This window comes from Catenuloplanes atrovinosus, from assembly GCF_031458235.1.
GTDB lineage: Bacteria > Actinomycetota > Actinomycetes > Mycobacteriales > Micromonosporaceae > Catenuloplanes > Catenuloplanes atrovinosus.
The window spans coordinates 6,935,690-6,992,032 of sequence record NZ_JAVDYB010000001.1; the positions used below are offsets into that span (position 1 = coordinate 6,935,690).

General features: G+C 72.3%; 56 protein-coding genes, 1 pseudogene and 1 riboswitch (2 of these 58 only partly in view). Of the genes and pseudogenes, 10 read left to right on the forward strand and 47 right to left on the reverse strand.

Annotated elements, in window-relative coordinates:
* Positions 1–906, forward strand: partial view of an NAD(P)H-hydrate dehydratase gene (locus J2S41_RS30855; protein WP_310372960.1) — the 3' portion only. The gene continues 525 nt to the left of window position 1, outside the view; 906 of the gene's 1,431 nt are visible here — the last part of the coding sequence; the start codon falls outside the window, past its left edge; the stop codon is at positions 904–906.
* A gap of 289 nt (positions 907–1,195) precedes the next feature.
* Here the strand turns inward: J2S41_RS30855 and glmS are convergent, their stop codons facing one another.
* Positions 1,196–3,076, reverse strand: coding sequence for a glutamine--fructose-6-phosphate transaminase (isomerizing) (glmS, locus tag J2S41_RS30860; protein ID WP_310372962.1), 1,881 nt, complete (start codon positions 3,074–3,076; stop codon positions 1,196–1,198).
* 190 nt (positions 3,077–3,266) lie between these two features.
* Here glmS and J2S41_RS30865 point away from each other — a divergent pair, with 190 nt between their 5' ends.
* Entirely contained in the window at positions 3,267–4,013 is a 747-nt protein-coding gene (locus J2S41_RS30865; protein WP_310372964.1) for an MmpS family transport accessory protein, read from the forward strand.
* Positions 4,014–4,041: 28 nt separating this feature from the next.
* The gene (locus tag J2S41_RS30870) at positions 4,042–5,187 is read left to right on the forward strand and encodes a pyridoxal phosphate-dependent aminotransferase (protein ID WP_310376620.1); all 1,146 of its coding nucleotides are present in this window, start codon (positions 4,042–4,044) and stop codon (positions 5,185–5,187) included.
* Here J2S41_RS30870 and J2S41_RS30875 read toward each other — a convergent pair.
* Positions 5,165–6,898 carry a bifunctional polysaccharide deacetylase/glycosyltransferase family 2 protein gene (locus J2S41_RS30875; RefSeq protein WP_310372966.1) on the reverse strand — a complete coding sequence of 578 codons (1,734 nt, stop codon included), beginning with the start codon at positions 6,896–6,898 and terminating at the stop codon, positions 5,165–5,167. The two genes, J2S41_RS30870 and J2S41_RS30875, sit on opposite strands and share 23 nt — an antisense overlap.
* Positions 6,899–7,016: 118 nt before the next feature.
* Between J2S41_RS30875 and J2S41_RS30880 the strand changes: the two genes are divergently transcribed.
* Positions 7,017–7,982 carry a glycoside hydrolase family 18 protein gene (locus J2S41_RS30880; RefSeq protein WP_310372967.1) on the forward strand — a complete coding sequence of 322 codons (966 nt, stop codon included), beginning with the start codon at positions 7,017–7,019 and terminating at the stop codon, positions 7,980–7,982.
* 21 nt (positions 7,983–8,003) lie between these two features.
* Here the strand turns inward: J2S41_RS30880 and glmM are convergent, their stop codons facing one another.
* The 3 genes from glmM to rplM all read right to left on the reverse strand — a co-directional run bounded on the left by glmM (position 8,004) and on the right by rplM (position 10,546).
* Complete coding sequence (gene glmM / locus J2S41_RS30885; RefSeq protein WP_310372969.1) at positions 8,004–9,344, reverse strand: phosphoglucosamine mutase; 1,341 nt, start codon at positions 9,342–9,344, stop codon at positions 8,004–8,006.
* Between the two features lie 187 nt (positions 9,345–9,531).
* Positions 9,532–10,083 (reverse strand): 30S ribosomal protein S9, encoded by a 552-nt coding sequence (gene rpsI, locus J2S41_RS30890; RefSeq protein ID WP_374728182.1) that lies wholly within the window; start codon positions 10,081–10,083, stop codon positions 9,532–9,534.
* Between the two features lie 19 nt (positions 10,084–10,102).
* On the reverse strand, positions 10,103–10,546 hold the full coding sequence (gene rplM, locus J2S41_RS30895) for a 50S ribosomal protein L13 (RefSeq protein WP_310372971.1): 444 nt from the start codon (positions 10,544–10,546) through the stop codon (positions 10,103–10,105).
* 767 nt (positions 10,547–11,313) lie between these two features.
* On the opposite strand from rplM, the gene J2S41_RS30900 reads away from it, so the two are divergent.
* The gene (locus J2S41_RS30900) at positions 11,314–12,402 is read left to right on the forward strand and encodes a uroporphyrinogen-III synthase (protein ID WP_310372972.1); all 1,089 of its coding nucleotides are present in this window, start codon (positions 11,314–11,316) and stop codon (positions 12,400–12,402) included.
* A gap of 207 nt (positions 12,403–12,609) precedes the next feature.
* Here the strand turns inward: J2S41_RS30900 and J2S41_RS30905 are convergent, their stop codons facing one another.
* From J2S41_RS30905 to J2S41_RS30920, 4 genes are all read right to left on the reverse strand, one after another.
* A complete protein-coding gene (locus J2S41_RS30905; protein ID WP_310372975.1) occupies positions 12,610–13,230 on the reverse strand; it encodes a GTP-binding protein in 621 nt (206 codons plus the stop codon).
* On the reverse strand, positions 13,211–13,573 hold the full coding sequence (locus J2S41_RS30910) for a DUF742 domain-containing protein (protein WP_310372976.1): 363 nt from the start codon (positions 13,571–13,573) through the stop codon (positions 13,211–13,213). Before J2S41_RS30910 ends, J2S41_RS30905 begins: the two co-directional genes overlap by 20 nt.
* Positions 13,574–13,653: 80 nt before the next feature.
* Positions 13,654–14,067, reverse strand: coding sequence for a roadblock/LC7 domain-containing protein (locus tag J2S41_RS30915; protein WP_310372978.1), 414 nt, complete (start codon positions 14,065–14,067; stop codon positions 13,654–13,656).
* Positions 14,064–17,252, reverse strand: a complete 3,189-nt coding sequence (locus J2S41_RS30920; RefSeq protein WP_374728183.1) for a sensor histidine kinase — start codon at positions 17,250–17,252, stop codon at positions 14,064–14,066. The genes J2S41_RS30915 and J2S41_RS30920 overlap by 4 nt, the downstream gene beginning before the upstream one ends.
* Before the next feature lie 420 nt (positions 17,253–17,672).
* Between J2S41_RS30920 and J2S41_RS30925 the strand changes: the two genes are divergently transcribed.
* A complete protein-coding gene (locus tag J2S41_RS30925; RefSeq protein ID WP_310372980.1) occupies positions 17,673–18,839 on the forward strand; it encodes an ABC transporter substrate-binding protein in 1,167 nt (388 codons plus the stop codon).
* A gap of 55 nt (positions 18,840–18,894) precedes the next feature.
* Here the strand turns inward: J2S41_RS30925 and J2S41_RS30930 are convergent, their stop codons facing one another.
* On the reverse strand, positions 18,895–19,686 hold the full coding sequence (locus J2S41_RS30930) for an ABC transporter permease (protein WP_310372982.1): 792 nt from the start codon (positions 19,684–19,686) through the stop codon (positions 18,895–18,897).
* A gap of 139 nt (positions 19,687–19,825) precedes the next feature.
* Between J2S41_RS30930 and J2S41_RS30935 the strand changes: the two genes are divergently transcribed.
* Positions 19,826–20,596, forward strand: coding sequence for an ABC transporter ATP-binding protein (locus J2S41_RS30935; RefSeq protein ID WP_310372983.1), 771 nt, complete (start codon positions 19,826–19,828; stop codon positions 20,594–20,596).
* Between the two features lie 79 nt (positions 20,597–20,675).
* On the opposite strand, the gene J2S41_RS30940 is transcribed toward J2S41_RS30935, so the two are convergent.
* Positions 20,676–21,581: an ABC transporter substrate-binding protein gene (locus J2S41_RS30940; RefSeq protein ID WP_310372984.1), complete on the reverse strand. Its 906-nt coding sequence runs from the start codon at positions 21,579–21,581 to the stop codon at positions 20,676–20,678.
* Positions 21,582–21,946: 365 nt separating this feature from the next.
* On the opposite strand from J2S41_RS30940, the gene J2S41_RS30945 reads away from it, so the two are divergent.
* Positions 21,947–22,879 (forward strand): LLM class F420-dependent oxidoreductase, encoded by a 933-nt coding sequence (locus J2S41_RS30945; RefSeq protein WP_310372986.1) that lies wholly within the window; start codon positions 21,947–21,949, stop codon positions 22,877–22,879.
* Positions 22,880–22,907: 28 nt separating this feature from the next.
* Positions 22,908–27,860, forward strand: coding sequence for a hypothetical protein (locus J2S41_RS30950; RefSeq protein WP_310372988.1), 4,953 nt, complete (start codon positions 22,908–22,910; stop codon positions 27,858–27,860).
* 40 nt (positions 27,861–27,900) lie between these two features.
* Here the strand turns inward: J2S41_RS30950 and thiC are convergent, their stop codons facing one another.
* From thiC to J2S41_RS31000, 10 genes and pseudogenes are all read right to left on the reverse strand, one after another.
* Complete coding sequence (gene thiC, locus J2S41_RS30955) at positions 27,901–29,493, reverse strand: phosphomethylpyrimidine synthase ThiC (protein WP_310372989.1); 1,593 nt, start codon at positions 29,491–29,493, stop codon at positions 27,901–27,903.
* Positions 29,494–29,517: 24 nt separating this feature from the next.
* The gene (gene thiD / locus J2S41_RS30960) at positions 29,518–30,306 is read right to left on the reverse strand and encodes a bifunctional hydroxymethylpyrimidine kinase/phosphomethylpyrimidine kinase (RefSeq protein ID WP_310372990.1); all 789 of its coding nucleotides are present in this window, start codon (positions 30,304–30,306) and stop codon (positions 29,518–29,520) included.
* Positions 30,303–30,890 (reverse strand): thiamine phosphate synthase, encoded by a 588-nt coding sequence (locus J2S41_RS30965; protein ID WP_310372992.1) that lies wholly within the window; start codon positions 30,888–30,890, stop codon positions 30,303–30,305. Before J2S41_RS30965 ends, thiD begins: the two co-directional genes overlap by 4 nt.
* 89 nt (positions 30,891–30,979) lie before the next feature.
* Positions 30,980–31,750 carry a thiazole synthase gene (locus J2S41_RS30970; protein ID WP_310372994.1) on the reverse strand — a complete coding sequence of 257 codons (771 nt, stop codon included), beginning with the start codon at positions 31,748–31,750 and terminating at the stop codon, positions 30,980–30,982.
* A gap of 5 nt (positions 31,751–31,755) precedes the next feature.
* Positions 31,756–31,956: a sulfur carrier protein ThiS gene (gene thiS, locus J2S41_RS30975; RefSeq protein WP_310372995.1), complete on the reverse strand. Its 201-nt coding sequence runs from the start codon at positions 31,954–31,956 to the stop codon at positions 31,756–31,758.
* Complete coding sequence (gene thiO, locus J2S41_RS30980) at positions 31,947–33,134, reverse strand: glycine oxidase ThiO (RefSeq protein WP_310372997.1); 1,188 nt, start codon at positions 33,132–33,134, stop codon at positions 31,947–31,949. The genes thiS and thiO overlap by 10 nt, the downstream gene beginning before the upstream one ends.
* 128 nt (positions 33,135–33,262) lie before the next feature.
* Positions 33,263–33,940: pseudogene (locus J2S41_RS30985) on the reverse strand (thiamine phosphate synthase); the annotation flags it as partial.
* Positions 33,909–34,017: riboswitch (TPP riboswitch) on the reverse strand. (Overlaps the previous pseudogene by 32 nt.)
* A gap of 128 nt (positions 34,018–34,145) precedes the next feature.
* Positions 34,146–34,784 (reverse strand): Uma2 family endonuclease, encoded by a 639-nt coding sequence (locus J2S41_RS30990; protein WP_310372999.1) that lies wholly within the window; start codon positions 34,782–34,784, stop codon positions 34,146–34,148.
* Positions 34,785–34,821: 37 nt separating this feature from the next.
* Positions 34,822–36,498, reverse strand: a complete 1,677-nt coding sequence (locus J2S41_RS30995; RefSeq protein WP_310373001.1) for an ABC-F family ATP-binding cassette domain-containing protein — start codon at positions 36,496–36,498, stop codon at positions 34,822–34,824.
* A gap of 50 nt (positions 36,499–36,548) precedes the next feature.
* On the reverse strand, positions 36,549–37,160 hold the full coding sequence (locus J2S41_RS31000; protein ID WP_310373002.1) for a class I SAM-dependent methyltransferase: 612 nt from the start codon (positions 37,158–37,160) through the stop codon (positions 36,549–36,551).
* Between the two features lie 1,813 nt (positions 37,161–38,973).
* Between J2S41_RS31000 and J2S41_RS31005 the strand changes: the two genes are divergently transcribed.
* Positions 38,974–41,415: a hypothetical protein gene (locus tag J2S41_RS31005; protein WP_310373003.1), complete on the forward strand. Its 2,442-nt coding sequence runs from the start codon at positions 38,974–38,976 to the stop codon at positions 41,413–41,415.
* Here the strand turns inward: J2S41_RS31005 and truA are convergent.
* The 26 genes from truA to rpsC all read right to left on the reverse strand — a co-directional run.
* Complete coding sequence (gene truA, locus J2S41_RS31010; protein WP_310373005.1) at positions 41,405–42,217, reverse strand: tRNA pseudouridine(38-40) synthase TruA; 813 nt, start codon at positions 42,215–42,217, stop codon at positions 41,405–41,407. The two genes, J2S41_RS31005 and truA, sit on opposite strands and share 11 nt — an antisense overlap.
* Positions 42,218–42,290: 73 nt before the next feature.
* A complete protein-coding gene (rplQ, locus tag J2S41_RS31015) occupies positions 42,291–42,869 on the reverse strand; it encodes a 50S ribosomal protein L17 (protein ID WP_310373007.1) in 579 nt (192 codons plus the stop codon).
* A 48-nt stretch (positions 42,870–42,917) separates the two neighbouring features.
* Positions 42,918–43,940 carry a DNA-directed RNA polymerase subunit alpha gene (locus J2S41_RS31020; RefSeq protein WP_310373009.1) on the reverse strand — a complete coding sequence of 341 codons (1,023 nt, stop codon included), beginning with the start codon at positions 43,938–43,940 and terminating at the stop codon, positions 42,918–42,920.
* Between the two features lie 90 nt (positions 43,941–44,030).
* Positions 44,031–44,657 (reverse strand): 30S ribosomal protein S4, encoded by a 627-nt coding sequence (gene rpsD / locus J2S41_RS31025; protein ID WP_307241026.1) that lies wholly within the window; start codon positions 44,655–44,657, stop codon positions 44,031–44,033.
* Between the two features lie 16 nt (positions 44,658–44,673).
* A complete protein-coding gene (rpsK, locus tag J2S41_RS31030; RefSeq protein ID WP_033342844.1) occupies positions 44,674–45,081 on the reverse strand; it encodes a 30S ribosomal protein S11 in 408 nt (135 codons plus the stop codon).
* Positions 45,082–45,120: 39 nt separating this feature from the next.
* Positions 45,121–45,501 (reverse strand): 30S ribosomal protein S13, encoded by a 381-nt coding sequence (rpsM, locus tag J2S41_RS31035; protein ID WP_310373012.1) that lies wholly within the window; start codon positions 45,499–45,501, stop codon positions 45,121–45,123.
* Positions 45,502–45,676: 175 nt separating this feature from the next.
* Positions 45,677–45,790, reverse strand: a complete 114-nt coding sequence (gene rpmJ, locus J2S41_RS31040; protein WP_085066825.1) for a 50S ribosomal protein L36 — start codon at positions 45,788–45,790, stop codon at positions 45,677–45,679.
* Positions 45,791–45,900: 110 nt separating this feature from the next.
* Positions 45,901–46,122, reverse strand: coding sequence for a translation initiation factor IF-1 (infA, locus tag J2S41_RS31045; RefSeq protein WP_007073013.1), 222 nt, complete (start codon positions 46,120–46,122; stop codon positions 45,901–45,903).
* Positions 46,123–46,372: 250 nt separating this feature from the next.
* On the reverse strand, positions 46,373–46,888 hold the full coding sequence (locus J2S41_RS31050; protein ID WP_374728283.1) for a DUF1707 SHOCT-like domain-containing protein: 516 nt from the start codon (positions 46,886–46,888) through the stop codon (positions 46,373–46,375).
* A 642-nt stretch (positions 46,889–47,530) separates the two neighbouring features.
* A complete protein-coding gene (map, locus tag J2S41_RS31055; RefSeq protein WP_310373018.1) occupies positions 47,531–48,376 on the reverse strand; it encodes a type I methionyl aminopeptidase in 846 nt (281 codons plus the stop codon).
* Positions 48,377–48,430: 54 nt separating this feature from the next.
* A complete protein-coding gene (locus J2S41_RS31060) occupies positions 48,431–49,084 on the reverse strand; it encodes an adenylate kinase (RefSeq protein ID WP_310373019.1) in 654 nt (217 codons plus the stop codon).
* Between the two features lie 37 nt (positions 49,085–49,121).
* Entirely contained in the window at positions 49,122–50,453 is a 1,332-nt protein-coding gene (gene secY / locus J2S41_RS31065; RefSeq protein WP_310373021.1) for a preprotein translocase subunit SecY, read from the reverse strand.
* A 286-nt stretch (positions 50,454–50,739) separates the two neighbouring features.
* Positions 50,740–51,183 (reverse strand): 50S ribosomal protein L15, encoded by a 444-nt coding sequence (rplO, locus tag J2S41_RS31070; RefSeq protein ID WP_310373022.1) that lies wholly within the window; start codon positions 51,181–51,183, stop codon positions 50,740–50,742.
* Positions 51,183–51,365 carry a 50S ribosomal protein L30 gene (rpmD, locus tag J2S41_RS31075; protein WP_310373024.1) on the reverse strand — a complete coding sequence of 61 codons (183 nt, stop codon included), beginning with the start codon at positions 51,363–51,365 and terminating at the stop codon, positions 51,183–51,185. Before rpmD ends, rplO begins: the two co-directional genes overlap by 1 nt.
* Before the next feature lies 1 nt (position 51,366).
* Positions 51,367–51,990, reverse strand: coding sequence for a 30S ribosomal protein S5 (gene rpsE / locus J2S41_RS31080; RefSeq protein ID WP_310373026.1), 624 nt, complete (start codon positions 51,988–51,990; stop codon positions 51,367–51,369).
* Positions 51,991–52,002: 12 nt separating this feature from the next.
* Positions 52,003–52,398: a 50S ribosomal protein L18 gene (rplR, locus tag J2S41_RS31085; RefSeq protein WP_445343938.1), complete on the reverse strand. Its 396-nt coding sequence runs from the start codon at positions 52,396–52,398 to the stop codon at positions 52,003–52,005.
* Complete coding sequence (gene rplF / locus J2S41_RS31090; RefSeq protein ID WP_310373027.1) at positions 52,395–52,937, reverse strand: 50S ribosomal protein L6; 543 nt, start codon at positions 52,935–52,937, stop codon at positions 52,395–52,397. The genes rplR and rplF overlap by 4 nt, the downstream gene beginning before the upstream one ends.
* A 12-nt stretch (positions 52,938–52,949) precedes the next feature.
* Positions 52,950–53,357: a 30S ribosomal protein S8 gene (rpsH, locus tag J2S41_RS31095; protein WP_307241044.1), complete on the reverse strand. Its 408-nt coding sequence runs from the start codon at positions 53,355–53,357 to the stop codon at positions 52,950–52,952.
* A gap of 103 nt (positions 53,358–53,460) precedes the next feature.
* Positions 53,461–53,646: a type Z 30S ribosomal protein S14 gene (locus tag J2S41_RS31100; RefSeq protein ID WP_033342853.1), complete on the reverse strand. Its 186-nt coding sequence runs from the start codon at positions 53,644–53,646 to the stop codon at positions 53,461–53,463.
* Positions 53,647–53,653: 7 nt separating this feature from the next.
* Entirely contained in the window at positions 53,654–54,223 is a 570-nt protein-coding gene (rplE, locus tag J2S41_RS31105; protein ID WP_310373036.1) for a 50S ribosomal protein L5, read from the reverse strand.
* Positions 54,223–54,543 (reverse strand): 50S ribosomal protein L24, encoded by a 321-nt coding sequence (rplX, locus tag J2S41_RS31110; RefSeq protein ID WP_310373038.1) that lies wholly within the window; start codon positions 54,541–54,543, stop codon positions 54,223–54,225. The genes rplE and rplX overlap by 1 nt, the downstream gene beginning before the upstream one ends.
* On the reverse strand, positions 54,540–54,908 hold the full coding sequence (gene rplN / locus J2S41_RS31115; RefSeq protein WP_007465279.1) for a 50S ribosomal protein L14: 369 nt from the start codon (positions 54,906–54,908) through the stop codon (positions 54,540–54,542). Before rplN ends, rplX begins: the two co-directional genes overlap by 4 nt.
* A gap of 130 nt (positions 54,909–55,038) precedes the next feature.
* Positions 55,039–55,314, reverse strand: a complete 276-nt coding sequence (gene rpsQ, locus J2S41_RS31120) for a 30S ribosomal protein S17 (protein ID WP_306837748.1) — start codon at positions 55,312–55,314, stop codon at positions 55,039–55,041.
* Positions 55,314–55,547, reverse strand: coding sequence for a 50S ribosomal protein L29 (gene rpmC, locus J2S41_RS31125; RefSeq protein WP_310373116.1), 234 nt, complete (start codon positions 55,545–55,547; stop codon positions 55,314–55,316). The genes rpsQ and rpmC overlap by 1 nt, the downstream gene beginning before the upstream one ends.
* Entirely contained in the window at positions 55,547–55,972 is a 426-nt protein-coding gene (gene rplP, locus J2S41_RS31130; protein ID WP_310373118.1) for a 50S ribosomal protein L16, read from the reverse strand. Before rplP ends, rpmC begins: the two co-directional genes overlap by 1 nt.
* Positions 55,973–55,975: 3 nt before the next feature.
* Positions 55,976–56,343: the final stretch of a 30S ribosomal protein S3 gene (gene rpsC, locus J2S41_RS31135; RefSeq protein WP_310373120.1), read on the reverse strand. Its footprint extends 496 nt past the window's final position; 368 of the gene's 864 nt are visible here — the last part of the coding sequence; its start codon lies off the right edge, out of view; its stop codon occupies positions 55,976–55,978.

A 56,343-nucleotide genomic window follows, 5' to 3' on the forward strand; every position in this document is an offset into this window, starting at 1 on the left:
ACGTTCGGCTGTCTCAAGCCGGCGCTGGTGGCGGGGGCCGCGGCGCCGCTCGCCGGGCACGTCGAGCTGGTCGACATCGGGCTCGCCATGCGTACGCCGCCCGCGCTGCGCGTCCCCGAGGCGGACGACGTCGCGGGGTGGTGGCCGCGGCTGCACGCGGGCTCGGAGAAGTACAACCGCGGTGTGGTCGGCATCGCCACCGGGTCGCACACGTACCCCGGCGCCGCCGTGCTCTCCACGGCCGGCGCGCTGGCCGGGCCCACCGGCATGGTGCGGTACGCCGGCACCGCGCGCGCCGAGGTGCTCGCCGCCCACCCGTCGGTCGTGGCCGCCGACTCGGTCGCCGGCAGCGGGCGCGTGCAGGCCTGGCTGTGCGGTTCCGGCATCGGCACGGACGCGAGCGCCCGCACCGCGCTCCGCGGCGTCCTCGCCACCGACCTGCCGGTGGTCCTCGACGCGGACGCGCTGGGCATGCTGGTCGACGGCTCCGAGGCCGACCGCCTCCGCGATCGCGACGCACCGCTGATCATCACGCCGCACGACCGCGAGTTCGCCCGCCTGGCGGGCGAGCCCGGCCCCGACCGGGTGGCCGCAGCGCTCAAACTTGCGTCGTGGATGAACGCGGTGGTGCTGCTCAAGGGTGACCGCACGATCGTCGCCGCGCCGGACGGCACGGCGTGGGCCAACCCGACCGGGACGCCCGCGCTGGCCACCGGCGGCACCGGCGACGTCCTGGCCGGCCTGCTCGCCTCCCTGCTGGCGGCCGGCGTCGAGGCGACCCGGGCCGCGGTCTCGGCCGCCTACCTGCACGGGCTTGCCGGCCGCATCGCCGCCGAGCGTGGCCCGGTCACCGCCGCCGACGTGGCGCTCGCCCTGCGTGAGGCGGTCGCGTCGACCGTTCCATGACCTCATTTCCCGCTTCCGGCGTGGTCGCTGCCGCGTGCTCCCGCGGGCACCGCTCGGCCGTGGCCGGCCTCCCTGCCGGTCCCGTCGCCGGTTGCGCACCCCCGCCGGCCGTCCATCCGGACAGCGGGAACGGGGATGGGTTCGTCGGGACCACGGCGGGACCGGAAGGGAGGAGCGCCAGCGACGACCGGTGCCCGCGGGAGCATGCGGGCACCGGCCACGCCGGAAGCGGGCAAATGAGAAGGCCGGACCGCGGCATGCCCGCGATCCGGCCCCAGGACGGGAATCCCTACTCGACCGTGACCGACTTGGCCAGGTTGCGCGGCTGGTCGACGTCGTGTCCGCGGGAGCTGGCGATCTCGCAGGAGAGGACCTGGAGCGGCACCGTGGTGACCAGCGGGGCCAGCAGCGTCGGCGTGCGCGGCACGCGGATCAGCTCGTCCGCGTAGGGCACGACCGCGTCGTCGCCCTCCTCGGCGATGACGATGGTGCGGGCGCCGCGCGCGCGGATCTCCTGGATGTTCGACACGATCTTGTCGTGCAGAACGCCGCGGCCGGCCGGCGACGGGACGATGCAGACGACCGGCGTGCCCTGGTCGATCAGCGCGATCGGGCCGTGCTTGAGTTCACCGGCCGCGAAGCCCTCGGCGTGCATGTACGCCAGCTCCTTGAGCTTGAGCGCGCCCTCCAGCGCCACCGGGTAGCCGACGTGCCGCCCGATGAACAGCACCTGCTGCGCGGAGGCGAGGTCGCGGGCGAGCTTGCGGACCGGCTCCATCGACTCCAGCACGGTACGCAGCTTGTCCGGCATCTCCTGGAGCTGCTGGACGACGGCGCCGACCTCGTCCGCGTACTTGATGCCGCGGACCTGCGCCAGGTGCAGGCCGATCAGGTAGCAGGCGACGAGCTGGGTGAGGAACGCCTTGGTGGAGGCGACCGCGACCTCCGGGCCGCCGTGCGTGTAGAGCACGGCGTCGGACTCGCGCGGGATGGTGGAGCCGTTGGTGTTGCAGATCGCGAGCACGCGCGCCTTCTGCTCCTTGGCGTGCCGGAGCGCCATCAGCGTGTCCATCGTCTCGCCGGACTGGGAGATCGCGATGACCAGCGTCGAGCGGTCCAGCACCGGGTCACGGTAGCGGAACTCGCTGGCGGTCTCGACCTCGCACGGGATGCGCGTCCAGTGCTCGATCGCGTACTTCGCGACCAGGCCCGAGTGGTACGCCGTGCCGCACGCCACGATGAACACCTTGTCGACGTCGCGCAGGTCCTGGTCGGTGAGGCGGACCTCGTCGAGCACGATCTCGCCGGTCTCGGTGAGCCGGCCGAGCAGCGTGTCCGCGACCGCCTGCGGCTGCTCGGCGATCTCCTTGAGCATGAAGTAGTCGTAGCCGCCCTTCTCGGCGGCGGACGCGTCCCAGTCGATGTGGAACGGGCGGCCCTCGACCGGCGTGCCGTCGAAGCCGGTGATCTCGATGCCCTGCGGCATGATCAGCACGACCTGGTCCTGGCCGAGCTCGACCGCCTCGCGGGTGTGCTCGATGAACGCGGAGACGTCGCTGGCCAGGTAGTTCTCCCCGTCGCCGCGGCCGACCACGAGCGGCGAGTTGCGCCGGGCGCCGACCACCGCGCCGGGGATCGCGGTGTCCACGGCGAGCAGCGTGAACGCGCCCTCCAGCCGGCGGGAGACGCGGCGCATGGCCTCGGCGAGCGCCTGCGGGCCCTCGGCGCCCTCGGCGCGCACCTCGGCCAGCGAGATGGACAGCAGGTGCGCGGCGACCTCGGTGTCGGTCTCACTGCGGAACTCGACGCCGAGCGCCTCCAACTCGGTGCGGAGGCGGGCGAAGTTCTCGATGATGCCGTTGTGGATGACAGCGACGCGGCCGTCCTGGGAGACGTGCGGATGCGCGTTGCGGTCGGTGGGGCCGCCGTGCGTGGCCCAGCGCGTGTGCCCGATGCCGGTGGTGCCGGCCGTGATGCCGCTGGCGGCGCGCTCGGCCAGCGCCTTCTCCAGGTTGGCGAGCTTGCCCGCCTTCTTCTCCGTCTCCAGCGTGCCGGCACCGACGATGGCGACGCCCGCCGAGTCGTATCCGCGGTATTCGAGCCGCCGCAGCCCGTCCAACACGATGCTCAGTGCCGGCCGGTCGCCGACGTAACCCACGATTCCGCACATGAGAGCCAGCGTAGCGGAGTTTTGCTCAACCCGCGTGCGCGAAGTCCGGGTATTCGCTCACGCCCAATGCGCGGTTGGGGGATTTATGCCGGACCAATACGGACAGAACATCACAGGTACCTGTCGGTAAGCCGATTGCCGCTATAAGGCAGGCTGGGGGACGGTGTAGAACCCCGCCCTCTGGAGCGCCATGACTGAGCCGAACCCGCCGTCCCACCCGCCCGAGCAGCCCAACCCGTGGGCCCGGCCACCGGAGGGCGCGACCGAGCAGCCGATGTCGTACGGCCCGCCGCCGGGACCGCAGTACGGTCCGCCACAGCCCACCGCGGCCTGGGCGTACGACCCGAACCAGCCGCCGGTGGCCCCGCCGCGGCAGCGCTCGCTCACCCCGATCATCGCGGTCATCGTGGCGGCCGTGGTGCTGCTCTGCGCCGGCACGGTGGTGGCCGGCGTGCTGGTCTTCAACCAGGCGCGGGACGCTGCGGAGAACATCCTGCCCACGTCGTCGCCGCCCACGCTCCCGACGCGGCCGACGGCCGGACCGGAGCCGACCCGGCCCGCGCCGACCGGCACGGACGACCCGTTCCAGATCCCGGGCCTGCCCGACCTGGACGACCTGATCCCGACCGGTACGGCCGTCACCGCCGGCCCGGACGCGAAGGTGGTCTACGAGGTGACCGGCTCCGGCAGCGCCGCGGTCACGTACACGGAGGCCGGCACCACGCCGAAGTCCGAGCGGGACGTGAACCTGCCCTGGCGCAAGGAGTTCACGCTCGGCACGGAGACGCCGCTGCTGAGCGTGACCGGCATCCACTTCGGCACCGACGACGCGGAACTCACCTGCCGGATCACGCTGGACGGCAAGGAGGTGGTGACGCGTACCGCGAGCGGCAACGCGACCACCGCTTCCTGCATGCAGTTCGTCGTGGTTTCGTAGCTGCGTGACTGATCCACTGGTGGCGCGCATGCGCCCGTTCGGCACCTCGATCTTCGCGGAGATGTCCGCGCTCGCGGTCCGGACGGGCGCGGTCAACCTCGGCCAGGGCTTCCCGGACACGGACGGCCCGCCGGAGATGCTGGCCGCGGCGGAGGCGGCGCTGCGCGGCGGGCGGAACCAGTACCCGCCCGGCCCGGGCATCCCCGAGCTGCGCGCCGCGGTCGCGCGCCACCAGCGGCGCTTCTGGGACCTCGGGTACGACCCGGACGGCGAGGTGCTGATCACGGCGGGCGCCACGGAGGCGATCGCGGCCACCATCCTGGCGCTGTGCGAGCCGGGCGACGAGGTGGTCTGCTTCGAGCCGTTCTACGACTCGTACGCCGCGTCGATCGCGCTCGCCGGCGCGGTGCGCCGCCCGGTCACGCTGTTCCCGGACGAGTCCGGCCGGTTCGTCTTCGACCCGGACCGGCTGCGCGCCGCCTTCTCCGGCCGCACCCGCCTGGTCCTGCTCAACTCGCCGCACAACCCGACCGGCAAGGTGTTCTCACCGGCGGAACTGTCCCTGATCGCCGCGCTGTGCCGGGAGAACGACGTCTACGCGGTGACCGACGAGGTCTACGAGCACCTGGTCTTCACGGACAGCGGCGCGCCGCACGTGCCGCTCGCCACGCTCGACGGCATGCGCGACCGCACGCTGCGGATCTCCTCGGCCGGCAAGACGTTCTCCTGCACCGGCTGGAAGATCGGCTGGGTGAGCGGCCCGAAAGACCTGATCAGCGCCGTGATGCGGGTCAAGCAGTTCCTGACGTTCGTCAACGGCGGCCCGTTCCAGCCCGCGGTCGCGGTGGCGCTGGACCTGCCGGACACGTACTACCGGGACTTCCGCGACGGACTCCAGGCGCGCCGCGACCGGCTGGCGGACGGGCTGGCCCGGGCCGGCCTGCGCGTGCTGCCGTCCGAGGGCACCTACTTCATCACCGCGGACGTCTCGAGCACCGGCACGGCGGACGGCATCGCGTTCTGCCGGGAGCTGCCGGAGCGGGCCGGCGTCGCGGCCATCCCCACCCAGGTCTTCTACGACGATCCCGAGCCCGCGCGCACGCTGGTCCGGTTCGCGTTCTGCAAGCGCGAGGAGGTCATCGACGAGGCGGTCAGGCGGCTGGCCGGGCCGTAGTCGCGGCCGACCCGGTCGGCAACCGCGCACCCATCAGCGCCTCCAGTCCGCGGGCCCGGCGCGTGCGCCGCCGGCCGTGCCGCGAGGCCCGGACCAGCAGCGGGTACGTCAGTGGGCGCCGGACGATCTCCCGCCACCCGTCCGGGGCGCCGATCAGCTGCAGCACGAGTGCGCCGAGCCACACCGCCACGGTCTCCACCGGGTCGCGGAAGAGCAGGCCGTAGACCAGGTACAGATCGATCAGCGGCGCGAGCAGCGGCAGCAGCGTGTGGAACAGCAGCAGCGCGAGCAGCGAGCGGCGCCCGTGACGGCCACCCGGGCCGGACTCGATCAGCGCCCGCCGGTGCTTCCACATCGCCTGCATGTCGCCGTAGAGCGCGCGGACCGGCCGCCGCCGGGCCGCGGTCACGCGCGCACCCGGCTCGTGCACCACGCGCCACCCGGCCCGGACGACCGCGAGGGTGAGGTCGGTGTCCTCGGCGAGCGTGTCGTCGGAGAGCCCGTCCACCTGCCGCAGCGCCTCCCGCCGAAACGCGCCGGCCGCGGCCGGGACCGTGGTCATGCAGCGCAGCGCGTCGTAGGCCCGCTGCCGGGCGCCGAGCCCGGCCTCGCCCGCGACCGCGCCGACCGCCCGGTCCGCGAACGGCCGCACCAGGTCACGTACGGTGTCCGGCCCGACGATCGTCTCGCCGTCCGTGAGCACCACCACCTCCGTGGTGGCGTGCGCGATGCCGGTGTTCAGCGCCGCGGCCCGGCCCGCGCGCGGCCCGCGCAGCACCGTGGCGCCCGGGTGGCGTTCCGCCAGGTCCGCGGTGCCGTCCGTGGAGCCGTCGTGCACCACGACGACGTCCACGGGGTGGGTGCCGGCGGTCAGCGCGCCGAGCACGTCCGCGATGCGCGCCGTCGCGTCGCGCACGGGCACCACCACGGTGACGCGGCGGTCGTACCCGCCCTCGCGACGGCGTCTCGCCGCGCGCCACGCCGGGATCAGCAGCGCACACCGCGCCAGCAGCAGCGCGCCGAGCAGCAGCAGCGCCACGGTGCACCAGCCGGCCACGGTCCACGCCGCCTGCACCACGCCGACCAGCCCGAGCCCGGCCGCCCGCTCGGCGCCGGTGGCGGCCGGGTTGACCGCGTCGTTCCCGGTCAGCGCGCCCAGCGTGGTGAACGTGTAGCCGGCGCGCCGCAGCTCCGGGATCACCGCGTCGAGCGCGGCCGCGGTCCGGTCGCCGCCGTGGAACCGCACGATCGCGCCCTCGCCGGCCAACGGCATGACCGCGCGCCGGACGTCGGTCAGCGTGGCCGCGGGATCACCGTCGCGGCTGTCCCGGGTGGCCGCGGTCCGCGGCAGCGTGCTGGTGATGTCCGCGGCGCCGGCCAGCGCGTACCGGGACGTGGCGGTGTCGATGCCGATCTCGTGGCCGGCGTCCCGGATCTGCCGCGCGATGCCGGGGTGGCGCGCGATCCGCGCGCCGGTCAGGTAGAAGACCGCGGGCACGTCGTGCTCGGCCAGCACGGCCAGCGTCGCGGGCGTGAACGCCGGATCCGGCCCGCCGTCGAACGTCAGCACGAGGTGCCGCTTCGGCGGCAAGGCCGTGCCGGGCGGCGCGGCCGGGTCGTCCCGTGCGATCGCGCTCGTCACCACGCCGTTGACCAGCAGCAGCCCGACGACGAGCCCCAGCGTCCCGATGAGCAGCAGCCAGCGCCTCACTACCGGCCCTCGGCCGCGATCAGGACCGGCTTAGCGTTTGTGACCGGCCTCACAATCGCACCCCCGATCGGGGGTACGACGCGGAAGCGCGCCGCCACCCGGTGCGATAGTGCTGGACGTGCCGTGGAAACGACCCGCCGCCCTCGCCTCGGCGCTGCTGCTCGCCACCGCCTGCACCACCGCCACCGCTTGTGCCACCGACGTCCCGGCACCGGCACCGCGGCCCCGGGTGGCGCCCTACATCGACCTCGCCAGTGGCACGCTCGACATCGCGGCCGCGGTGCGCGAGTCCGGCCAGACCGACTTCACGCTCGCGTTCGTGGTCGCCGACCGGGCCGGGACGTGCGCACCGACCTGGGGCGGCACGATCGGGCTGACCGCGGCACCGGTGCAGGCGGACCTGGACGAGATCGCGCGGCTGGGCGGCGAGGTGACCGTGTCCACCGGCGGCGCGACCGGCACGTACCTGGAGGCGGTCTGCTCGCGCGCGGAGCTGACCGGCGCGTACCGGGCGGCGCTGGACGCGGCCGGCAGCAACGCGCTGGACGTGGACATCGAACGCCCGGTCACCCCGTCGACGGTCACCGGCGCGCTCGCCGACCTGCAACGCGAGCGCGGCACCGCGGTCACGCTCACCGTGCCGGTGGCCGGCGTCGCGCAGGGGCTGACCGACGAGTCGGCCGCGCTGCTGCGCGGCGCGAAGGCGGCCGGCGTGGAGCTGTCCGTCAACGCGATGACCATGAACTTCGACCCGGCCGGCGCGGACTGGGGCGACGCGATGACCGCCGCCACCGACGCGGTCGCCGCGGACCTGGCCGCGATCTGGCCGGAGCGGGACCGGGCCGCGATCCACCGGATGCTCGGCGTGACCCCGATGATCGGCGTCAACGACACCGGCCCGGTGACCACGCTGGCGGACGCGGAGACCGTGCTGCGGCACGCGGAGGAGCGCGGCCTGGGCTTCGTGCGCTTCTGGTCCGTCAACCGCGACAACGACGGCTGCGCCGGCACGGTGAGCCCCTCGTGCAGCGGCATCGCGCAGTCGGAGTTCGAGTTCACCCGGCTCTTCGGCGGGGGCCGCTGATCCGGCGGCCCCCGCGAAGCCTCAGACGGTACGGACCACGTCCGCCACCCGCTCCGCCACGCGCTGCGCGGTCTCCGCGGTCTCCGCCTCGATCATGACGCGGACCAGTTGCTCCGTGCCGGACGGGCGCAGCAGCACCCGGCCGGTGTCGCCCAGCTCAGCCTCGGCCTCGGCCACCGCGGCCTTGACCGCCGGGGCGGACGCGACCGCGGCCCGATCCGTGACCGGCACGTTGATCAGCACCTGCGGCAGCTTCGTCATGATGGCCGCCAGCTCGGCCAGCGACTTCCCGGTGGCGGCCATCCGCGCCATCAGGTGCAGGCCGGTCAGTGTGCCGTCGCCGGTGGTGGCGTGCGCGGGCATGACCACGTGACCGCTCTGCTCACCGCCGAGCGCCAGCCCGGAGGCGCGCAGTTCGTCCAGCACGTACCGGTCGCCGACCTTGGTCTCGATCAGCGCGATGCCGGCGTCGCGCATCGCGATCCGCAGGCCCAGGTTGCTCATCACGGTGGTGACCAGCGTGTCGTTGGTGAGCGTGCCGGTCTCGTGCATCGCCACCGCGAGAATGCCCATGATCTCGTCGCCGTCGACCACCTCGCCGGCCGCGGAGACGGCCAGGCAGCGGTCCGCGTCGCCGTCCAGCGCGATGCCCAGCTGCGCGCCGTGCTCCAGCACCGCGGCCTGCAGGCTGTCCAGGTGGGTGGCGCCGCATTCCTCGTTGATGTTCAGCCCGTCCGGCTCCGCGTGGATCACCACGACCTCCGCGCCGGCCTCGGTGAACGCGGCCGGTGCCACGTCCGAGGGCGCGCCGTTCGCACAGTCGACCACGACCTTGATGCCGTCCAGCCGGTGCGGCGTGGCCGCGACCAGGTGCTTCACGTAGTGATCCGCGCCGTCCAGCAGGTCGTGCACGCGGCCGATGGCGGCGCCGGTCGGCCGGGTCCAGCCGCCGTTGTTCGCCTCGATCGCCGCCTCGATCTTCGCCTCGATGTCGTCGGGCAGCTTGTGCCCGCCGGCCGCGAAGAGCTTGATGCCGTTGTCCGGCATCGGGTTGTGCGAGGCGGAGACCATCACGCCGAAGTCGGCCTTGGTCTCACCCACCAGGTACGCCACACCGGGCGTGGGCAGCACGCCCACCCGCAGCACGGTCGCCCCGGCGCTGGCCAGGCCCGCGACCACGGCCGCCTCCAGCATCTCGCCGCTGGCCCGCGGGTCACGGCCGACGATCGCCAGCGGCGGGTGGCTGCGGTCCGCCTCGGCCAGCACGTGCGCCGCGGCCACCGCCACGGACATCGCCAGCTCGGGCGTCAGATCCGCATTCGCCTTGCCGCGCACGCCGTCGGTGCCAAAGAGCCGCCCCATTGCTGTCCTTCCCTCGCCTGAATCTCGGTGGTACGTCGTCGACCGCCGCATCCTCGTTCATGGCACGGCGGTGGTGCGACCTTTCAGTCGCGTATTACCTGCGGGGAGACTTCGTACAACAGCAAACGGCCAGGCGAACCACCCTCGGGGGGCGGTTTGCCTGGCCGTCAGCGTCAGACAGACAAGGTCAGCGCTTCGAGTACTGCGGCGCCTTGCGAGCCTTCTTGAGACCGTACTTCTTGCTCTCCTTGACCCGGGCGTCCCGGGTGAGGAAGCCGGCCTTCTTGAGCGCCGGACGGTCGTCGCCGTCGTTCGACACCAGCGCGCGGGCGATCGCGAGGCGCAGCGCGCCGGCCTGGCCGGTGATGCCGCCGCCACGCAGGTTCGCGATGACGTCGAAGGTCTCGACCTTCTCCGAGGTCACCAGCGGCTCGCGGATGAGCTGCTGGTGCACCTTGCTCGGGAAGTACGCCTCGATGTCCCGGCCGTTGCAGGTCACCTTGCCGGTGCCCGGCACGAGGCGAACCCGGACGATGGCCTCCTTGCGGCGGCCCACGGTCTGGATCGGGCGCTCGCCGCGCGGCACCCGGGTCAGCGTCGCGGTCGCGGTCGCCGGGGCGACCTCGGACTCGGACTCGGACCCGGACTCGGTCGCCTCGGCAACGGCGACGGTGGTGTCGGTGTCGGTGTCGGTCGCCGGCGCGTCAGCGGCAGGCGTCTGCTCGTCGATGTCAGTCATGCTTCTTCTCTCGCCTGCGCTACTGCGCGATCTGCGTGATCTCGAACGGGACCGGCTTCTGCGCCTCGTGCGGGTGCTCAGCGCCGGCGTAGACCTTCAGCTTCTTGATGAGCTGACGGCCGAGCTTGTTGTGGGGCAGCATGCCCTTGACCGCGAGCTCGATCGCGCGCTCGGGACGCTTGGTCAGCAGCTCGTCGTAACCGATCTGCTTCAGACCACCCGGGTAACCGGAGTGGCGGTAGGCCACCTTGGTCTGCCGCTTGTTGCCGGTCAGCGCCACCTTGCCCGCGTTGATGATCACGACAAAGTCGCCCGTGTCGACGTGCGGCGCGAAAGTCGGCTTGTGCTTGCCGCGGAGCAGAGTCGCGGCGTGGGTGGCCAGTCGGCCCAGCACGACGTCAGACGCGTCGATGACGTGCCACTGACGCTCGATCTCACCCGGCTTCGGGCTGTACGTACGCACAGGTCTACCTTGTCTCGTCGTCGGTCTGAAGTCGCGCGCTGAGCGTCGATGCAGCACGCACGCGAAACACCAGACTACCCCGACCTTGTTTTCCACGTCGCAGCGGGACGGAGAAGCTCCGCTCCAGGCCGAGAGACCTCTCGGCGCCGCAGCGGACCCGGCTTGGACGGGCTGGTGAGCGGTGACGTGACTGACATGATTGCAGCCATCGCACAACAGCAGGCAACGATACCCGCAACCCCGGCTCAGGGTCAAAACGACTGCTCCCCGCCGTGGAACGCCCGGGCATCGGGGAGCGTGAGCGGCTCTTAACAGGCTCAAAACAATCAAGACGTGCGAGCGAAACCGCCCCCCGGCACTCTTCCGACATGGCAGGTGCAAACGCGTACAGGCGGCATGACGGGGTGTCATCACCCCTGAGTCGCCGCGCGCGCACCGGCCGCACCGAGCCACCGCCAGGCTTGAGGACGGACCTGGCGGTGACGCCGAGCCGGTTCCCCGGTTCGGCACCCGGCGCACGCGGTTCTCTGCCGAACCGCTCCGCCGGCACAGAGGAGCCGCGGCGCGGACCGGCCGGAGGCACGGTCGACAAGCGCAGGCGTGACGTGGGAGCGGGTCGACGCCGAGGACGGCGTGGTCGACGCGTGCCCGTCGGTGGACCGGCCGGACCCGCCGCGGCTCCTCGCCTTCTCGCCACCTTTCGCCGCCTGAGCTCGCAGCACCACCAGACGACGACCCAGGGAGTGCGCCCGTGACCCCCTCCGCAGATGTCTGACGAGCTCAGCGGCTTCACGATCGGGGTTACCGCCGACCGGCGCAGGGACGAACTGGCCTCCCTGCTGGAACGGCGCGGTGCCCGGATCGTGCTCGCGCCCGCGCTCCGCATCGTTCCGATCGCCGACGACACCGAACTCCGCGCCGCCACCCGCGCCTGCCTGGACACGCCACCGGACATCGTGATGGCGAACACCGGCATCGGCATGCGGGGCTGGCTGGAGGCGGCCGAGGGCTGGGGGCTGGGCGAGCCGCTCCGGGCCGTGCTCGCCGGGGCGTACATGGTGGCCCGCGGCCCCAAGGCGCGCGGTGCCATCCGCGCCGCCGGCCTGCAGGACCAGTGGTCACCCGACTCGGAGAGCTGCGACGAGGTCGTCGAGCACCTCAAGGAATACGGTGTCGCCGGCAAGACCATCGCCATGCAGTTGCACGGCGACCGCCAGCCCGAGTGCTCGGACGCACTGGAGGCGGCCGGCGCCCGCGTCATCGAGGTGCCGGTCTACCGCTGGGCGCCGCCCACCGACCCGGCGCCGCTGCACCGCCTGGTCGACCTGATCACCGGCCGGCTGGTCGACGCCGTCACGTTCACCTCGGCCCCCGCGGTCAGCGCGCTGCTGCGCGCCGCCGGCCCGTCCACCGACTCCGTCCTCGACGCGCTGCGCACCGACGTCCTGGCCGCGTGCGTGGGCCCGGTCACCGCCGCGCCGCTCCGCCGCCACAACATCCCGGTGATCGCCCCGTCCCGCGCCCGCCTCGGCGCCATGGTCCGCACACTCGTCGACGAACTCCCGCAGCGCGCCGTCAACCTCAAGATCGCCGGCCACGTCCTGACGCTCCGCGGCCACGCCGCCGTCATCGACGGCGAACTCAAGCCGCTCGCCCCCGCCCCGATGGCCGTGCTCCGCGCGCTCGCCGCCACCCCCGGCCGCGTCCTGTCCCGCGCCGCACTGCTCCGCACGCTCCCGCGCGGCGCCGACGAGCACGCGGTGGAGATGGCCGTCGCCCGCCTCCGCGCCGGCCTCGGCGCACCCGGCGTCGTCCAGACCGTGGTGAAGCGCGGCTACCGCCTGCCGGTCGATTAACCCCATTCGCTTTTCCCACTCCCGGCGTGGCCGCTTCCCGCATGCTCCCGCGGGCACCGGTCGTCGCTGGCGCTCCTCCCTGCCGGTTCCGCACACATCCCGCAAGCACGCATACCGTCAGCGAGCGCCACCGCCGGCCCGGCGCGCCCGCCGAAGGAAAAATCGACGGCGCGGAGGAATCCGCGCCGTCGATGGGAGAAAAGCGAGTCAGCCGACGAGCTGTCCCTGATCGCGCTGTGCGCGCAGCATGATCATGGCGTGCTCGACGACCGTCACCAGCACGTTCTTCGTCGACTCCCGCTCGCGCGCGTCGCACAGGACCAGCGGGACGTGGCTCGGGATGGCCAGTGCCTCCCGGACCTCCTCGATCTCGTACATCGGAGCGCCGTCGAAGCGGTTGAGCGCCACGACGTACGGAAGCCGGCGGTTCTCGAAGTAGTCCAGCGGGGCGAACGCATCCGAGATGCGGCGGGTGTCGACCAGAACGGCCGCGCCCACCGCGCCCTTGATGATCTCGTCCCACATGAACCAGAAACGCGTCTGCCCGGGGGTGCCGAACAGGTACAGAATCAGGTCGTCGGCCATCGTGATGCGGCCGAAGTCCATGGCGACGGTGGTGGTGCCCTTGCCGGGCACCTTCGACGGGTCGTCGATGCCGACGCCCGCCGCCGTCATGACCGCCTCCGTGGTCAGCGGAGTGATCTCTGAGACGGCGCCGACAAGAGTGGTCTTGCCGACGCCGAAGCCGCCGGCGATCACGATCTTGGCGGAGGTTATCTCTTTGCGCCGCTCCGGGCCCCCCGCTCGGTCAAAGCCTGCGAAGTCCACTTAGCACCCTTTCAAGGAGTTCCATCCGCTCCTCATACGCTTCAACGGGAGCGGCACTGTGCAGGGTCAGCAGACCGTCGACCACCATGTCGGCGACGATGACGCGTGCGACGCCGAGCGGCAGGCGAGCATACGCGGCGATCTCCGCCAGGGACATCGCGCGACCCTCGCAGAGGGAGGCGATGCGGTGCTTGTCGTGTCCGGCGAAGCGCGCCTCCTGCACATTGGCGACGCTTGCCGTAAGGATCGCCTCGACGGCGATGTCTCGGCGCGCCTCTGTGCGGCCACGGGTGACCGCGTAAGGACGCACCAGTGACCCACGTGGGTCATCCGGCTGCACCATGACGGTCACCTCCTAGTAGCGCACTGCCCCGTTGTCAGAACCATCGATGATATTAACTGCTCTCCGGCCTAGCCGGGGGGTCATGCGGTGTGACTCACGGCTTCACGCGGCAGCGGGCGAAGAGCCGCACCGACCCGCTCCACGAGAAGTGCCATCTCGTAGCCCACCTGACCGACGTCACAGCTGCGCGCGGCCAGGACGGCCATCGAGCTGCCGTCCGAGATGGACATCAGGAAGAGGTATCCACTGTCCATTTCGATGATCGTCTGCTGGACGCCGCCGCCGTGAAACATGCGGGCGGCGCCCTCGGTCAGGCTGACCACGCCGGAGGTGATGGCCGCCAGCTGGTCCGCCCGGTCGTGCGGGAGGTCCCGCGACGACGCGAGCAGCAGGCCGTCAGCCGACACGGCCACCACGTGGGCGATGCCGGCGACGCTGTCGGCGAAGTTGGTCAAAAGCCAACCCATGTCCTGCATCGCAGCTTGGCGGGTCATCCGTTGGTCTCCTTGGGGTTGGACTCGGCCTCGCCGAGTTCGGCACCGGCGCTGCGGCCCCGGTGCACACCACGGTGGTACGCGGACAGCAGGCCACGAACCTCGTCGGGGGTTCGACGGGTCCGTTCCGCGGGCTTCGTCTCGACCCCGCCGGGGACGAGCTGAGCCTGCGGAACCCGCTTCGGCAAGCCGGAACGGGTGGTGCCGCTGACCGCCGGCTTGGCGGCCTCCTGGGCGCGCTTCCAGCCCTCGTCGGCCGCCGTCCGCCAGGTGGCCTCGTCCGGCGTGGCCGAGGGGGCCGGAGCCGCCGCGGGGGCGGCCGGTGCCGCTGGGGCGGCCGGGGCCGCGGGAGCCGCCGGAGCCGCGGCGGGTGAGCCGTACGACGAGGACGGTCCAGCGTTCACCGGGACCTGGGTCCCTCCGCTCGACGTGCCGGTCTCCGTGCCGTACGACGTCGTGCGGCTCTCGGACCGGCGCGGCGCGGCCGGCTCGGGCGTGCGCACCGGCAGCGCCGTGGTCTCGGCCGTCATCGCGGACGAGGCCGTCGGCCCGGCCGGGCTGGTGCCACCCACCGGCGGCGGCGCGTAGCCGGCCGTCGGCATGGACCAGACCGCGGTGTCCGCCTGCCCGTGCGTGCGGAACCAGACCGCTTCCATCTGCCGGAAGATCGGCGCCTCGGCCTGCTCGGCCGGGGCTCCGCCGCGCTCGAACGGGGCCGTGCTGACCGCGCCCGGGGAGGCGGACATCGGGTGCACCGTGGCGGAGATGGTCTGCGCCTCCGGCGCCGAGGCGATCGGGGGCACGACCGGCGTCTGCACCGGTGCCGGCGGGGTCACCGGCGGCGGCGCGACCGGCGGCGCCGGTGCGATCGCCGCGGGCGGGGTCTGCCGCGTGCTCGGGAACGCGGAGCCGCCGATGGTCGGCAGTTGCTGCGTGGCGCCGTGCTGCGGGCGCAGCGGGTTCTGCCCGGCGACGGGCAGCGCCTGCGTCGGCGTACCCGCGTTGACCTGGAATTCGCGCGGCTGCTGAGGAGCGGGCTGTTGCCACTGCTCGGCGGGCTCGCGCGGCGGGGTCAGCGTGGCCGTGCGGGACGGGGTCAGCGACTCGCCCCACGAGGGCGGGGAGCTGATCGGTGCCGACGGGCCCTGCTCGACGGCGAGCGGGCTGCGCGGCCGCGGCAGAGCGGGCTCGCGCCCACGGGTGCGCGGCAGAACCACGACCCCGTGCGGCAATGTCACTTGCGCGACAGTACCACCCTCCACATTGGGCCTAAGCTCGACGCGGACGCCGTAGCGGGAGGCGAGCCGGCCGACGACGGCCAGACCCATCAGGCGGAACGCGCCGACGTCCACGGTGGGCGGGCTCTCCAGCCGCTGGTTCAGCGACTCCATCTGCTCCTCGGTCATGCCGAGGCCGCGGTCCTCCACCTGGATGAGCACGTAGTCCCGGACGCGCCGGGCGTCCGCGACCACCACCGTGTTCGGCGGGGAGAAGCGGGTGGCGTTGTCGAGCAGCTCGGCGACGAGCCGCACCACGTCGTTGACCGCGTGTGCCGACACGGAGATGTCGGTGTCGACCGTGCCGAACTCGATGCGGTTGTAGAGCTCGACCTCGGACTGCGAGGCGCGCAGCACGTCGATGAGGAGCGCGTCCTCACGCCGCGGCGGCGCGGAGTCCGCACCGGCGAGGACCAGCAGGTTCTCGTCGTTGCGGCGCATTCGGGTGGCGAGGTGGTCGAGCTGGAAGAGCTGGGCGAGGCGCTTGGGGTCCTCCTCACCCCGCTCGATCTTGTCGAGCTCACCGATCATGCGGTCGACCAGCGCCTGCGAGCGGCGGGCCAGGTTGAGGAACATCGCGGAGACGGAGGTACGGAGTGCGGCCTGCTCGGCCGCGATCCGGACCGCCTCGCGGTGCACCACGTTGAAGGCCTGGGCGACCTCACCGACCTCGTCACGCGTGTTGAGGCGGATCGGGTCGCGCAACTCATTGACGATCTCGTCCGCGCCGCCCTCACCGAGGCTGCGCACGTCGCGCAGCCGGGCCACCGCGTCCGGCAGGTCGTGGTTGGCCACCGTCATGGCGCCCTCACGCAGGCGCCGCAGCGACGCGTTGAGCGAGCGGGCGAGCATGAAGGCGAGCGCGATGGCGATCGCGAGCGCGATGAGGACCAGCGCGATCTCCACGATCACTCGCTGGACCACCGCGTTCCGCTCGGCCTCCGCGTCGCGGACCAGCTGCTCCTCGATGTCGACCTCGGCGTGCCGCATCAGGTTCGCGACGGCGCCGATGGCGGCGGACGCCGCGTCCGCGCTGACCTCCGGCTGGCCGGTCGCGCCGACCGAGGTGATGATCGAGTTCGCCACGCGCTCGGCGAACGTGACCGCGTCGCCGGTGATCGTCCGGTTGACCACGTCACGCAGCGCGGCGTTGTTGGACGCCGCGACGGCGACCTGCGCCTCCTGCTGCTCGGCGAGCGTGGCGAGGAACGACGCGAGCTGCTCCTGCCCGAGGTTCCGGTTGCCCAGGAGCGAGACGTACGCGACGGCCTGCTCTTCCGCGGTGGCGTTCTTCGCGCTCGAGAATGCGAAGGCGGTCCGCAGCGAGTCGGCCAGCTCACCCTCGCCGGCGCTCTGGCTGATCACCTCCAGGTACGCCATCAGGTCGTCCATCACCACGCCGTAGCGCAGGACCGCCGCCTGCGGGGTCGTCTTCGCCCCCGCCAGCACGTCCTGCCGGGTGGTGTCCAGTCGCTCCAGGTCGTCGTCGATGGTGTTCAGCCGGGTCTCGACGCTGTCCGGCAGACCGGAGAGGTTCCCCCGGGCGTTCCGATAGGCGGCGATGCGCTGGTCGGTCGAGGCCGTCGCCGCCGTGAACGCGTTCGACGCGTTGGCGTTGTTCCCCGCGGCGAGCAAGCGAGCGGCTGCCATCCGCTCACCGTGCAGGTCGTGGGACAGCGCCGACACGTCGAGGCTGAGCGCGGTCAGCGACCGGACCAGCCCCGCGTCCGCGGCCCGGTTGGTGCTCTCCCAGAGCCGCACGCTGGCGAGCACGAGGATGGCTGCCACCGGGACCACGAGGATCATGGCGAGCTTCGTACGGATCCGGGCGTCGCGAAGGCGCGGCAGACCGGATCGACGCGCGGGGCGCGCGAAGTTGCCCAAATTCGCTTTGGGGTGCGTGCTCACGAGACCTCCGTCGTTCTCGTCCACGCGCAACCCGCCTTCATGACGGCATGGGGGGTGGGGTTGTCACACGCGGCACGATCCGCGATTTCACCAGAAGCGGCCCCGAATGGGAAGCCTCAGGGAGGCAGGAATCGGTCGGCCGGGACCGATCAACCGGTAACAGTCAGCCGGTGCGGAGTCGGCCTCACCGCGTTGAACTGCACGAATGACGCGCCGCGTGCCATTAATCACCGCAAAGTTATGCCAAATGCACTCCCCCGCCGCCCGCATCGTGGGACAAAGTGTCCACGAACGAGCATCCACTCCGGCTTGACCAGTAGACCGAACGGTTGGCACAGTTCTCGCGTTTGCCGTCTCGTTCGCGGGACGGACGTGAGCGCCGCGCAGCCGTCGCTGCGCCGCGAAGAGGAGGACTGACCCTTGAGGCCAACCCGCGCCATGCTCGCGGTGGTCACCTCGGCCGCTCTGCTGGCATCGGCCGCCGGATGCGATTCAGCGACCACTGAGGACACCGCCGCAGCAACGATTCTGATCGCCGCTGATCTGGAGCTGACCGGTTCCGCAGCCTCGGTCGGCAACGCCTACAAGCAGGCGCTCGAGCTGAAGAGAGATCAGCTCAACGCGGTGCCCGGTGGTCCCCGGATCGAGCTGGACATCAAAGACAACCGGTCGGACAGCAAACTGTCGGCTCAGAACATCACCGGGTTCGCCAACAACTCGAATGTTGCGGCGCTCATCACAGGCGCTTGCGCGGAGTGCCTGATCGACTCACTTCAGACGATCACGGACCGCAAGCTTCCGACGATCTCTCTGTCGCCGTCGTCTGATGTGGTGACTCCGGTCGCGGAGCGTCAATTCGTGTTCAAGCTGGCGTCGAATCCGCTCGACAACGCATCCGCACTGGTGTCCGAAATCGCGTCGTCCGGAATTGGTCGCTTCGGACTGGTGACGACCACCGACGCGTACGGCAAGAACATGCGGGAGGCGATCACCAACGAGGCCGCCAACGCCAACGTCCGCAAGGTCGGCGACCGGCCGATCGCGCCGGACGAGTCCGAGGTGGACACCTCCATCGCCCAGGTGGTGGCGCTGCAGCCGGACGCGCTGGTGGTGGCCGCACTGCCGGACCGCGCCCAGGAGGTCGCGGTCAGCGCGCGCAAGGCCGGCTTCGACGGTCCGATCTACTTCGACGCGGCCGCGGCCGGAGACCTGTTCCTCTCCGGCGAGGCCAAGGACGCCACCGAGGGCGCGACGATGGTCTTCTCGCAGACGCTGACCATCGACAACGTGATCGCGAACACGCCGGCGAAGGCGTCCCGCGCGGCCTGGTTCAGCGAGTACACCTCGCGCTACGGCACGTACTACGGCCCGTCCTCGTTCGCCGCGGACGCGGTGCAGGTCATCGTGAACTCGGTCAACCGGGCCGGCGGCACGAACGGCGACGCGCTGCGCGGCGCGATCGAGACGGCCCAGTTGGACGGCCTGACCGGGCCGATCCGCCTGACGCCGACGAACCACTCCGGGCTGATGCCGCAGACGCTGGTGACGCTGGTCGCGGAGACCGGCCGCTGGCAGCTGAAGGCCTGACCGTACGCACGGAAAAGGGGGCCCGCCGACCGGCGGGCCCCCTTTCGCGTCGGGTCTAGCGGGAGGTCTCCCGCGCCCACGGCAGCAGCACCCGCTCCAGCCAGACGATCAGGTAGTACGACAGCACGCTCATCAGCGCCAGCATGAAGATCGCGGCGAACGCCAGCGGCGTGTTGAGCTGGGTCCGCGCCGCCGAGATCACGTAGCCGATGCCGTCCCGGCCGCCGCCGATGAACTCGCCCACCACCGCGCCGACGAAGGCCAGCGAGATGCCCAGCTTGAGGCCGGTGAAGAACTGCGGCAGCGCCCACGGCACGCGGACCTTGAGGAACGTCTTGACCCGGGACGCGTCCATCGACTGGGTCAGCTCGATCAGGTCGGCCGGCACCGACTTGAGGCCGGCCATCGTGGACAGCACCACGGGGAAGAACGAGAGCAGCACCACCACCAGCACCTTCGGCTCGTAGCCGAAGCCGAACCACATCACCAGCATCGGTCCGATGGCGATCTTCGGGACCGCGTTGAAGCCGACCAGGATGGGCGAGAACGCCTGGTCCAGCATGCGCGAGGCGGACAGCGACAGCGCCAGCGCCACCCCGACCACGATGGCGATGCCGAAGCCCAGCCATACCTCGAACAGCGTGAACAGCGACTGGTCGATCAGGTAGTCGGCACGCTTGGCGATCTGCTCGATGGCCAGTTCCGGCGACGGAACCACCGCTTTCGGCACGTCCCAGATGCGTACCGCGCCGTACCAGGCGACGACGAGCAACGCGAGAGCGGCCAGCGGCAGAAGCACGCCGCCGATCTGCGGGCGTTTGACACGCCCCGCGGCCTGCGTGGTCATGAGAACTCCCTTGTAGACCTGAGGGGTGGGATATTCGCGATACGCGGTAAATCATGAGATTTGACGCTATGTACTGACACGGTGAGCAGGGACTAGCCTGTGCGCTCAGAGTGCTCGCCGATCGCACAGGAGAGGGCAGATGATCCAGCTCAACAACGTCTCCCGGACGTTCCACGGACGCCGCGGCACCGTGGAGGCGCTGCGGGGCATCGACCTGCACATCCGCGAGGGCGAGTTCGTCGCCGTCGTGGGCCGCTCCGGTTGCGGCAAGTCCACTCTGCTGCGCCTGATCGCCGGGCTGATCCCGGTGACCGAGGGCAACATCGTGGTCGGCGGCACCGCGGTCACCAAGGCCCGGCGCGAGACCGCCATGCAGTTCCAGCGCCCGGCGCTGTTGCCCTGGCGGACCGTGCTCGGCAACGTGCTCTTCCCGGTGGAGATCTTCGGCTGGAAGAAGCGCCAGCACGTCGAGCGCGCGCGCCAACTGCTGGCCACGGTCGGCCTGGCCGGTTTCGAGGACCGCATGCCGCACGAGCTGTCCGGCGGCATGCAGCAGCGCGTCTCGCTGTGCCGGTCGCTGATCCAGTCGCCCAAGGTCATGCTGATGGACGAGCCGTTCTCCGCGCTCGACGCGCTCACCCGCGAGGAGATGAGCGTCGAGCTGCAGCGCATCCACATGGAGGAGCGGACCACCACGGTCTTCGTCACCCACTCGATCGACGAGGCGGTGCTGCTGGCCGACCGGGTGGTCGTGCTCAGCCCGCGGCCCGGCCGGATCAAGGAGATCGTCGAGGTCGACGTGCCCCGTCCGCGTTCGCTCGGCCACAGCGAGCACCTGGAGACGCTGGCGCGCCACCAGGCCCGCCTGCACGAGCTGCTGATGCACAAGGACGAGGCGGTCGCCGCCTGAGCCGCGCGCCCTAAGTGGACAGACGATCGGCCGTGCCCCTCGCGGGACACGGCCGATCGCGGTTGTGACATGGTCCCGGTCAGGCCTTGGGCGCGATATCGATCTTCACGAACTCCGCCGGGGTCTTGCCGGCGGGGATCGCCTCGGCACCCTCCAGGATCGCGATGACCTTCGCCACCCGCTCCTGGTCGACGATGCCCAGCTTCGGGGCGTCACCGACGGTGTAGGTCTTCATGATGACCATCTCGGCGGCCGCGACCTCGACGTCGGTCTCGGGGACCGCCTTGGCGAGGATCTCGGCGGACTCCTGCGGGTTGTTGATCGCGTAGTCCATGCCCTTGAGCAGCGCGGTCGCGAACTTCTGCGCCATCTCCGGCTGCTCGGTCGCGATCTTGTCCGAGGTGAGCAGGAAGTGACCGTAGAGGTCGGTGATCACGTCGGAGAACGCGAGCGAGACCGCCTTGCGGGTACCGCCGCCGGCCGCCTTCTCGATCAGCGGCTGGCCCACCACGAACTGGCCGATCGCGTCGACCTTCTTCTGGCCGAGCGCCGGGCCGAGGTCGCCCGCGCCGGTCGGAATGATCTCCACCTTCGTGTGGTCGAAGCCCGCGAGCTTCGCGTACAGCGGGAAGAGGATCGTGGTGGTGGCGCCGGCCTGGTCGCCGAGCTTCTTGCCCTCGAGGTCCTTCGGCGTGGTGATGCCGGTGTCGTTGAGGGTCATGATGCCGACCATCGACCGCTGCTGGACCGCGGCGATCGCGGTGATGCCGGCGATGTCGCCCTTCGCCTTGGTCAGCATGTAACCGGTCGAGTCCACCGGCGCGAACTGGGCGGCGCCGGAGGCCAGCGCGGCCATGTTCTCACCGGAGCCGGTGCCGACCTGGATGTCGACGTCCAGGCCCTGCTCCGCGAAGAAGCCCTTCTCCTTCGCGACGTACGCGTAGGCCTCGCGGCCGAACGTGTTGAACGCTGTTAGATACGTCACCTTCGTCAGCTCTCCGGAGGCGTTGTCGCCTCCGGAGTCATCCGAACCGGTGCATCCGGCCACTGCCACCACTGCCATGGCAGCAACAGCCGCCGCGAGCCCGCGGAACGCTCTCATGGGTTTCTTGCCCTTCCTCCAGCCACCCTGGCTAGGCCATCTAGGTCAGGTGTGAGCGGACCGGGCAGTCGCGGCATCATTGCTGATCCCCCTGCCGACAACCCCCGGCGTAGCGGGCAACAGAGTACGAGACCATCCGTTACCGGTCACCCCGCCCTCGCATTGCGAGACGGCAACGAAATGGACAGTGTTGGCTTAACCACTTCATAGGTGCGACACCGCTGAGATGGGGGCTAACCTCTGCGCCCATGCGAGTCTGCGTGTTCACCGAGCCGCACCGCGGCGCCACATTCGACGAGATGCTGCGGGCCGCGCAGCACGCCGAGGCGGCCGGTTTCGACGGCTTCTTCCGCGCGGATCACTTCATGCCGGTGCACAGGTCGGACGGCTTTCCCGGCCCGACCGACGCGTGGGTGACGCTCGGCGCGATCGCCCGGGAGACCAGCACGATCAGGCTCGGCACGCTGCTCAGTTCGGCCACTTTCCGTCACCCCGCGATTACGGCGATTACGGTGGCGCAGGTCGACGAGATGAGCAACGGACGCATCGACTTCGGTCTCGGTGCCGGCTGGCTCGGCGCCGAACACACTGCGCTCGGTATTCCTTTCTTCACGCCGCGTGAACGATTCGAGCGCCTCGACGAACAGCTCCAGATCATCAGCGGCCTGTGGGCCACCCCGCGCGGCGAACGCTATTCCTTTAACGGCAAGCATTTCACGCTCGTCGACGCGCTCGCGCTGCCGAAGCCGGTGCAGACGCCCGGCCCCCCGATCATCGTCGGCGGACGCGGCCCGAAGAGCACGCCGCGACTGGCCGCGCGTTACGCGGACGAGTACAACGTGCCGCCGTCGCCGGTCAAGAAGTGCGCCGAGCAGTACGAACTGGTCCGTGAGGCGAGCGAGAAGTACGGCCGGACCAAGGCGCCACTGGTCTTCTCCGCGAGCATCGCCGTCGCGTGTGGACGGGCCGACGCGGAGATCGGCAAGCGGCTCGCACTGCTGGAGGAGCCGTCGATCCTCCCGCCCGAGCCGGTCGTCGCCGGCACGCCCGCGCAGGTGGTCGAGGAGCTGGCCAGGTACGCCGAGGCCGGGGCCACGAAGCTCTACGTGCGACTGCGCGACCAGTCCGACCTGGACCTGCTCGACCTGCTCGCCGCCGAGGTCATTCCACACCTTCCGTAACGTTTCTTCCCCCCGTAACGTGCCCCACATGGCCATTCGGACCTGGGGCAGGGTGCTGCTGACGTCACTCGGAGTGAGCCTCCTGGTCGGCGCCGGGCAGCTCGGCATCGCGTTCGGGTTCGGCGTCCTCCGCTTCGGCCGCGCGTTCTCGGACGGCATCGAGAACCAGTGGTACGCACAGCTCACCTGGATCGCCTGGTTCGCGATCGTCGCCGCCGTCACCGGTGCGCTGGTCGCGGACCGCGCCGCCCGCCGCCTCGGGCACGACGGCGGCCCGCCCGCGCTCGCCGGGCTGGCGCTCTGCTCGTCGCTCGGCGCGGCCGGGGTCGCGCTGATCACCATGCCGGCCGCGCGCACGGCCCAGCTCACCGACGGCACCGACCCGGCCGGCGCGGTCGCGGTCGCCGCGCTGATCGGCGCCGCCGCCGGCCTGCCGCTCGCCGCGCTGGTGCTCTGGCAGCGTGCGTACGCCTGGGCGGTCGGCTCGCTCGTGGCCGCGGCCTGGCTACTCGGCGCCGGCTCGGCCGTGGCCTCGTTCGGCACCGGCACCGACCTGCCAGCGGTCCGCCTCGGCGTCCTCGACCCGGCCGCGTTCAGCACCGGCGTCGTGCAGCGCCTCGCGGTCGTGGTGATGCCGTCGCTCGCGCTGGTGGCCGGCGCCACGATCGGCGCGATCGCCCGCCGGCGCGACCGGCACACCGCGATCGTGGCCACGTCCGGCCTGCTCGCGCCGGCGCCGCTGGCGATCGCCTACCTCGCCGCCGGGCCGGGCGGCGCGACCGACGCGTACCAGGCGGCGCCGTTCTGGGGCTCGCTGGTCGCGCTGGCCGCGGGCATGCTGGGCTCGCTGCTCGCCGTGATCGCCCACCACACCGCCACCCAAAATCCAAATCACACCCCTCCGCCGGTACGTGGGGAGCTCACCGCCGCACCGGCGGCCCCACCGGGCAGCCCCTCCCCCGGCGACGCCGACTCGGACGGCCCGGACACCGCCGGTAAGCCGGACACCGCCGGTAGGGAGGCTCCGGCGGTGACGCCGGACGAGATCCTCGGCCCGGTTCCGGGGACGCGCGACACGGCTGGGACCTCGGCGGATCCGCTTGATCCCGGCACTCCGATAAGCTCCATCGGCTCGATCGGTACGGACAAACCGGTCAGCACAGGAAAACCGGCCACCTCGGGGGACCCAGACCACGCGGAAACGAAGGATGATGATCCACTCAGCAGGGAATCTCACAACTCCCGGGATTCCGAGCCGATTACCTTGATCTCTCCGACACTGGATGACGTGTTGTCTCCCAAGGAACGCGAAACGCAGGAAGAGGGCGGGAGCGACATGTTCACCCCCGAGACGAACAGCGGCGATCCCCAGCGGCACCCGTCCCCCTGGGACGACGCGGACCCGGGCCAGGAGCCCGACGGCCTGGACGACGCCTCCGCCTGGGCGGAGGCCGCCTCGCATCGCCCGAGCGGCCGCAGCGGTCTCGCCGACATCGAGGAGCCGCCGCCCGCGCTGGGCGCGCTCCGCGAGCCGACCGGCGCGTTCCGCCAGGCGAACTGGTCCGCCGCCTTCGGCGCCAACCAGCCGTGGGAACTCGACCAGGCCGAACGCGAACCCACCCCGTTCGAGCTCGCCGAACGCGCCCGCCGCGCCGAGGCCGACCGCGCCCTGGCCGCCGGCTCCGCACGCCCCGGCGACGACGAGGCCCAGGCTTCCCCGTCCGCCTGGGACCGGACGCCGGCCGAGCCGCGCGAATCCCGCCCGGAACGGGACGACGCGGACCGCGACGACGGCCCGGCCGAGGCCGGACGGACGATCACGATGGACTTCGGGGCCCCCGCGGACCAGGATTCCGAGGGTGGCGGCCTGGACACCCGGCTCGGCCCGTCCGGGCTGCGCGCCGAGTTCGCGGCCGGCATCCGCGCCGGATCCGAGCACACCACCGACCTACCCGGCGCCCCGGCCATCCTGCCCCCGCCCGCCCCCGGCCCGCCGCCGCCACTCCCCCCGGCCGCGAACCGCCCCGCACCGGCCCCCGAGACCCCCGCCGCCAACGCGCCGACCTCGGGCGCGCCGATCTCCGGCGCGCCGGTCTCCGCCACCCCCGTCTCCAGCGCTCCAATCTCCGGCGCCCCTGATTCCAGCGCTCCGATCTCCGGCGGGCCGATCTCCAGCCCTGCTGCCCCCGGCATGCCGGCCTCCAGCACGCCGGCCTCCAGCACGCCGACCTCCGGCACCCCGATCTCCAGCCCTGCCGCCCCCGGCACGCCGATCCCCAGCACGCCAACCTCCGGCGGGCCGATCTCCAGCCCTGCCGCCCCCGGCACGCCGATCCCCAGCGCGCCGACCTCCGGCGCCCCGGTTTCCACCGTGCCCGGCGCCCAGGTCTTCGGCGTCCAGATCCCCGACACGCAGATCTCCGGCGCTCCGGCCCCCGACGCTCCGACTTCCGGCACGCCGGTCTCCGGCAGCCCGGTTCCCGGCGTCCCCGTGCCGGGCCGACCGGTCCCGTCCTCGGATGCGCCGGCGGCGGGCGACTGGATGCCGGCGGGGCAGGCACGGGGTGGTCCGGCCGACGCCGCGCCTCCGGCACCGCCCGCGGCCGCGGCAGCCCCCTCCTACCCGGCCGATACGACGCCGACGGGGGACGCCGGTGCCGTGTTCGTGCCGGAGCCGGCGCGTGCGGTGCCGATGATCGAGCCGGAGTTCCGCGTCATTCCGCCTGACCCGCCCGCCGATGACTCGCCCACGGTCGCATCGCCCGTGCGGTCGGCTCCGGACGCACCGGCGGACCGGGGGCTCGGTGAGCGCCTGGCCGAGGTCCGGACCGGCGAGCCCGGCGACTTCTTCGCGCCGCACCAGCAGCCCGGTCCCCCGCAGGCCGTGGCGGCGCAGGGGGACGTCTGGTCCGGCACCGGCGAGCCCGAGCGGCGCGCTGATCAGCCGAGCGGGCCCGGTACCTCCGGTCCCGGTGACGGCTGGGCCGCCCGTCCGGAAGAACACGGTCGCGAGGAGAGCCGGTCCCCACGTCCCGAGCAGGGCCGCGAGGAGGCCGGCCGCCCGGAGGCGACCGAGGGTGCGGCGGCGACGCCGGCGTACCCGGCACGGGTCTTTCCCCGGATCTTCGAGCCGGTGGAGCCGCCGGCCGAGATGCCCTCGCTGTTCGAGTCGACGAAGCCGGCCACGCCGGCACCGTCCCTCTTCGAGCCGGTCCGGCAGCGGCTCACCGAGCCCCCGGCCGAGCAGCCCACGCCTCGCCCGGCCGACGGCCGGCAGACGAGCGGCCCATCCGGCGCCGAGACGGTCCCGCCCCGGCCCGGGGACGGCGCGCGCGCCGACTCCGGCACGCCGTGGCCGGCTGACACCGCCGGTGGCCCGGCGTCCGCGGCACTCCCCGCCGCCACGCCGCCGCGGGAGCCGTCGTCCCTGCCCCGGTTCGCGGTGAGCCGGCCGGAGAACAGCTCGGTCGCCGGCTCGTTCCCGGAGCGGTTCGCTTCCGGTCCGGCGGCGGGCGACGCCGCACCGAGGCCGGACGCCCGGCCCTCGAACACCACCGCCGGCACCGCCGACCAGGGCACCCCTGTCCCGCCGCGGTTCCCGGCATCCCCGCCGAGCCCGGCCGCGACCGACCCGGCCGGCTCCGCCGCGCCGTGGACCGGCGGCGACACCGCGCAGCCACACGCCCCCGGTCCCGCCGCACCGTGGACCGCCGCGACCGGCGGCGACACCGCACAGTCGCACCCCGCCGATCCCGCCGCGCCCTGGACCGCCGCGACCGGCGGCGACACCGCACAGCCACACGCCGCCGATCCCGCCGCACCCTGGACCGCCGCGACCGGCGGCGACACCGCACAGCCACACGCCGCCGATCCCGCCGCACCCTGGACCGCCGCGACCGGCGGCGACACCGCGCAGCCACACGCCCCCGGTCCCGCCGCACCGTGGACCGCCGCGACCGGCGGCGGCACCGCGCAGTCGCACCCCGCCGGGGACAGCGAGGACCGCGCGCAGGCCGCGCCGTGGACCTCCGGTTCGCCCGGGGCCGGCACCGCCGAGCAGCCGGCTGCCGGCGACCCGTCACGGTGGGAGACCACCGGTCAGCAGCCCGTTCCGCCGGGCGCCTTCGGTGGCGAGGCCCCGTGGGAGACCGGTCCCGGCCTCGCCCGGCAGCCGGCGCCGGCGCGCCCGGTGGAAGCGTTCGAGGGCGACGGCCCTGCTCCGTGGGAGGCCGGCGCCGGGCAGACGCCGCGCTTCCTGGCCGGTGCCGACGACGGCAGCATGCAGCCGCACTTCCCCGCGCCGTGGCCCGCCGATCCCACGACGGCCGGACCTGCGGCGGGGCCGGCCCCGTCGCACTTCCCGGCGAGCACCGCGGACGGCTTCCCCGCGCCCGGAGCCGACGTCTCCCGGGCGGCCGGAGCGGCGCGCCGGGACGACCCGATCGGCGCGCCCAGCAGCGGAAACACCGGTACCGAGCCGGTGCACGAGGGTGTCGTGCTGCCCCCGCGGGAAGTACGCCAGGAACCTCGCCAGGAGCCTCGCCAGGAGTCACGTCCCGCGCGCAGCCCCTGGGCGGCCGGTGACTCCTGGGCCGCGGACGACGCCTGGTCCGTCACCGACGACTGGACGCCGACCGCACCGGCCGCCGGCGCCCGTCCCGACCGCCCGGCACGCGACGACGGGTGGTCCGCGCCGGAGGAGCCGGCGAGCACCTGGTCCGCGCGCCCGTCCGAGCCCTGGAACGCGGACCCGCCCTACCCGGCCGGCGCCACGCCGCAGCCGCCCCCGCCCGCCCCGGCTCCGGAGGCGCCCGCCGAGCCGGATCCGGAGCCGCAGGCCGCGAAGCCGGAGAAGCGCCGCCGGGGCCTGTTCCGGCGGCGCAACCAGCCGGCGCAGCCGCCCGCGGCCGAGGCGGTCCCGCTGCGGGACGAGGAGTACGTGGACTGGGTCAGCGGCCTCGGCGACCGCTCGTCCGAATAGCGGTCGAAGGGGGTCCCGGAGCCCGGGACCCCCTTGATCGTCACGTCGTCGTCAGCGGTAGGTAGACCCGTCCGCCCGACGCGAGGAACTCCTCGCTCTTCGCGTGCATGCCCCGCTCCGCGTACCCGCGCAGTTCCTGGCTGATCTTCATGCTGCAGAACTTGGGGCCGCACATCGAGCAGAAGTGCGCGGTTTTCGCGGGCGCGGCCGGGAGCGTCGCGTCGTGGTACGACCGGGCCGTCTCCGGGTCGAGCGACAGGTTGAACTGGTCCTCCCAGCGGAACTCGAACCGCGCCTTGGACAGCGCGTCGTCCCACGCCTGCGCGCCCGGATGCCCCTTGGCCAGGTCCGCCGCGTGCGCCGCGATCTTGTACGCGATCACGCCCGCCTTCACGTCGTCCCGGTCCGGCAGCCCGAGGTGCTCCTTGGGGGTGACGTAGCAGAGCATCGCGGTGCCGAACATCCCGATCATGGCGGCGCCGATCGCGGACGTGATGTGGTCGTACGCGGGCGCGATGTCCGTGGTCAGCGGCCCGAGCGTGTAGAACGGCGCCTCGTGGCACAGCTCCTGCTGCAGGTCCACGTTCTCCTTGATCTTGTGCATCGGCACGTGCCCCGGCCCTTCGATCATGACCTGGACGTCGTGCTCCCAGGCGATCCGGGTCAGTTCGCCGAGCGTGCGCAGCTCCGCGAACTGCGCCTCGTCGTTCGCGTCCGCGATGGACCCCGGGCGCAGCCCGTCGCCGAGCGAGAACGTCACGTCGTACCGGGCCAGGATCTCGCACAGCTCCGCGAAGTGCGTGTAGAGGAAGTTCTCCTCGTGGTGCGCGAGGCACCAGGCCGCCATGATCGAGCCGCCGCGGGAGACGATGCCGGTGACCCGGTCGGCCGCGAGCGGCACGTAGGCCAGCCGCACCCCGGCGTGCACGGTCATGTAGTCCACGCCCTGCTCGGCCTGCTCGACCACGGTGTCCCGGAAGACCTCCCAGGAGAGCTTGACCGGGTCGCCGCCGACCTTCTCCAGCGCCTGGTAGAGCGGGACGGTGCCGATCGGGACCGGCGAGTTCCGCACGATCGCCTCGCGCGTCTCGTGGATGCGCTTGCCGGTGGACAGGTCCATCACGGTGTCCGCGCCCCAGCGGGTGGCCCAGCTCATCTTCTCGACCTCCTCCGCGATGGAGGAGCTGACCGCGGACGTACCGATGTTGGCGTTGACCTTCACCAGGAACGCCTTCCCGATGATCATCGGCTCGGTCTCCGGGTGGTTGACGTTCGCGGGCAGCACCGCGCGCCCGGCCGCGATCTCGTCGCGGACCAGTTCCGGCGGCACGCCCTCGCGGATCGCCACGAACTCCATCTCCGGTGTGACCACGCCGGCCCGCGCGTACGCGAGCTGGGTCGGCCGGTGCCCGGCGAGCGGCGTGCCGGGGCCGCGCACCGGGGCCACGTCGCCGCGCTCGGCGATCCACGGGCCGCGCAGCGGCGGCAGCCCGACGTCCGGGTCGCTGCCCGGCCCGGACGTGTCGTAGAGCCGCACCGGCTCGCTGCCGTCGGTCAGGTCGACCGCGGCGAACGGCACCCGGATGTCCGGCCGGGAACCATCCACATAGGACTTACGTCGTACAGCCGTCATGAGCTGCCTCCGTTCGAGGGGGAACTAGCCGAAGTGATCCAGTGGGCCGCGACCGCCGCCCACCTTCCAGGAACGCGCGCCGGTCAGCGCCGCGGTCACGTACCGCTTCGCGGTCTCCAGCGCGGTGAACAGGTCGTCGCCGTGCGCGAGCCGGGCCGCGACCGCGGCGGAGAACGTGCAGCCGGTGCCGTGGTCGTTGTCGGTCGGCACCCACGGCGAGCGCAGGTGACGGACGTCGTCGCCGGCCCACAGCACGTCGACCGCGTCGCCGTCCTCCTCGCCGCCGGTCACCACCACGTACCGCGCGCCGCCGGCCGCGATCGCCCGCGCGGCCGCGGCCATCTCCGCAGTCGTGGTCACGGAGGTGCCGGTCAGCGCGGACGCCTCGTCCCGGTTCGGCGTGGCCAGCAGCGCGTACGGCAGCACCCGCTCGATCACCGCCAGCGCGCCGAGCCGGTGACCGGAGGTGGCGTACAGCACCGGGTCGAGCACCAGGTTCGGCAGTTGCCCGTCGCGGGCGCGCGCGGCCACCTCGGCCGCCACGTCCGCGCCGCCCAGCATCCCGACCTTGACGGCCGCGACCGCCATGTCGTCCAGCACCGCGTCGATCTGCGCGCCGACCACCGTGGCGGGCAGCGGGTGCACGTCCACGACGCCGCGGGTGTTCTGCGCCGTGATCGCGGTGATCGCCGAGGTGCCGTAGGCGCGCATCGCCGCGAACGCCTTCAGGTCCGCCTGGATGCCGGCGCCGCCGCCCGAGTCGGAGCCCGCGATGGTCAGCGTCACCGGCGGCGTACCCGGTCCGGCGCTCATCGGGCCGGCTCCGCGACCGCGCCGATCAGCGTCGCGACCAGCGCGGCGGGGTCGGGCGCGCGCATCACGGCGCCCATCACGGCCACGCCGGCCGCGCCCGTGTCGACGCAGGCCCGGGCCGCGGCCGCGGTCTCGATCCCGCCGAGGGCGACGACCCGCGCGGCGGTACGGCCGAGGAGCCGGGCCAGCCCGGTCAGGCCGAGCTCCGCGTCGTACCCCGGCTTGGATCTGGTCCGGAAGATCGGCGAGACGGTGACGTAGTCCTCGGTGGTCAGCCGCGCCAGCTCCGCCTCGTCGTGGCACGAGCGCCCGACCAGCGGCAGCACCGGTGGCGGATAGGGACCGGCGGCGGCGAGGTGCACGGCGTCGCCGCCCAGCGGGTCCGGACCGGCCACGATCAGCCGCCCGCCGGCCGGGGCCAGGATCGCCCGCAGTTCGTCCGCCAGCGCCCGCCGGGCATCCGCCGGCAGGTCCTTCTCGCGCAGCAGCACGCGGCGCGCGCCGCCCTCCACCGCCCGCGCGATCGTGCGGACCAGCCCGTGCCGCGCCTGCGCCCGGTCCGTCACCACGATCAACCCGTTCATCGAGCATTCATCACCCTGGCGAAGGGGTCGATGCCCGGCACGACTCGGCCGGCTGGATGTCCTGGGGTGGGGACCAGGTGGAAGAACGCTCACAGGTCCGGCCGCCCCTCGTCCGGCGTGGAGGCGAGCGCGTGGAAGCGGCGCGGAATCCGTCCGGCGTGTGCCGCCAGGTAGCCCGCCTCGACCGCGAGGCGCATCGCCGTGGCCATCCGCTCCGGGTCCTCGGCCCTGGTCACGGCGCTCGCCAGCAGCACCGCGTCGCAGCCGAGCTCCATCGCCAGCGCGGCGTCCGACGCGGTGCCGACGCCCGCGTCCAGGATCACCGGCACGGAGACGGCCTGGCGCAGCAGCCGGATGTGGTGCGGGTTGCCGATGCCCAGGCCGGAGCCGATCGGTGAGCCGGCCGGCATCACGGCCGCGCAGCCCGCGTCCGCGAGCCGACGGGCCAGGATCGGGTCGTCGTTCGTGTACGGCAGCACCGTGAAACCGTCCGCGACCAGCCGTTCCGCGGCCGGTACCAGCTCCACGCCGTCCGGCAGCAGCGTGCGCTCGTCACCGATCACCTCAAGTTTGATCCAGGCGGTGCCGAACGCCTCGCGCGCCAGGTGCGCCAGCTTGACCGCCTCCACCGCGGTACGGCAGCCGGCCGTGTTCGGCAGCAGCCGCACGCCGGTCCGCGCCACCACGTCCAGCAGCCCATCGGAGGCTTTCTGCGCATTTATCCGGCGGAGGGCGACCGTCACCAGCTCCGTGCCCGACGCCTTGATCGCCCGTTCCAGCACGTCGAGGTTCGCCGCGCCGCCGGTCCCCAGGATCAGCCGTGAGCCGAAGCGCTCGCCGCCCACCACGAATCCGTCCATCGTCCTCACCCGCCCTGCGCCGCACTGAGCACCTCGATGCGGTCGCCGTCGGACAGCGGCGTCTCCGCCCACCGCCCGCGCGGCACCACCTCACCGTTGACCGCGACCGCCACGCCGCTGCTCCGGCCGCTCAGCTCCGCCACCGCGTCCGCGACCGTCAGCCGCTCGGCCAGGTCGCGCTCGTCACCGTTCACCGTCACGCGCACGCCGGCGCCCTCCGTTCCGAGAATCTCTCCGCCGCGAACGCCGCCGGCGGGGCCGTACCGTCCAGCAGCAGCGCCGTGATCAGGTCCGCGGTCACCGGCGTGAGCAGGATGCCGTGCCGGTAGTGGCCGGTCGCGACCACCACCTCGCGGCTCGCCGCCGTCCACCGCCCCAGGATCGGCCGGTTGTCCGGCGAGCCCGGCCGCGCGCCGGACTGCGCCTCCACCAGCGCGTACTCCTCGATCTCCGGGACCAGCTCGGCCGCCGCGCGCAGCAGGTGCAGCACCGCACCCGCGGTCACCGCGCCGTCCGCCCGCTCGTGCGCGGTCGCGCCGACCACCACCTCGCCGGTGCGCCGGGGCACCAGATAGACCTCGTGGCCGTCCGCGTAACCCCTGATCACGTGTGTGAAGCCGGGCTCGCCCGGCGCCCGCAGCCGCAGCACCTCGCCGCGCACCGGCCGCACCGGCAGCCCGGTCAGCGCCGCCGCACCGCACCCGGCCGCGACCACCACCCGGTCCGCGTAGACCTCGCACACGTCCGCGACCCGCCGCCGCACGAACCGCACGCCCGCCCGCGAGGCCGCGACCCGCAGCGCCGCCGTCATCCGGCGCGGATCCACCTGATGGTCGTCCGGGATCAGCGCGCCGCCCCGCACCCTCGGACTCAGCACCGGCTCCCGCGCCCGCATCGCCGACGGCGTCAGCGGTTCCACGGCAAGACCGAGTTCCCGCTGGTACGTGACGAGCCGCGTCGCGGTCGCCAGGTCGTCCGCGGTCAGCGCCACCGCGAGCGTCCCCTCGGCCCGGTAGCCGACCTCGGCGCCCGCGGCCGCCTCCAGCTCCGCCGCGAACCCGGGCCAGCGCGCGGCCGAGTCCACCAGCAGCGCGGTCAGCTCCGCCTCCCCGAAGTAGGCCTCGCCGATCGGCGCCAGCATCCCGGCCGCCACCTCCCAGGCCCCGCCCGCCTCCCCGAGCGCGGGCCGCACGCCGGCGCCGCTCGCGTCCCGTCCGGCGCCGGCGGACCTGCGACCGGCGGGGTCGTCGTCCGGCGGGATGGCGTCGTCGTAGACGGCGACGTCGAGGCCGCGCTGGGCGCACCGCCAGGCGATCGACAGCCCGATCGGCCCGCCGCCGACGATGCCGAGGTCGACCCGCCCGGCCCGGCGTCCGGCGCTCATCGCGCCCCGTCCCTCGCCGCTCGCCGCCGGGACCGCTCACCGTCCGTGCGGCCCTCGACGTCCGCGGCCCGGCCGCGTTCCGGCGGGCCCGCCGGGCCGTCGATCCGCGCCCCCGCCACCGCGTCGGCCAGTTCCCGGAGCAGGCCGAGGGTGGCGCGGCCCGGGTCGGCCGCGTCGCTGACCGCGCCGACCACCGCCACGCCGTGCGCGCCCGCGGCGATCAGCTCGGGCACCCGTACCCGCGTGACCCCGGCGATCGCGATCACCGGAACCGGCACCGCGCCCGCGACCGGGGCGAGCCCGCCCGGCCCGAGCGGCGCGGGCAGCCCGCTCTTCGTGGTGGTCGCGTAGCAGGGGCCCACGCCCAGGTAGGACGCGCCGTCCGCGACCGCGGCACGCCCGGTGTCCGCGGCCCGCGCGGTGGCGCCGAGGATCGCGCCCGGCCCGAGCACCCGGCGGGCCGCCGCGACCGGCAGGTCCAGCGCGCCGACGTGCCCGCCCGCCGCGCCCACCGCGAGCGCCACGTGCAGCCGGTCGTTGACCAGGCAGGTCGCGCCCGCCGCCGCGCACAGGTCGCGGACGCGGAGCGCGAGCTGGTACGTGTCCAGATCGGTGGCGTCGTCCTCGACGCGCACCTGCACGACGAGCGGGCCGGTCACCGCCCGGACGTCGTCGCCGGCCGCGGCGTGGGCCGCCAGCGCGGCGCGCACGCAGCCGAGCGGATTCCGCCCGGGCCGGGTGTCGGTGATGAGATGCAGTCGTCCTAGGGTCGAGTCCACATCGTCCACTCCTCCCTGCGCCGGCATGACCCGGATCAGGTTCGACGGTCGGGGGCTGCAGCCCCCCTCTCAGCCCGGTGCACCGGACTCCCGTGGGGTTGTTGTGTTCCGTGGCCGACCATACGCCGACGATTACACAGACGTAAAGTCCCGTGACGCAGCGCTCAAGGCCTTGCTCAGCCGGCCACGGGCGGCCACCATCACGCGCGCGGGACGAGGGACCGCACCGCGATCAGCGTCGAGGGCCCATCAGGACCGCCGGATCCATCTCGACATGGATCATCGTGCGATTGATGTCGATCACGAGCGGAAGCTTGTGCGACCGACCCGCCTCGTAGATATTCGACTCCCACTCACCGTCATCCCCGAGAAGGCTCACCACCACCGCGGGAACGGGCCCGAAATGCTCTTTCCACGCACGCAATTCCAGCCGCCAATAGCATGGAATCCGCGCCTTGGCATAGAGCCTCGACTTCTTCACCCGGTCGTCGGACGAATTGGACGGGGAGACCACCTCGATGACCGAGTGGACCAGTTCCGCCGGAACCCCGCGCGGAAACTCCTCCAGGTCAGCGGTGGTCACCATCAGGTCCGGCACCAGGCCGTCACCATCCGGCATCCGCACCGCCGACGCGGTGATGACCTCGGCATCGTGCGTGAGCAACGGGTCGATCAATCGGCCGAGCCGGTCGGCGGCTCGGTTGTGCTCCGGGGTGGCCGGCGGAGTCACGGTGAGAACACCTTCCAAAACCTCATAACGCAACCCGTCATCGGGCAGCGTAAAAAGCGTGTCCACGGTGAACGGAGGGCGCGGCAGGGAGAAACCACCCCGACCCGACTCCAACGTCACCATGCCGGTCACCTCCCTCACGAGCGCCAGTATCCCACCGCCCACCCGCACGCGGGGGTCAGCGAACGTCCCAGACGGGCTCCACGGTCTCGACCACCTCGCCGTCGCCCTGGAAGAGGATGAACCGGTCGAACGAGCGGGTGAACCAGCGGTCGTGGGTGACCGCGAGGACCGTACCGTCGAAGGCCTTCAAGCCCTCCTCCAGCGCCTCGGCCGAGGCCAGGTCGAGGTTGTCGGTCGGCTCGTCGAGCAGCAGCAGCGTGGCGCCGGAGAGCTCGAGCAGCAGCACCAGGAAGCGCGCCTGCTGGCCGCCGGAGAGCGTGCCGAAGAGCTGATCGCCCTGCCCGGCCAGCTCGTACCGGTTGAGCACCCGCATCGCGCCGTGCCGGTCCAGGCCGGAGCGGTGCTCGTCGCCGCGCCACAGGATCTCGACCAGCGTCCGGTCGCGCAGCTCGGGGCGGTCGTGCGTCTGCGAGAAGTGGCCGGGCCGCACCCGCGCGCCGAGCCGCGCCACGCCCTCGTGCGCGACCGGCTCCAGCACCACGCCGGAGATCGGCTTGCTCTCCGGCTCCGGGTCGGTGCCGCCGCGCGCCAGCAGGCGCAGGAAGTGCGACTTGCCGGTGCCGTTCGCGCCGAGCACGGCGACCCGGTCGCCGTACCAGACCTCCAGGTCGAACGGGTACGTCAGCCCGTCCAGCTCCAGCTGCTCGCAGATGATCGCGCGCTTGCCGGTGCGCCCGCCGCCCAGGCGCATGCTGATCTCCTGGTCCTTCGGCGGCAGCGGCGGCGCGCCGGCCTCCTCGAACTTCCGCAGCCGGGTCTGCGCCGCCTGATAGCGGGACGCCAGGCCGTCGTTGTACGCAGCCTTGTTCTTCAGCGTGAACACCAGCTCGCGCAGCTTGGCGTGCTCCTCGTCCCAGCGCCGCCGCGCCTCCTCCATCCGCTCGTGCCGGGCGCCGCGGGCGGCGTGCCAGCTGGCGAACCCGCCCGGATGCGTCCACGCGCCGCCGCCCTCGACCGCCACCACCCGGTCCGCGGTCTGGGCCAGCAGCTCGCGGTCGTGCGACACGTACAGCACGGACTTTCCGGACTCGCGCAGCCGCGCCTCCAGCCAGCGCTTCCCGGGTACGTCCAGGAAGTTGTCCGGCTCGTCCAGCAGCAGCACCTCGTCCGTGCCGCGCAGCAGCAGCTCCAGCGCGAAGCGTTTCTGCTGGCCACCGGAGAGCGTGGCCACCGGCCGGTCCCGGACCCGGTCCCACGGGAGCTTGAGCGCGGCGACGCTGGCGGTGTCGAACGTGACCTCCGCGTCGTACCCGCCGGCCTCGCCCCAGGCGGCCAGCGCGGCGGCGTACCCCATCTGGGTCTTCTCGATCGTGGCGGCGCTCGCGCCGCGCTCCTCGGCGGCCCGCATCGCGGACTCCGCGGCGGTCAGGCGCGCGCCGGCCTCGCGCAGTGCGGGCGGGGACAGCGAGAGCGCCAGGCTCCCGAGCGTGGTCTCGTCCGCGATCATGCCGATGAACTGCCGCATCACGCCGAGCCCGCCGACCCGCGCGATCGCGCCCTCGCGCACGGCCAGGTCCCCGGCGATCATGCGCAGCAGCGTCGTCTTGCCGGCGCCGTTCGGCCCGACCAGCGCGATCTTGGCGCCCTCACCCACGCGGAACGAGACGTCCGCGAAGAGCACCCGCCCGTCCGCCAGCGTATGCCCGACTCCGGCCACGTCCACATATCCCACGGCCGGATAATCACCGATCGGGTACGGCGGGGACCAGCAAATTATTCCGGTCAGGCGGGCCGGCCGACGCGGAGCACCCGGTACCCCTTCTGACTGGCGTGCCGCTCGACCACCCAGCCGCGGTCGACCAGCCACTGGTGCAGCGAGTCGCCGCCCAGGTGCCGCGCGATGACCAGCCACGCGACACCGTTCGGCGCGAGCCGGGGCAGCCAGCGGTCGAGCAGGTCGTGCAGCTCCGCCTTGCCGATCCGGATCGGCGGGTTGCTCCAGATCTGATCGAAGACCACCTCGGCGGGTACGTCGTCCGGGGCGCTCACCGTGACCCGGCGCCCGGCGCCGAGCCGCTCCGCGTTCTCCGCGGTCAGCTCGCGGGCGCGCGCGTTGACGTCCACCGCGTGGACGATCGCGGACGGCGCCTCGGTCGCCAGCACGGCCGTGATCGGGCCGAACCCGCATCCGAGATCGAGGAAGGGTCCCTTTGCACCTGGTTCGGGGAGGTTTGCCTTTTTGAGCAGAACGGCCGTTCCGGGGTCCAGCCGGTCCGCCGAGAACACGCCACGCGCCGCGACGAGCACATAGTCCCGCCCCTGAACGGTGAACGACACCTCGTGCCGCCCCGCGGGAGCGGCCGGCTCGGCGCTGAAGTAGTGCTCGGCGGTCACGCCCCGCATTCTTCCCTCCCGCCGGCGCGTCGCGAAACCGGGGCCACCCCGCCCGGATCGCACAAAATGTCCAATCTGTCGACTCGCGCGCTATGTGGATAGAGGCGAACCGACCGGGATGTCCATTACCCTGTGCGACATGGCGTACGGGCAGCATGGCGGAGCGGACGACGGTCGCCCGCCCGCGGAACACGAACCCCGCTCACGCCGTGCCGCGACCCCACCCAGCGGCGGCTGGCCCGCCCTCGACACCCCCGGCCCCGACGTCAAGCTCTGGGACGCCGACCGCGCCGCCCCACCCCGCCGCTCCCGCCCCGCCGACCGGGCTCCCGCACTCGACGACCCCACCGCCTCCGGCGGCCGCCGCCGCGCCCCGGAAACCCCGGCGGGCCGCCGCACCGCACCGTCCGCGCCGGGCCGCGGCGCCGCACCGTCCGCGGGCGCCGCACCGGCCGCGCCGGGCCACCGCGCCACGCCGGACGCCGTGGCGATGCCGGTTCCAGACCGGACAGGCACGCCCGCGGCGCCGGGCCGCCGGGCCGCGCCGACGCCGGCACTCGACCGCGCGGGCACGCCCACGGCACCGGGCCGCCGAGCCGCACCCGACGCCGTGGCGCCGCCGGTCCCCGGCGCACAGGCCGCCGTGGACGACGCGGCAGCGCTCATCCAGCGGGCGACCGCGGGCGACAGCCTCAGCGGACGCCGCGCAGCCCCGGAGGAACCCGTCGCCACGGGTCGCCGCGCCGCTCCGGCGGAACCCGCCGTCAGTGGCCGCCGCGCCCGCGTCGAAGATCCGGCGACGCCGGGCCGACGAGCCGCCGACGAGCCACCCAGCGGTGCCCCGCGGGCCGGTACGGATGGCACACAGCCAGGTGGAGCCCGGCCCGCCGTGCCGCACGCCACGACACCAGGTGGCGCTCGACGAGCTGCGGCGGACGACCCGGCACTCGGCGCCGTGCGACGCACCCCGGTTGACCCCGAGGGACCCGGCGGCACCCGACGAGCGGCGGCGGACGAGGTGCCACCCGCTGCGGGCCGCCGGGCCGCAGCGGACGACCCGGCACTCGGCGCCGTGCGACGCACCCCGGCTGACGCCGAGGGACCCGGCGGCGCCCGACGAGCCGCAGCGGACGAGGTGCCGCCCGGCGCGGGCCGCCGGGCCGCAGCGGATGGCGCGCCGGCAGGTCGCAGAGCTGCACCGGAGGGCGCGGCCTGGTCCTCGCCCCCGCTCGGACGCCGCGCGCCTGCGGAGGAGCCCGGGCCGAGAGGCCGCCGCGCTGCTCCGGAACCCGAATCACCGGCCACCGGCCGGCGGGCCGCCGAGAACCCGGCCGCCCGGGGACGAGCGCCCGACGCCCCGGCGACCGCACGGCGGGCCGCCGACGGGCCGGCGGCGAGCGACGCCTGGAAGATCACTCCGGAACCGCCCGGCACCGGTCGACGCGCCGCACCCGACGAGACCCCCGCCCGGCGCCGCGCCGATGGCGAGGGTCCCGGTGGGCCCCGAGTCCCGGCGGGGAGCGGATCCACGGCACCGGACGCGCCGCCCGGCGGCCGGCGGCGGGCGGCCGAGGGCGCCGAGGCCTCGGGATCGTGGCAGCTCTCCGGCGAGCCGGGCCGCCGAGCGGCACCGGACGCGGGCCATGCACGCTCCACGACCGCCCGCGAGACGGCCGCCCGCGAGACGGCCGCCCGCGAAGCCACCGCCCGCGACACGGCCGCCCGCGACACGGCCGCCCACGACACGGCCGCCCACGACACGGCCGCCCGCGAGACGGCCGCCAGGGAAGCGGCCGGCGGTCGACGGCGAGCGATGGACGATCCCGGCCAGCGAGGCGAGACGCCCGAGCGATCCGGCGGCCACCGGATGGTGCCGGACCGGCTCGGCCCGCCCGCGTTCGCCGGACCGGAGGCACCGGCCGGCCGCCGGCCGGCCCGCGAGCCGGGCGCGAGCGGCTCCCACGCGCTGCCCGAGCCGACGACCCCGCCGCGCCGCGCCGCTGCCGAAGCAGCGAGCGAGCCGGCCCCCGGCAGCCGGACGGCATTCCCGCCGCGTGCGGACCAGCGCCGGCACACGGACACCGGACACCCGGACGCCGACCCCGCGCGTCGGGCGGCCACCGGGCCTGGACGCCGGGACACGGACGCCGGGCGCCACGACACGGACACCGGCGGCCTCGGACGGCGCAGAGCCGCTGACGCCCCCGGCCACCGCCCGGCCGCCGGCACCGATCCCGCCGCGGCGGGCATGCCGCCGGCCTGGTCGACGCCCCCCAGCCGGCCGGTGCCGCCCGGCCCGGTCTCCGAGGCGCCGCCCGGAGCCGGACGACCGCCGACGGCACGAGGCGCCGACACCGCGGCCCGCGCCGCGATGCCGGACCGGTCCGGCATCGTCCGAGGCGGTGCGGCCGTTCCCGAGCCGGACACGGGCGGCCTGGCCGCGCGCGGCCGCATCCCCGGCCCGGCCGCCGCCGGCGGTCCACCGGCCGGCCACGACACCGGTCCCGGCCGCGGCGACACCCCGCCACCCCCGATGCGCGGCCCCGACCGCCAGGGCCACGACCCGCGCGGACGCTTCTCCTCCGCGCACGATCGGGACCCGTCCGGCGACGTGATGGCCCCCCGCGACCGAGGACCCTGGAGCAGCCCGCCCGCCGACGCCGGACAGCAGGGCGCCGATCCCCGGCGGGGTGGAGGCCGGGCCGCGATCCCGGCGCAGGTCCCGCACGAGACCGCCGGCCCGCCGAGCGCCCGTGCCGCCGCGACACCACCGGCCGGTGACGCCCGGACCCCGGGTGCACGAGACCACGGCCCCGCACGACCGCCGCAGGGCCCGGCCGGCCGCGTCCCATCCGGCACCGGACCCTCCGGCGGCAACCCCACGGTTTCCGGCGGTGCGTCCGCCGCCGTACCGGCCCGTGGCGGCGCCCAGGTCCCCGGCAACGCCCCAGTCTCCGGCGGCGCGGCCATCCCGCCCGCGCGTGGCGGCGCCCAGGTCCCCGGCACCGCCCCCGTCTCCGGCGGCGCGGCCGTCCCACCCGGCCGCGGCGGCGCCCAGGTCCCCGGCCGCGCCCAGCAGCCCGGCCGGGCATCCGCCGCCGTCCGCCGCCAAGGTCCCCCGCCGGCCCGCCCCGACACCTCAGGGGCCATTCCGCTGGGTCCGGAGAGTTCCGGCGGCCACCGGACGGGTCCCGACGCGTCGGGAGCCCTTCGGCTGAGCCCGGACACCTCCGGCGTCTACCGGCCCGACCGGCAGCCCGGGAGCGCCGCCGGACAGCGACACCCCGACGCCTCGGGCGCGCACCGCACCGGCAACCCGCCCGTGGCCGCGCAGCGGCACCCCGGCCCGGACGACGCGCCCGGACCTCGCACGGCCGCCGCCCGGGTCACGCCGCCGGACGCCGCCGGTCACGGCGCCGGCGCCGCCGGCACCTCGCTGGCCCAGCGCCCGCCGAGCACCGTCGCGCGGATCACGCCGGCCCCCGCCGTACCGTCGCAGCCCGAGGCTCCCGAGGCGGAGACCGACAGGGCCGCGCCGGCCGAGGCGCGGCAGAAGCCCTGGCAGGTACTGGTCGGGGTGCTCGCCGCGCTGGTCCTGGTCGGGGTGTGCGGGCTGAGCTCGTTCTTCATCCTGGCGGACGAGCAGAGCGGCCGGGACGCGCAGGCCTCCGGCGGCAATCCGGAGGCGACCGCGCAGGCCCGGGACATCAGCTCGCGCGGCGTGGACGGCGAGCCGCTCACCACGAACGAGGTCTTCCCGGCCGGCACGATCGCGATCACGTCGCAGGAGCCGCCGTACACGGTGCTCAAGACCGAGCAGCTGGACGACTGCGGCAAGGCCGCGGCCGGCGAGATCCCGCAGCTGCTCAAGGACCTGGGCTGCAACCAGGTGGTACGCGGCACCATGCGCTCCCCCGACTCCGGCTACCTGGTCACGGCCGGGGTGTTCAACCTGGAGGACGAGACCGGCGCGAAGTGGGCGCACGAGCAGATCAAGGCGATGGTCGACGGGCAGAAGGGCCGTTTCTCCGGCATGCGCGCGGGCGCGGGCACCGAGCCGGTGGAGGAGTCGTCCGCGCAGGTCGGGTGGAACATCCGCGGTCACTTCCTGGCGTACTGCGTGATCGCCCGCGCGGACGGTGAGAAGATCATCGACGGTGACCCGCAGGCCCGGCAGATCCTCTACGACATGGTGGAGCTGCACCTGCGCAACGGCGTGCTGGAGAAGCGCGCCACCCAGCCCACTACGAGCTGAGCGTCCGGATCCGCCGGGTCGCCTCGGCCCGGGTCGCGAACTCGGCGGCGGACGGGTAGCCGACCGCGACCAGCGTCAGCCCGTGCGCGGGCGCGACCGTCACCTCGCTGGACCGCGCGGTGAGCCGCAGCAGGGAGGCCGGCCACTCCGGCGGGCGACGCCCGTCGCCGACGTGCAGCATCGCACCGACCAGACTGCGCACCATGGCCTGGCAGAACGCGTCCGCCTGCACGGTCGCCACCAGCACGCCGTCCAGGTCGCGCGCCCACTCCAGGCGGTTGATCGCCCGTACCGTGGTGGCGTGCTCCTTGCGGCGGCAGAACGCGGCGAAGTCGTGCTCGCCGACCAGCCCGGCCGCGGCCGCGTTGAGCAGTCCCGGGTCGAGCGCGCGCGGCCAGGCGAGCGTGTCGTGGCGGCGCAGCGGCTCCGCGCCGTGCACCGCGTCCGTGACCCGGTAGTGGTAGCGGCGGAACGTGGCGGAGAACCGCGCGTCGAACGTGTCCGGCACCTCCGCCGCCGCGTGCACGCGCACGTCGCCGGGGAGCAGCGCGGCGAGCCGGCGCAGCAGCGTGGGCTGCACGGCCTGCCAGGGCTCGGCCGGCAGGTCGATGTGGCAGACCTGGCCGGTGGCGTGCACGCCGGCGTCGGTGCGCCCGGCGACGACCATGCCGAACGGGAGGTCCCCGAAGAGCCGGCCCAGTGCCTCCAGCAGCACGCCGGCGACCGTACGCCGGGTCGGCTGCACCGCCCAGCCGGAGAAGTCGGTCCCGTCGTAGGCGACGTCCAGGCGTACCCGTGGCATCCGATGGTCCTTCGGCTAAGACGCAAGAGCCCGGCCTCCGGAGAAGGAGACCGGGCCCTGCGGAAACGCGGACTTACTTGTCGTCGCCCTCGGCCTGCGTGCCGGGGCCGTCGGCGTCCTTGTCACCGGACGCCGAGACCGGCGGGTCGGCGTCCTGGTCCGCCGAGTCCGAGGACGTGGCGGGCGCGGAGGAGGTGGCCGGGGCCTCGTCCTCGCGGGCCAGCGCCTCGACCTTGTCCTGCTGGCGCGCGGCCTTCCGGGCGGCCTTGGACGGGCCGGTGGTGGCCGCGACCTCGAGCGCCTCGACCAGCTCGATGATCGCCATCGGAGCGGCATCGCCGCGGCGCGGCCCGGTCTTCACGATCCGGGTGTAGCCGCCGGGACGGTTCTCGAACCGCGGGGCGATCTTGTCGAACAGCTCGAACACCACGTCCTTGTCGCGGACGACGGTGAGCACCCGCCGACGCGCGTGCAGGTCACCGCGCTTGGCCTTGGTGATGAGCTGCTCGGCCAGCGGACGCAGCCGCCGGGCCTTGGACTCGGTGGTCTTGATCTTCCCGTGCCGGAACAGCTCGGTGGCCAGGTTGGCCAGGATGAGCCGCTCGTGCGCCGGGCCGCCGCCGAGGCGGGCTCCCTTGGTGGGCGTGGGCATGTCGGTGCTCCTGAATACGCTTCAGCCGGCGAGAACCGGCGGGGAAAATTACAGCTGCTCGGTCTCGCGGTAGTCGTCGCTGTCGTAGTCGACCTCGCCGAACGAGTCCACGACGTTGGTCGGGTCGAAGGAGGGCGCGGAGTCCTTCAGGCCCAGGCCCATACCGGCCAGCTTCATCTTGACCTCGTCGATGCTCTTCTGCCCGAAATTCCTTATATCGAGGAGATCAGCTTCCGTGCGCCCGATGAGTTCGCCCACGGTGTTGATGCCCTCGCGCTTGAGGCAGTTGTAGGAACGGACGGTGAGGTCCAGCTCCTCGATCGGCAGCGCCAGGTCGGCCGCCAGCTGCGCGTCCTGCGGAGACGGCCCGATGTCGATGCCCTCGGCGGTCTCGTCCAGCTCGCGGCAGAGCCCGAAGAGCTCGACCAGGGTCGAGCCCGCGGAGGCCAGCGCCGTACGCGGGGAGATGGACGCCTTGGTCTCGACGTCGATGATCAGCCGGTCGAAGTCCGTGCGCTGCTCGACACGGGTGGCCTCGACGCGGTAGGTCACCTTCATCACCGGTGTGTAGATCGAGTCGACGGGAATCCGCCCGATCTCCGCACCGGCCTGCTTGTTCTGCGCGGCGGTGACGTAGCCCCGGCCCCGCTCGACCGTCAGCTCCATGTCGAGCCGGCCCTTGCCGTTCAGCGTGGCCAGCTTCAGGTCGGGGTTGTGCACGGAGACGCCGGCCGGGGGCTGGATGTCGCCCGCCGTGACGTCTCCCGGCCCCGCCTTACGCAGGTACATGCTGACCGGCTCGTCGTGCTCGGAGCTGACGCACAGCTCCTTGATGTTCATGACGAGCTCGACCACGTCCTCCTTGACGCCCGGGATCGTGGTGAACTCGTGCAGCACGCCGTCGACCTTGATGCTGGTGACGGCCGCACCCGGAATCGAGGAGAGCAGGGTACGACGGAGCGAGTTGCCGAGCGTGTAGCCGAAGCCGGGCTCGAGCGGCTCGATGATGAACTTCGAGCGGGTCTCGCTGATCGGCTCCTCGGAGAGAGCCGGCCGCTGGGTGATAAGCACAGAACTTCTCTTTTCGTACGGGGCACCCGCTATTTGATGCCCGAACTCGACGACCGGCGACGCCCCGAGGGGCGCCGCCGGACAACAGCCTTACTTGGAGTAAAGCTCGACGATCAGCTGCTCCTGGACCTGCGTGTCGATGACCTGCCGGCTCGGGAGCGAGTGGACCAGAACCTTGAACTGGCTCGGGATCGACTCCAGCCACGCCGGAATGGTGCGACCGCCGGCCTGGGCCGACGCGACGACGAACGGGGTCATCTCGCGAGACTTCTCGCGGACCTCGACGATGTCGTGCTCCTTGATCCGGTACGACGGGATGTCGACCTTCTTGCCGTTCACCAGGAAGTGACCGTGCTTGACCAGCTGCCGCGCCATGTCGCGCGACGAGGCCCAGCCGGACCGGTAGACGACGTTGTCGAGACGGGTCTCCAGGATCTGGAGCAGGACCTCACCGGTCTTGCCCTTCTTGGAGACGGCCTCGTCGTAGTAACCGCGGAACTGCTTCTCCAGCACGCCGTACACGCGGCGGGCCTTCTGCTTCTCGCGGTGCTGGAGCAGGTACTCCGACTCCTTGGTCCGGCCGCGGCCGTGCTGGCCGGGCGGGAACGGACGGGACTCGAAGGGGCACTTCGGTCCGTCGCACTTGCTGCCCTTGAGGAACAGCTTCATCTTCTCCCGCCGGCAACGGCGGCAGTCAGCACCGGTGTAACGAGCCATTTTCCTCTTCTACCTCTCAGACCCGGCGACGCTTCGGCGGACGGCACCCGTTGTGCGGCTGCGGCGTGACGTCGGAGATCTGACCGACCTCGAGGCCGACGGCCTGCAGCGAACGGATGGCGGTCTCCCGGCCGGAGCCGGGGCCCTTGACGAACACGTCGACCTTCCGCATGCCGTGCTCCATCGCGCGACGCGCGGCGGCCTCGGCGGCCATCTGCGCGGCGAACGGGGTCGACTTGCGGGAGCCCTTGAAGCCCACCTGGCCGGCCGAGGCCCAGGAGATGACAGCACCGGTCGGGTCCGTGATGGACACGATGGTGTTGTTGAAGGTGCTCTTGATGTGCGCCTGCCCGTGGGCGACGTTCTTGCGTTCCTTGCGCCGGACCTTCTTGACTGCGGCCCCAGCGCGTGCCTTGGGTGGCATGAGTTCTCTGCGCTCCTATATGGGTGAGATCGGGACTTACTACTTCTTGCCGGGCTTCTTCTTGCCGGCGACGGTGCGCTTCGGACCCTTGCGGGTACGAGCGTTCGTCCGGGTCCGCTGTCCGCGGACCGGCAGGCCCCGGCGGTGCCGGATGCCGGCGTAGCAGCCGATCTCGACCTTGCGGCGAATATCCGCGGCGACCTCGCGGCGCAGGTCGCCCTCTACCTTGAAGTTCCCCTCGATGTAGTCGCGCAGCAGCACGACTTCCTCATCGGTGAGGTCCTTGGCGCGCTTGTTCGGGTCGATGCCGGTGGCGGCGAGCGCCTCCACGGCGCGGGTCCGTCCGACCCCGAAGATGTAGGTGAGCGCGATCTCCATCCGCTTCTCGCGGGGGAGGTCGACGCCGACTAGACGTGCCATGTGCGGGCGTACTCCTCAACTTCTTCTCGCGGAGGTCTGTGCCGTCCCCTCCCCGCACTGGCGCGTCGGCGCCTGCCCGGCGGGGCCCCGGCCTCCGACCGGGGGTGCACCGCGACGAATCGCGGCGGGAACGAACTGTCAGTTGTCGGGGGCGCGTCGGACCCCGTCGCCAGAATCAGCCCTGGCGCTGCTTGTGGCGCGGGTCCTCACAAATGATCATGACCCGGCCGTGCCGGCGGATGACGCGGCACTTGTTGCAGATCTTCTTGACGCTCGGCTTGACCTTCACGGTGCGCCTTTGCTGTTCATCCGTGTCCCCGGCACGACGAAGCGCCGCCCGGTGAGGCACGGGTGACGGACACAGGAAATCCCGCCCCGTCGATCAGTTAGCGGTGGGCCCTACTTGTACCGATAGACGATGCGCCCACGGGTGAGATCGTATGGAGATAGCTCCACGACGACCCGGTCCTCGGGCAAAATACGGATGTAGTGCTGCCGCATCTTGCCACTGATGTGAGCCAGCACCTTGTGACCGTTGGCGAGCTCCACCCTGAACATGGCGTTCGGCAGTGGCTCGATCACTCGGCCTTCGATCTCGATGGCTCCGTCTTTCTTCGGCATGTCCTCCGCTACCTGACATTCGGTTATGGGACGCGCACACAACGCCGCTCGCAAGACGTGCTCATGATGATTCGCCTCGCGCCAGCCGCGGCTCCGCCACGCCATCGAAGCGCTGATGGACATGACGGAAGGGACGCTGTGCGCCAATCAACGAGTGTACGCCGCGCATTACATCGACACCAAACCGAGGTCACGCAACCCGCGGTCGGGTGTGTCGCTGCCCGCCGAAAACCGGACGGACGTGCCTAAATCACTCGTCGTGGTCGTCGCGCTCGGCCTCGATCGCCTTCTTCCGCGCCTGCTTCGCCGCCCACCGCTGCGGCTCACCGGTCGCCAGCCCCGCCACGGTGGAGATCACCAGGACCGTCCCCCAGGTGCCGGCCACCCAGCCCGGCCAGAACGCGCTCGGCCAGTCACCGTTCGCCACCGCCGGGAAGCCCCAGACGGCCAGCAGAACGCCCATCACGCCGAGGAACGGCGCCCAGTTCTCCACCAGCCAGCGCCGGGTCGCGTCCTCGTACCGCCCGTCCGCCCCGATCGGCCACTCCGGCACGCCCGCCGGCACCACGGCGCCCGCCGCCGGCACCGCGAGCCCCTGCCGCTCCGCCGGCAGATCGGTCAGCAGCCCGTCCAACTCACCGTAGGTCTTCGCCGCGTAGGCCCGCCCGAGCCGCTCGTCGAACTCCGCCAGATCCAGCCGGCCCTCGTTGAGCGCGGTACGCAGCCGATCCGCGACCGCCTCGCGGTCCGCGTCGGCCGCACGCATCTCCTCGCGCCCCATGCGTACCAGCATGGCACCGCCGAACACCCCAATCAAGATCATCAGTGGGTACGTCCGGGCACCGCCCCCGGCCCTCCCAGGACCCACCCGGCCCCCGCCGCCCAGACCCCCGGCGACCGGAGCCGCCGCGGCCCAGCCCGCGGCGCGCCGCCGGTTCATGCACCCACTCACCACCGCCACCGCCCGCCTCGCCACACCAGCCGGCGACCCCGGGTAGCACTGAAACTGCCTACATAGTGATCCGGGCCGGTGGGGAAAGGAACGGCCGACCACCTCGGCCGGCGCGGAAGGCGACCAGCCCTACGGTCCCGGCCAGTGCGGGGAGCAACCAGCCCTACAGCCCCAGCCAGTGCGGAAGGCGACCAGCCTTACGGTCCCGGCCAGTGCGCAAAGCAACCAGCCCTACAGCCCCAGCCAGTGCACAAAGCAACCAGCCCTACAGCCCCAGCCAGTGCGGGGAGCAACCAGCCCTACAGCCCCAGCCAGTGCAGAAGGAGACCAGCCCTATGGTCCCGGCCAGTGCGGGAAGCAACCGGCCCTACAGCCCCAGCCAGTGCGCAAAGCGACCAGCCCTACAGCCCCGGCCAGTGCGGCGAGCGGGCGGCACCGGATGCCGGCCTGGCGGGGTCAGCTGGCCGGGGCGGGCTGACGGGAGGTGACCAGGTCGCCGAGACGTTCGCGACCGCCGTCGAAGGCGGTCAGCACCCAGATGCCGTCCTCCAGCAGCGCCATCGAGTGCTCGACGTGCGCGGCCACCGACCGGTCCTTGGTGATCACCGTCCAGCCGTCGGACAGCTCCACCGACTTCGGCGAGCCGAGCGTGATCATCGGCTCGATCGCCAGGCACAGCCCGTTCGTCAGCGAGATGCCGCGGCCCGGCCGGCCATAGTTGAGCACGTGCGGGTCCTGGTGCATCTCCGTGCCGATGCCGTGCCCGCCGTACCCCTCGACGATGCCGTAACGGCCGCCGGCGCGCACCGCGCGCTCCACCGCGTAGGAGATGTCAGACAGCTTGCCCCGCCCGGAGGCCGCGCCGCGCGCCGCCGCGGCCAGACCGGCCCACATCGCGTCCTCCGCGACCGCGGCCATCTTCGCCAGTTCCGGCCGCACCTCGCCGACCGCGACCGTGATGGCCGAGTCGCCGTGCCAGCCGTCCAGTACCGCGCCGCAGTCGATCGAGATCAGGTCGCCCTCCTGGAGCACCTGCTTCTCCGAGGGGATCGCGTGCACGATCTGCTCGTTGACGGAGGAGCAGATCGTCGCCGGGTAGCCGTGGTATCCCTTGAAGGACGGCACGGCCCCGGCGTCCCGGATGACCGATTCGGCGATCGCGTCGAGGTCCGCGGTGGAGACGCCGGGCGCGACCGCCTGTCGCATCCGCTCCAGGGCCTCCGCCACGACGAGCCCGGCGGCCCGCATCTTGACTATCTGTTCCGTGGTCTTCAGCTGAATCTTCAGCTGCTGGCGGCGCATGTGCGTACCCTCTGACTCTCGTGCACGTGTCGGCGGCGCCCTGGGCGAGCCGGGTCAGCCGCCGTAGGACCGCAGCGCGTCGATCGCGCGGACCGTGACGTCCTCGACCGGCCCGGTGGCGTCGATCCCGACCAGCTTGCCCTGGGCACCGTAGTAGTCGACCAGCGGAGCGGTGTCCCGGGCGTAGACCCGCAGCCTCTCCGCGATCGTCTCGGCCTTGTCGTCGTCGCGCTGGAACAGCTCGCCGCCGCACCGGTCGCAGATGTCCTCCCCCGACGGCGGGTCGAACTCCACGTGCCAGATCTTGCCGCAGCCGCGACAGGTGCGCCGGCCGGAGAGCCGCCGGATCACCTCGTCGTCGTCGACGACCAGCTCCAGCACGATGTCCAGCGCGGTGCCCAGGTCGGCGAGCAGCTTGTCCAGCGCGTTCGCCTGGGGCGTGGTACGCGGGAACCCGTCCAGCAGGAAGCCGTCCGTCGAGTCCGGCTCGGCCAGCCGCTCCCGGACCATGTTGATCGTGACCTCGTCGGGAACCAGCTGGCCGGCGTCCATGTAGCGCTTCGCCTCGACGCCGAGCGGCGTGCCCTGAGCCACGTTCGCCCGGAAGATGTCACCGGTCGAGATCTTCGGCACGGCCAGGTGGGCGGCGATGAACTCGGCCTGGGTCCCTTTACCCGCCCCCGGGGGACCAACCAGTACGAGTCTCACCTATGCGCCCCCCTGGCTCGCTCGCTCCGCCCGCCCACTAGCGCAGGAACCCTTCGTAGTTCCGCTGCATGAGCTGGCTCTCGATCTGCTTCACCGTCTCCAAGCCCACACCAACCATGATGAGCACCGCGGTGCCACCGAACGGGAAGTTCTGGAACTGGTTGTTGTCGAGCCAGATGAAGAAGAAGTTGGGCAGGATGGAGATCACACCAAGGTACAGCGAACCGGGCAGCGTGATGCGACTAAGGATGAAGTCAAGATAGTCCGCCGTCGGCTTCCCCGGGCGGATACCCGGGACGAACCCACCGTACTTCTTCATGTTCTCCGCGACCTCGGTCGGGTTGAACGTGATGGAGACGTAGAAGTAGGTGAAGAAGATGATCAGCAGGAAGTAGATGACGATGTGCATCCACGCCGCGGGGTCCACGATGTTGTTCTGCACCCAGGTCTGCACCGGGCCCGGGTCGTTCTGATCGAAGAACTGCAGGATCAGCTGGGGCAGGTACAGCAGGGAGGACGCGAAGATCACCGGGATGACACCGGCCTGGTTGACCTTCAGCGGGATGTAGGTGGAGGTGCCGCCGTACATCTTCCGGCCGATCATGCGCTTCGCGTACTGCACCGGGATGCGGCGCTGCGCCTGCTCGATGAAGACGACCAGCGTGATGACCAGCAGGACCATCACCAGGACCGCGATGAACCAGCCCCAGCCGCGGGACTCCTTGATCGCCCAGCCCTCGCTGGGGAGGCGCGCCGCGATCGAGGTGAAGATCAGAACGGACATGCCGTTGCCGACGCCGCGGTCGGTGATCAGCTCGCCCAGCCACATCACCACGCCGGTGCCGGCGGTCATCGTGATGACCAGCGCCACCAGGGTGATCCACATGGGCATCCCGGTGTTCTCCGGGACGATCGGGAACTGGTCGCACTGGTTGCTGAACAGCTGGCCGGACCGCGCCAGGGCCACGAAGGCCGAGGACTGCAGGACCGCGAGGCCGAGCGTCAGGTAGCGCGTGTACTGCGTGATCTTCGCCTGGCCGGACTGGCCCTCCTTGCGGAGCTGCTCCAGGCGCGGGATCACCACCGTGAGGAGCTGAAGGATGATCGACGCGGTGATGTAGGGCATGATGCCCAGCGCGAAGACCGAGAGCGACAACAGCGCGCCGCCGGAGAAGAGGTTCAGCAGCGAGAAGACCCCGCTGGTGGCCCCGGACTCCATGACGTCGATGCACTTCTGCACGTTGCTGAACGAGACGCCAGGGCTGGGCAGTGTCGCTCCGAGCCGGTAGACCGCGATGATGGCGACTGTAAACAGCAGCTTTTTGCGCAGGTCAGGCGTGCGGAACGCACTGAGAAAGGCGGAGAGCAACTTCTTCCTCCTGCGCGAGGTAGCCGCCACGATGGCGGTCGGAGCGGGTCCCGGTTGCGACACCCGCGTATCCATGGGCTGGAAACGGACTCTAACAGTCGGCGACGTGTCCGGTCAGCGTGGCCGGGCACATACACCGGCCCCGATATTAACGGCACGGCGTAGTCGGTTCGACACCGCGCCTCCCCTTTTTAACGGTGCGATGCCTCACCAGACACTACGACGAGGGTGCTGATCCGCCCACCAACGGCAGGCGAATTCAGCACCCTCGTACGCATGTGCGTGCTTACAGCTCGGTCGCCGAGCCGCCGGCCGCCGCGATCTTCTCCTTGGCCGACGCGCTGAACGCGTCCGCCTTGATCTGGATCGCGATGCCGTTCAGGTCGCCGGTGCCGAGCACCTTGACCGGGTGGTTGCGGCGCACCGCACCCGCCGCGGCCAGTTCCTCCGGGCCGACCTCGCCGCCGTTCGGGAACAGCTCGGCGAGCCGGTCCAGGTTCACGACCTGGAAGACGACCTTGTTCTTGTTCTTGAAGCCCTTCAGCTTCGGCAGGCGCATGTGGAGGGGCATCTGCCCACCCTCGAACGCCGCCGAGATGTTCTTCCGGGCCTTGGAACCCTTGGTACCGCGACCGGCGGTCTTGCCCTTCGAGCCCTCACCGCGACCCACACGGGTCTTGGCCTTCTTGGCTCCCGGCGCCGGCCGGAGGTCATGGATCCGGATGGGCATTAGTCGACCTCCTCGACCTTCACGAGGTGGTTCACCGCGAAGATCATGCCGCGAATCTCCGGCCGATCCTCCTTGACCACCACGTCGTTGATCCGCTTCAGGCCCAGCGAACGCAGCGATTCACGCTGGTTGTGCTTGGTGCCGATGGTGGACCGCAGCTGCGTCACCTTCAGGCGTGCCATCTCAGACCCCCACCCCTGCGCGCACCGCGAGCATGGCGGCCGGGGCGACGTCCTCGACCGGCAGGCCGCGACGGGCCGCGACAGCCTCGGGCGACTCCAGCATCTTCAGAGCCGCGACGGTGGCGTGCACGATGTTGATCGGGTTCGACGAGCCCAGCGACTTCGACAGGACGTCGTGGATGCCCGCGCACTCCAGCACGGCGCGCACCGGGCCACCGGCGATGACGCCGGTACCGGCGGAGGCCGGCTTCAGGAGCACGACACCGGCGGCGTCCTCACCCTGCACCGGGTGCGGGATGGACGCGGCGATGCGCGGCACCTTGAAGAAGTGCTTCTTGGCCTCCTCGACACCCTTGGCGATCGCCGCGGGCACCTCCTTGGCCTTGCCGTAGCCGACGCCGACGGTTCCGTCGCCGTCACCCACGATCACGAGGGCGGTGAAGCTGAAGCGACGACCGCCCTTGACGACCTTCGCGACACGGTTGATCGCGACGACCCGCTCGAGGTGCGGGGTCTTCTCGGCCGGAGCGTTGCCCCGGCCGCCGTCGCGGCCGCGGCCCTCGCGACGGCCGCCGCCACCTTCAGAACCGCCGGACCCGCCGCCTCGGCGCTGTTGACCTGGCATTGGTCTTCCTTCCTAGAACTCGAGTCCGGCTTCGCGGGCGGCCGTCGCCAGGGCGGCGATGCGCCCCGCGTACCGGTTGCCGCCGCGGTCGAAGACGACCTTGCTGACGCCCGCGGCCTTGGCCCGCTCGGCGAGGAGCGCGCCGACCTTGCCGGCCAGGGCGCTCTTGTCGCCCTCGCCGCCACGGATGGTGGCGTCCAGCGTCGAGGCCGACGCGAGGGTGTGTCCCTTGGTGTCGTCCACGACCTGGGCCGTGATGTGCCGCAGCGACCGGGTGACGACCAGGCGAGGACGCTCCTCCGTGCCGCGCACGACGGTGCGCAGCCGGAAGTGACGACGCGCGCGGCCAACGGCCCGCTTCGCGGCGATACCGCCGCCGTTGCGGCGCTTGAGCAGCGTGGCGCTCACTTCTTGCCTGCCTTTCCAGCCTTACGGCGGATGACCTCGCCCTGGTACTTCACGCCCTTGCCCTTGTAGGGCTCCGGCGGGCGGATCTTGCGAATGTTCGCGGAGACCTCGCCCACCAGCTGCTTGTCGATGCCGGCCACGTGGAACAGGGTCGGGCGCTCGACGGTGAACGTGATGCCGGCCGGAGGCTGGACCACGACGGGGTGCGAGAAGCCGAGGGCGAACTCGAGGTCGCTGCCCTTGGCGGTGACCCGGTAACCGGTGCCGTTGATCTCCAGCGACTTCCGGTAACCCTCGGTCACGCCGACGATCATGTTGGCGACGAGCGTCCGGCTGAGACCGTGCAGCTCCTTCGCCTTGCGCTCGTCGTTGGGGCGGCTGACCTGGATGGTGCCGTCCTCAGCGCGCTCAGCGGTAATCGGCTCCGCCAGGGTGTGCGACAGCTCGCCCTTGGGGCCCTTCACCGTGACAACGGCGCCGTCGATCTTGACATCGACGTTGGCCGGCACGGTAATCGACTTACGTCCGATTCGCGACATTAGAGCTCTTCCTCACCAGACGTAGGCGAGGACTTCCCCGCCCACCCCTCGCTTGCGGGCCTGCCGGTCGGTGAGCAGCCCCTGGGACGTCGAGATGATCGCCACGCCGAGACCGCCGAGCACGCGCGGCAGCTCCGGGGACTTGGCGTACACCCGCAGACCGGGCTTGGACACCCGGCGGATGCCGGCGAGGCTGCGCTCGCGGCTCGAGCCGTACTTCAGCTCGACCACCAGCTTCTTGCCGACGACGTCCTCTTCCGGGTCCTCGACCGACCAGCTGGCGATGTAACCCTCGGCCTTGAGGACCTCGGCGATGTTCGCCTTGATCTTCGAGTAGGGCATCGCCACCCGGTCGTGATACGCCTGGTTGGCGTTACGCAGACGCGTGAGCATGTCTGCGATCGGGTCAGTCATGGTCATTGGTTTGTCAGCCTTTCTCGCCGGGGTTCCCAGGCGGTGTGCCGGGGCCTACGGCGAAGAGGTGCCACTGTCTTCTCTGTGAAAAGCGCAGCGTGGCGGATGGTTACCAGGAAGCCTTCGACACACCGGGCAGCTCGCCACGGTGGGCCATCTCCCGGATGCAGACGCGGCACAGACCGAACTTGCGGTAGACGGCCTTGGGCCGACCGCACCGCTGGCAACGGGTGTACGCGCGCACCGCGAACTTCGGCTTCGCGGCCGCCTTCAGGATCAGCGCCTTCTTGGCCATGTCTCGCTCACTGCTCCTTGAACGGGAAGCCAAGGAGCTTCAGCAGCGCCCGGCCCTCATCGTCGGTCTTCGCCGAGGTCACCACGGTGATGTCCATGCCCCGGGTACGGTCGATCCGGTCCTGGTCGATCTCGTGGAAAACCGACTGCTCGGTCAGGCCGAACGTGTAGTTGCCGTTGCCGTCGAGCTTGCGCCCGTCGAGGCCGCGGAAGTCGCGGATTCGCGGAAGCGCGATCGACAGCAGCCGGTCCAGGAACTCCCACATCCGGTCGCCGCGGAGGGTGACCTTCGCGCCGATCGGCATGCCCTCGCGCAGCTTGAACTGCGCGATGGACTTGCGGGCCCGGCGAACCAGCGGCTTCTGCCCGGTGATGGTGGCCAGATCGCGCACAGCGCCGTCGATGAGCTTCGCGTCCCGCGCGGCCTCACCGACACCCATGTTGACCACGATCTTCACCAGACCGGGGACCTGCATGGCGTTCGCGTACTCGTACTGCTCACGCAGCTGCGCGATGATCTCGTTGCGGTACCGCGCCTTGAGGCGCGGCAACGTCTTGGTTTCGGTAGCTGCCGTCATCACAGTTCCTTACCGCTGCGGCGCGAGATACGGACCTTGGTGCCGTTCTCGTCGATCCGGTAGCCCACCCGGGTCCGGTTGCCGTCGGAGTCGACCACCATCACGTTCGAGACGTGAATGGGGGCCTCCTGCGTCACGATGCCACCGGTCTTGGCGCCACGCTGGGTGGTCTGGATGCGCTGGTGCTTCTTGACTCGGTTCACGCCCTCGACCAGGACCTTGTCCAGGCGGGGGTAGGCCGCGATGACCTTACCCCGAACGCCCTTGTCCTTCCCGGCGATGACCTCGACCGTGTCGCCCTTCTTGACCTTCACGGTCACAACACCTCCGGGGCGAGCGAAATGATCTTCATGAACCGCTTGTCCCGCAGCTCGCGGCCCACCGGGCCGAAGATACGGGTGCCACGGGGGTCACCGCCGTCCTTGATGATCACGGCGGCGTTCTCGTCGAAGCGGATGTACGACCCGTCGGGCCGGCGCCGCTCCTTCGCGGTACGGACGACGACCGCCTTGACGACGTCGCCCTTCTTGACACCGGCGCCCGGGATCGCGTCCTTGACGGTGGCCACGATGACGTCGCCGATGCTCGCGTAGCGCCGACCCGAGCCGCCGAGCACCCGGATGCACAGGATCTCCCTGGCACCCGTGTTGTCGGCGACACGCAGTCGCGACTCCTGCTGGATCACGTCTATCTCCTATGTCTGCCAGTTCTCCGCCCGGAATGGGGCGGAGCTTGGCGGAACCTGGTCCGCGCTAGGCGCGGGCTGATTTCCCGCACCGACACGTGCCGGGGCCGAAGCCCCGGAACCTGTCGGGCTACTTCGCCTTCTCGAGGATCTCGACGATCCGCCACCGCTTCGTGGCGGACAGCGGCCGGGTCTCCATCAGGGAGACGCGGTCGCCGACGCCGGCGGCGTTCTGCTCGTCGTGCACCTTCAGCTTGCGGGTACGGCGGATGACCTTGCCGTACAGCGCGTGCTTGACGCGGTCCTCGACCTCGACGACGACGGTCTTGTCCATCTTGTCGCTCACCACGAGGCCCTCACGGACCTTGCGCTGACGGCGGGCGGCCGTGGCGTTCTCTTCACTCATCACGCAGTCACCTCAGACGGCGCGGACGAGAGACCCAGCTCCCGCTCACGCAGAATCGTGTAGATCCGGGCAATCTCCCGGCGGACGACAGGCAGCCGCCGGTTGTTGTCCAGCTGCCCCGTGGCGCCCTGCACTCGGAGGTTGAACAGCTCCGCCTTGGCCTCCTTGAGCTTCGCGATCAGCTCCTCGTCGGAGAGCTCACGGAACTCGGTGGCCTTGGTACCGGCTGCCATCACGCCTCACCCACTTCGCGCTTCACGATGCGGCACTTCATCGGCAGCTTGTGGATCGCGCGGCGCATCGCCTCACGCGCGATCGCCTCGTTCGGGAAGGACATCTCGAACAGGACGCGGCCCGGCTTGATGTTCGCGACCCACCACTCGGGCGAGCCCTTACCGGAACCCATGCGGGTCTCAGCCGGCTTCTTGGTCAGCGCCTGGTCCGGGAAGATCGTGATCCAGACCTTGCCGCCACGCTTGATGTGACGGGTCATCGCGATACGGGCCGACTCGATCTGCCGGTTGGTGACGTAGGCCGGCTCCAGCGCCTGGATGCCGAACTCGCCGAACACCACTCGGTTGCCGCCCTTGCTCTGACCGTGACGGTCCGGGTGGTGCGGCTTGCGGAAGCCCTTCGGGGGCTTGCGCGGGATCAGCATGTGTCAGCCCTCCTGCTGCGTTTCTGCGACAGCCGGCGCGGCCGCGACGGCCGCGTTGCTGACGGACTCGCCGGTCGGCGTGTCCGACTGCTGCTGCGCGGCAGCCGCCGCGCGCCCGGCCTCGGTGCCGCCCGCGGTGGTGCCGGACGAGCCGGACCGGCCACGACGCGGCCGCTCGGGCCGGTCGCCGCGCTCACGGCGCGGGCGGGACGGGGCCGTGTCCTGCGGAGCCTCGCGGCCCGGCACGGCGTCACCCTTGTAGATCCACACCTTCACGCCGATCCGGCCGAAGGTGGTACGGGCCTCGAAGAAGCCGTACTCGATGTTGGCCCGCAGCGTGTGCAGCGGGACGCGACCCTCACGGTAGAACT

Bases quoted from the DNA above. Each gene is read 5' to 3' on its own strand.
- glmS (WP_310372962.1), bottom strand. From the start codon at position 3,076: ATGTGCGGAATCGTGGGTTACGTCGGCGACCGGCCGGCACTGAGCATC.
- J2S41_RS30865 (WP_310372964.1), top strand. From the start codon at position 3,267: ATGACTGAGCCGAACCCGCCGTCCCACCCGCCCGAGCAGCCCAACCCG.
- J2S41_RS30870 (WP_310376620.1), top strand. From the start codon at position 4,042: ATGCGCCCGTTCGGCACCTCGATCTTCGCGGAGATGTCCGCGCTCGCG.
- glmM (WP_310372969.1), bottom strand. From the start codon at position 9,344: ATGGGGCGGCTCTTTGGCACCGACGGCGTGCGCGGCAAGGCGAATGCG.
- rpsI (WP_374728182.1), bottom strand. From the start codon at position 10,083: ATGACTGACATCGACGAGCAGACGCCTGCCGCTGACGCGCCGGCGACC.
- J2S41_RS30900 (WP_310372972.1), top strand. From the start codon at position 11,314: ATGTCTGACGAGCTCAGCGGCTTCACGATCGGGGTTACCGCCGACCGG.
- J2S41_RS30910 (WP_310372976.1), bottom strand. From the start codon at position 13,573: ATGGTGCAGCCGGATGACCCACGTGGGTCACTGGTGCGTCCTTACGCG.
- J2S41_RS30915 (WP_310372978.1), bottom strand. From the start codon at position 14,067: ATGACCCGCCAAGCTGCGATGCAGGACATGGGTTGGCTTTTGACCAAC.
- J2S41_RS30930 (WP_310372982.1), bottom strand. From the start codon at position 19,686: ATGACCACGCAGGCCGCGGGGCGTGTCAAACGCCCGCAGATCGGCGGC.
- J2S41_RS30935 (WP_310372983.1), top strand. From the start codon at position 19,826: ATGATCCAGCTCAACAACGTCTCCCGGACGTTCCACGGACGCCGCGGC.
- J2S41_RS30945 (WP_310372986.1), top strand. From the start codon at position 21,947: ATGCGAGTCTGCGTGTTCACCGAGCCGCACCGCGGCGCCACATTCGAC.
- J2S41_RS30950 (WP_310372988.1), top strand. From the start codon at position 22,908: ATGGCCATTCGGACCTGGGGCAGGGTGCTGCTGACGTCACTCGGAGTG.
- thiC (WP_310372989.1), bottom strand. From the start codon at position 29,493: ATGACGGCTGTACGACGTAAGTCCTATGTGGATGGTTCCCGGCCGGAC.
- thiD (WP_310372990.1), bottom strand. From the start codon at position 30,306: ATGAGCGCCGGACCGGGTACGCCGCCGGTGACGCTGACCATCGCGGGC.
- J2S41_RS30965 (WP_310372992.1), bottom strand. From the start codon at position 30,890: ATGAACGGGTTGATCGTGGTGACGGACCGGGCGCAGGCGCGGCACGGG.
- J2S41_RS30970 (WP_310372994.1), bottom strand. From the start codon at position 31,750: ATGGACGGATTCGTGGTGGGCGGCGAGCGCTTCGGCTCACGGCTGATC.
- thiO (WP_310372997.1), bottom strand. From the start codon at position 33,134: ATGAGCGCCGGACGCCGGGCCGGGCGGGTCGACCTCGGCATCGTCGGC.
- J2S41_RS31005 (WP_310373003.1), top strand. From the start codon at position 38,974: ATGGACGATCCCGGCCAGCGAGGCGAGACGCCCGAGCGATCCGGCGGC.
- truA (WP_310373005.1), bottom strand. From the start codon at position 42,217: ATGCCACGGGTACGCCTGGACGTCGCCTACGACGGGACCGACTTCTCC.
- rplQ (WP_310373007.1), bottom strand. From the start codon at position 42,869: ATGCCCACGCCCACCAAGGGAGCCCGCCTCGGCGGCGGCCCGGCGCAC.
- rpsD (WP_307241026.1), bottom strand. From the start codon at position 44,657: ATGGCTCGTTACACCGGTGCTGACTGCCGCCGTTGCCGGCGGGAGAAG.
- rpsK (WP_033342844.1), bottom strand. From the start codon at position 45,081: ATGCCACCCAAGGCACGCGCTGGGGCCGCAGTCAAGAAGGTCCGGCGC.
- rpsM (WP_310373012.1), bottom strand. From the start codon at position 45,501: ATGGCACGTCTAGTCGGCGTCGACCTCCCCCGCGAGAAGCGGATGGAG.
- infA (WP_007073013.1), bottom strand. From the start codon at position 46,122: ATGCCGAAGAAAGACGGAGCCATCGAGATCGAAGGCCGAGTGATCGAG.
- J2S41_RS31050 (WP_374728283.1), bottom strand. From the start codon at position 46,888: ATGCGTGCGGCCGACGCGGACCGCGAGGCGGTCGCGGATCGGCTGCGT.
- map (WP_310373018.1), bottom strand. From the start codon at position 48,376: ATGCGCCGCCAGCAGCTGAAGATTCAGCTGAAGACCACGGAACAGATA.
- rplO (WP_310373022.1), bottom strand. From the start codon at position 51,183: ATGCCCATCCGGATCCATGACCTCCGGCCGGCGCCGGGAGCCAAGAAG.
- rpmD (WP_310373024.1), bottom strand. From the start codon at position 51,365: ATGGCACGCCTGAAGGTGACGCAGCTGCGGTCCACCATCGGCACCAAG.
- rpsE (WP_310373026.1), bottom strand. From the start codon at position 51,990: ATGCCAGGTCAACAGCGCCGAGGCGGCGGGTCCGGCGGTTCTGAAGGT.
- rplF (WP_310373027.1), bottom strand. From the start codon at position 52,937: ATGTCGCGAATCGGACGTAAGTCGATTACCGTGCCGGCCAACGTCGAT.
- rpsH (WP_307241044.1), bottom strand. From the start codon at position 53,357: ATGACCATGACTGACCCGATCGCAGACATGCTCACGCGTCTGCGTAAC.
- J2S41_RS31100 (WP_033342853.1), bottom strand. From the start codon at position 53,646: ATGGCCAAGAAGGCGCTGATCCTGAAGGCGGCCGCGAAGCCGAAGTTC.
- rplE (WP_310373036.1), bottom strand. From the start codon at position 54,223: ATGACGGCAGCTACCGAAACCAAGACGTTGCCGCGCCTCAAGGCGCGG.
- rpsQ (WP_306837748.1), bottom strand. From the start codon at position 55,314: ATGAGTGAAGAGAACGCCACGGCCGCCCGCCGTCAGCGCAAGGTCCGT.
- rpmC (WP_310373116.1), bottom strand. From the start codon at position 55,547: ATGGCAGCCGGTACCAAGGCCACCGAGTTCCGTGAGCTCTCCGACGAG.
- rplP (WP_310373118.1), bottom strand. From the start codon at position 55,972: ATGCTGATCCCGCGCAAGCCCCCGAAGGGCTTCCGCAAGCCGCACCAC.